The sequence below is a fragment of the Cohnella fermenti genome, from assembly GCF_004801405.1.
Classification (GTDB): Bacteria; Bacillota; Bacilli; order Paenibacillales; family Paenibacillaceae; genus Cohnella; species Cohnella fermenti.
Genome location: NZ_SSOB01000025.1, coordinates 57,672 through 115,342, shown reverse-complemented (window position 1 = coordinate 115,342; position 57,671 = coordinate 57,672). Strand labels below are relative to the sequence as shown.

The 57,671-nt window shown below is 57.6% G+C and carries 55 protein-coding genes, 2 pseudogenes and 1 riboswitch (2 of these 58 cut by a window edge); of the genes and pseudogenes, 15 read left to right on the top strand and 42 right to left on the bottom strand.

What is annotated here, in order from left to right:
- Positions 1-124 carry the end of an arsenic transporter gene (locus tag E6C55_RS19395; RefSeq protein ID WP_136371463.1) on the top strand. The gene continues 1,169 nt to the left of window position 1, outside the view, so the window shows 124 of its 1,293 coding nt (coding positions 1,170-1,293); its start codon lies beyond the left edge, outside the window; its stop codon occupies positions 122-124.
- 39 nt (positions 125-163) lie between these two features.
- Positions 164-589 carry an arsenate reductase (thioredoxin) gene (gene arsC, locus E6C55_RS19390; protein ID WP_136371462.1) on the top strand — a complete coding sequence of 142 codons (426 nt, stop codon included), beginning with the start codon at positions 164-166 and terminating at the stop codon, positions 587-589.
- Positions 590-606: 17 nt separating this feature from the next.
- Here the strand turns inward: arsC and E6C55_RS19385 are convergent, their stop codons facing one another.
- The 14 genes and pseudogenes from E6C55_RS19385 to E6C55_RS19325 form a co-directional block, all read right to left on the bottom strand.
- The gene (locus E6C55_RS19385; RefSeq protein WP_230986760.1) at positions 607-1,542 is read right to left on the bottom strand and encodes a hypothetical protein; all 936 of its coding nucleotides are present in this window, start codon (positions 1,540-1,542) and stop codon (positions 607-609) included.
- On the bottom strand, positions 1,539-1,943 hold the full coding sequence (locus E6C55_RS34780) for a hypothetical protein (RefSeq protein ID WP_230986759.1): 405 nt from the start codon (positions 1,941-1,943) through the stop codon (positions 1,539-1,541). Before E6C55_RS34780 ends, E6C55_RS19385 begins: the two co-directional genes overlap by 4 nt.
- A complete protein-coding gene (locus tag E6C55_RS19380) occupies positions 1,921-2,691 on the bottom strand; it encodes a hypothetical protein (protein WP_136371461.1) in 771 nt (256 codons plus the stop codon). Before E6C55_RS19380 ends, E6C55_RS34780 begins: the two co-directional genes overlap by 23 nt.
- A complete protein-coding gene (locus E6C55_RS19375) occupies positions 2,688-3,089 on the bottom strand; it encodes a GntR family transcriptional regulator (protein ID WP_136371460.1) in 402 nt (133 codons plus the stop codon). The genes E6C55_RS19380 and E6C55_RS19375 overlap by 4 nt, the downstream gene beginning before the upstream one ends.
- A 255-nt stretch (positions 3,090-3,344) precedes the next feature.
- Entirely contained in the window at positions 3,345-3,539 is a 195-nt protein-coding gene (locus E6C55_RS19370) for a hypothetical protein (protein WP_136371459.1), read from the bottom strand.
- Between the two features lie 136 nt (positions 3,540-3,675).
- Positions 3,676-4,101, bottom strand: a complete 426-nt coding sequence (locus E6C55_RS19365) for a hypothetical protein (RefSeq protein WP_136371458.1) — start codon at positions 4,099-4,101, stop codon at positions 3,676-3,678.
- Positions 4,102-4,337: 236 nt separating this feature from the next.
- Entirely contained in the window at positions 4,338-5,546 is a 1,209-nt protein-coding gene (locus E6C55_RS19360) for a winged helix-turn-helix domain-containing protein (protein ID WP_136371457.1), read from the bottom strand.
- Entirely contained in the window at positions 5,547-6,125 is a 579-nt protein-coding gene (locus E6C55_RS19355; protein ID WP_136371456.1) for an LURP-one-related/scramblase family protein, read from the bottom strand.
- Between the two features lie 50 nt (positions 6,126-6,175).
- Positions 6,176-6,838, bottom strand: a complete 663-nt coding sequence (locus tag E6C55_RS19350; protein WP_136371455.1) for an MgtC/SapB family protein — start codon at positions 6,836-6,838, stop codon at positions 6,176-6,178.
- Between the two features lie 185 nt (positions 6,839-7,023).
- On the bottom strand, positions 7,024-7,467 hold the full coding sequence (locus tag E6C55_RS19345; protein WP_136371454.1) for a cell wall hydrolase: 444 nt from the start codon (positions 7,465-7,467) through the stop codon (positions 7,024-7,026).
- A 158-nt stretch (positions 7,468-7,625) separates the two neighbouring features.
- Positions 7,626-7,751 (bottom strand): annotated as a pseudogene (locus tag E6C55_RS19340) (MerR family DNA-binding transcriptional regulator); the annotation flags it as partial.
- A gap of 16 nt (positions 7,752-7,767) precedes the next feature.
- Complete coding sequence (locus E6C55_RS19335; RefSeq protein WP_136371453.1) at positions 7,768-8,760, bottom strand: aldo/keto reductase; 993 nt, start codon at positions 8,758-8,760, stop codon at positions 7,768-7,770.
- Between the two features lie 181 nt (positions 8,761-8,941).
- Positions 8,942-9,640, bottom strand: coding sequence for a type 1 glutamine amidotransferase (locus E6C55_RS19330; protein WP_136371452.1), 699 nt, complete (start codon positions 9,638-9,640; stop codon positions 8,942-8,944).
- A 41-nt stretch (positions 9,641-9,681) separates the two neighbouring features.
- The gene (locus E6C55_RS19325) at positions 9,682-10,098 is read right to left on the bottom strand and encodes a MarR family winged helix-turn-helix transcriptional regulator (protein ID WP_136371451.1); all 417 of its coding nucleotides are present in this window, start codon (positions 10,096-10,098) and stop codon (positions 9,682-9,684) included.
- 249 nt (positions 10,099-10,347) lie between these two features.
- On the opposite strand from E6C55_RS19325, the gene E6C55_RS34235 reads away from it, so the two are divergent.
- The 4 genes from E6C55_RS34235 to msrA all read left to right on the top strand — a co-directional run bounded on the left by E6C55_RS34235 (position 10,348) and on the right by msrA (position 16,288).
- Entirely contained in the window at positions 10,348-12,618 is a 2,271-nt protein-coding gene (locus E6C55_RS34235) for a molybdopterin oxidoreductase family protein (RefSeq protein WP_211093620.1), read from the top strand.
- Positions 12,612-14,279 carry a sulfite reductase subunit alpha gene (locus E6C55_RS34230; RefSeq protein ID WP_211093619.1) on the top strand — a complete coding sequence of 556 codons (1,668 nt, stop codon included), beginning with the start codon at positions 12,612-12,614 and terminating at the stop codon, positions 14,277-14,279. The genes E6C55_RS34235 and E6C55_RS34230 overlap by 7 nt, the downstream gene beginning before the upstream one ends.
- Positions 14,280-14,362: 83 nt before the next feature.
- Positions 14,363-14,464: riboswitch (purine riboswitch) on the top strand.
- Positions 14,465-14,569: 105 nt separating this feature from the next.
- A complete protein-coding gene (locus E6C55_RS19315; protein ID WP_136371450.1) occupies positions 14,570-15,616 on the top strand; it encodes an aromatic ring-hydroxylating oxygenase subunit alpha in 1,047 nt (348 codons plus the stop codon).
- A 150-nt stretch (positions 15,617-15,766) separates the two neighbouring features.
- A complete protein-coding gene (gene msrA / locus E6C55_RS19310) occupies positions 15,767-16,288 on the top strand; it encodes a peptide-methionine (S)-S-oxide reductase MsrA (protein ID WP_211093618.1) in 522 nt (173 codons plus the stop codon).
- Positions 16,289-16,373: 85 nt separating this feature from the next.
- Here the strand turns inward: msrA and E6C55_RS19305 are convergent, their stop codons facing one another.
- The 4 genes from E6C55_RS19305 to E6C55_RS19290 form a co-directional block, all read right to left on the bottom strand.
- A complete protein-coding gene (locus E6C55_RS19305) occupies positions 16,374-17,639 on the bottom strand; it encodes a hypothetical protein (protein ID WP_136371449.1) in 1,266 nt (421 codons plus the stop codon).
- A 14-nt stretch (positions 17,640-17,653) separates the two neighbouring features.
- Entirely contained in the window at positions 17,654-18,316 is a 663-nt protein-coding gene (locus tag E6C55_RS19300) for a hypothetical protein (protein ID WP_136371448.1), read from the bottom strand.
- 146 nt (positions 18,317-18,462) lie between these two features.
- Entirely contained in the window at positions 18,463-19,152 is a 690-nt protein-coding gene (locus E6C55_RS19295; RefSeq protein WP_136371447.1) for an ATP-binding cassette domain-containing protein, read from the bottom strand.
- Entirely contained in the window at positions 19,145-19,549 is a 405-nt protein-coding gene (locus tag E6C55_RS19290; protein WP_136371446.1) for a GntR family transcriptional regulator, read from the bottom strand. Before E6C55_RS19290 ends, E6C55_RS19295 begins: the two co-directional genes overlap by 8 nt.
- 413 nt (positions 19,550-19,962) lie before the next feature.
- Here E6C55_RS19290 and E6C55_RS19285 point away from each other — a divergent pair, with 413 nt between their 5' ends.
- Positions 19,963-20,172, top strand: coding sequence for a helix-turn-helix transcriptional regulator (locus E6C55_RS19285; RefSeq protein ID WP_136371445.1), 210 nt, complete (start codon positions 19,963-19,965; stop codon positions 20,170-20,172).
- Positions 20,173-20,262: 90 nt separating this feature from the next.
- On the opposite strand, the gene E6C55_RS19280 is transcribed toward E6C55_RS19285, so the two are convergent.
- A complete protein-coding gene (locus E6C55_RS19280; RefSeq protein WP_136371444.1) occupies positions 20,263-20,883 on the bottom strand; it encodes an NADPH-dependent FMN reductase in 621 nt (206 codons plus the stop codon).
- 178 nt (positions 20,884-21,061) lie between these two features.
- Here E6C55_RS19280 and E6C55_RS19275 point away from each other — a divergent pair, with 178 nt between their 5' ends.
- Together E6C55_RS19275 and E6C55_RS19270 are read left to right on the top strand one after the other, a co-directional pair.
- Positions 21,062-21,493, top strand: a complete 432-nt coding sequence (locus E6C55_RS19275; protein ID WP_136371443.1) for a MarR family winged helix-turn-helix transcriptional regulator — start codon at positions 21,062-21,064, stop codon at positions 21,491-21,493.
- Between the two features lie 356 nt (positions 21,494-21,849).
- Positions 21,850-22,998, top strand: a complete 1,149-nt coding sequence (locus tag E6C55_RS19270) for an IS91 family transposase (protein ID WP_136371442.1) — start codon at positions 21,850-21,852, stop codon at positions 22,996-22,998.
- 1,015 nt (positions 22,999-24,013) lie between these two features.
- On the opposite strand, the pseudogene E6C55_RS35230 reads toward E6C55_RS19270, so the two are convergent.
- Together E6C55_RS35230 and E6C55_RS19260 are read right to left on the bottom strand one after the other, a co-directional pair.
- Positions 24,014-24,307, bottom strand: a pseudogene (locus E6C55_RS35230) (response regulator); the annotation flags it as partial.
- Positions 24,308-24,507: 200 nt separating this feature from the next.
- A complete protein-coding gene (locus E6C55_RS19260; RefSeq protein ID WP_136371440.1) occupies positions 24,508-24,702 on the bottom strand; it encodes a DUF2188 domain-containing protein in 195 nt (64 codons plus the stop codon).
- Positions 24,703-24,849: 147 nt separating this feature from the next.
- Here E6C55_RS19260 and E6C55_RS19255 point away from each other — a divergent pair, with 147 nt between their 5' ends.
- The 3 genes from E6C55_RS19255 to E6C55_RS19245 are packed head-to-tail and all read left to right on the top strand — an operon-like array spanning position 24,850 to position 28,868.
- Positions 24,850-26,562: a spore germination protein gene (locus tag E6C55_RS19255; protein ID WP_136371439.1), complete on the top strand. Its 1,713-nt coding sequence runs from the start codon at positions 24,850-24,852 to the stop codon at positions 26,560-26,562.
- A 19-nt stretch (positions 26,563-26,581) separates the two neighbouring features.
- The gene (locus E6C55_RS19250; protein WP_136371438.1) at positions 26,582-27,685 is read left to right on the top strand and encodes a GerAB/ArcD/ProY family transporter; all 1,104 of its coding nucleotides are present in this window, start codon (positions 26,582-26,584) and stop codon (positions 27,683-27,685) included.
- Complete coding sequence (locus E6C55_RS19245; RefSeq protein ID WP_136371437.1) at positions 27,678-28,868, top strand: Ger(x)C family spore germination protein; 1,191 nt, start codon at positions 27,678-27,680, stop codon at positions 28,866-28,868. Before E6C55_RS19250 ends, E6C55_RS19245 begins: the two co-directional genes overlap by 8 nt.
- Before the next feature lie 12 nt (positions 28,869-28,880).
- Here the strand turns inward: E6C55_RS19245 and E6C55_RS19240 are convergent, their stop codons facing one another.
- The 14 genes from E6C55_RS19240 to E6C55_RS19175 form a co-directional block, all read right to left on the bottom strand.
- Positions 28,881-29,348 carry a DUF421 domain-containing protein gene (locus E6C55_RS19240; protein ID WP_136371436.1) on the bottom strand — a complete coding sequence of 156 codons (468 nt, stop codon included), beginning with the start codon at positions 29,346-29,348 and terminating at the stop codon, positions 28,881-28,883.
- A gap of 121 nt (positions 29,349-29,469) precedes the next feature.
- Positions 29,470-30,612: an N-methyl-L-tryptophan oxidase gene (gene solA, locus E6C55_RS19235; protein ID WP_269145554.1), complete on the bottom strand. Its 1,143-nt coding sequence runs from the start codon at positions 30,610-30,612 to the stop codon at positions 29,470-29,472.
- 259 nt (positions 30,613-30,871) lie between these two features.
- Positions 30,872-31,867: a nitroreductase family protein gene (locus E6C55_RS19230; RefSeq protein WP_136371435.1), complete on the bottom strand. Its 996-nt coding sequence runs from the start codon at positions 31,865-31,867 to the stop codon at positions 30,872-30,874.
- A complete protein-coding gene (locus E6C55_RS19225) occupies positions 31,864-33,633 on the bottom strand; it encodes an ABC transporter ATP-binding protein (RefSeq protein ID WP_136371434.1) in 1,770 nt (589 codons plus the stop codon). Before E6C55_RS19225 ends, E6C55_RS19230 begins: the two co-directional genes overlap by 4 nt.
- Complete coding sequence (locus tag E6C55_RS19220; RefSeq protein ID WP_136371433.1) at positions 33,584-35,455, bottom strand: ABC transporter ATP-binding protein; 1,872 nt, start codon at positions 35,453-35,455, stop codon at positions 33,584-33,586. Before E6C55_RS19220 ends, E6C55_RS19225 begins: the two co-directional genes overlap by 50 nt.
- A gap of 164 nt (positions 35,456-35,619) precedes the next feature.
- A complete protein-coding gene (locus tag E6C55_RS19215) occupies positions 35,620-36,639 on the bottom strand; it encodes a helix-turn-helix domain-containing protein (RefSeq protein WP_168735748.1) in 1,020 nt (339 codons plus the stop codon).
- Positions 36,640-37,009: 370 nt separating this feature from the next.
- On the bottom strand, positions 37,010-37,318 hold the full coding sequence (locus tag E6C55_RS19210) for a hypothetical protein (protein WP_136371431.1): 309 nt from the start codon (positions 37,316-37,318) through the stop codon (positions 37,010-37,012).
- The gene (locus tag E6C55_RS19205) at positions 37,315-37,926 is read right to left on the bottom strand and encodes a YdeI/OmpD-associated family protein (RefSeq protein WP_136371430.1); all 612 of its coding nucleotides are present in this window, start codon (positions 37,924-37,926) and stop codon (positions 37,315-37,317) included. Before E6C55_RS19205 ends, E6C55_RS19210 begins: the two co-directional genes overlap by 4 nt.
- 72 nt (positions 37,927-37,998) lie before the next feature.
- On the bottom strand, positions 37,999-38,883 hold the full coding sequence (locus tag E6C55_RS19200) for a carbohydrate ABC transporter permease (protein ID WP_136371429.1): 885 nt from the start codon (positions 38,881-38,883) through the stop codon (positions 37,999-38,001).
- A 16-nt stretch (positions 38,884-38,899) separates the two neighbouring features.
- A complete protein-coding gene (locus E6C55_RS19195; RefSeq protein ID WP_136371428.1) occupies positions 38,900-39,790 on the bottom strand; it encodes an ABC transporter permease in 891 nt (296 codons plus the stop codon).
- A 69-nt stretch (positions 39,791-39,859) separates the two neighbouring features.
- A complete protein-coding gene (locus tag E6C55_RS19190) occupies positions 39,860-41,575 on the bottom strand; it encodes an extracellular solute-binding protein (protein WP_136371427.1) in 1,716 nt (571 codons plus the stop codon).
- A gap of 163 nt (positions 41,576-41,738) precedes the next feature.
- The gene (locus E6C55_RS19185) at positions 41,739-43,184 is read right to left on the bottom strand and encodes a helix-turn-helix domain-containing protein (RefSeq protein WP_136371426.1); all 1,446 of its coding nucleotides are present in this window, start codon (positions 43,182-43,184) and stop codon (positions 41,739-41,741) included.
- On the bottom strand, positions 43,153-44,895 hold the full coding sequence (locus tag E6C55_RS19180) for a sensor histidine kinase (RefSeq protein ID WP_136371425.1): 1,743 nt from the start codon (positions 44,893-44,895) through the stop codon (positions 43,153-43,155). Before E6C55_RS19180 ends, E6C55_RS19185 begins: the two co-directional genes overlap by 32 nt.
- A gap of 124 nt (positions 44,896-45,019) precedes the next feature.
- On the bottom strand, positions 45,020-46,957 hold the full coding sequence (locus E6C55_RS19175) for a glycoside hydrolase family 127 protein (protein WP_136371424.1): 1,938 nt from the start codon (positions 46,955-46,957) through the stop codon (positions 45,020-45,022).
- A gap of 138 nt (positions 46,958-47,095) precedes the next feature.
- Here E6C55_RS19175 and E6C55_RS19170 point away from each other — a divergent pair, with 138 nt between their 5' ends.
- The gene (locus E6C55_RS19170; RefSeq protein WP_136371423.1) at positions 47,096-47,953 is read left to right on the top strand and encodes an AraC family transcriptional regulator; all 858 of its coding nucleotides are present in this window, start codon (positions 47,096-47,098) and stop codon (positions 47,951-47,953) included.
- A gap of 382 nt (positions 47,954-48,335) precedes the next feature.
- Here E6C55_RS19170 and E6C55_RS19165 read toward each other — a convergent pair whose 3' ends face one another.
- Positions 48,336-49,412 (bottom strand): Gfo/Idh/MocA family protein, encoded by a 1,077-nt coding sequence (locus E6C55_RS19165; protein ID WP_136371476.1) that lies wholly within the window; start codon positions 49,410-49,412, stop codon positions 48,336-48,338.
- A gap of 44 nt (positions 49,413-49,456) precedes the next feature.
- Positions 49,457-50,608 carry a Gfo/Idh/MocA family protein gene (locus tag E6C55_RS19160; RefSeq protein ID WP_136371422.1) on the bottom strand — a complete coding sequence of 384 codons (1,152 nt, stop codon included), beginning with the start codon at positions 50,606-50,608 and terminating at the stop codon, positions 49,457-49,459.
- 167 nt (positions 50,609-50,775) lie between these two features.
- On the opposite strand from E6C55_RS19160, the gene E6C55_RS19155 reads away from it, so the two are divergent.
- Positions 50,776-51,666: an AraC family transcriptional regulator gene (locus E6C55_RS19155; protein WP_136371421.1), complete on the top strand. Its 891-nt coding sequence runs from the start codon at positions 50,776-50,778 to the stop codon at positions 51,664-51,666.
- On the opposite strand, the gene E6C55_RS19150 is transcribed toward E6C55_RS19155, so the two are convergent.
- Together E6C55_RS19150 and E6C55_RS19145 are read right to left on the bottom strand one after the other, a co-directional pair.
- The gene (locus tag E6C55_RS19150; RefSeq protein ID WP_136371475.1) at positions 51,645-52,814 is read right to left on the bottom strand and encodes a YhgE/Pip domain-containing protein; all 1,170 of its coding nucleotides are present in this window, start codon (positions 52,812-52,814) and stop codon (positions 51,645-51,647) included. The two genes, E6C55_RS19155 and E6C55_RS19150, sit on opposite strands and share 22 nt — an antisense overlap.
- A gap of 121 nt (positions 52,815-52,935) precedes the next feature.
- Positions 52,936-53,556, bottom strand: coding sequence for a TetR/AcrR family transcriptional regulator (locus E6C55_RS19145; protein WP_136371420.1), 621 nt, complete (start codon positions 53,554-53,556; stop codon positions 52,936-52,938).
- A gap of 155 nt (positions 53,557-53,711) precedes the next feature.
- On the opposite strand from E6C55_RS19145, the gene E6C55_RS19140 reads away from it, so the two are divergent.
- A complete protein-coding gene (locus tag E6C55_RS19140) occupies positions 53,712-54,083 on the top strand; it encodes an iron chaperone (RefSeq protein ID WP_136371419.1) in 372 nt (123 codons plus the stop codon).
- Between the two features lie 153 nt (positions 54,084-54,236).
- On the opposite strand, the gene E6C55_RS19135 is transcribed toward E6C55_RS19140, so the two are convergent.
- The 3 genes from E6C55_RS19135 to E6C55_RS19125 form a co-directional block, all read right to left on the bottom strand.
- Positions 54,237-55,121 carry a cation diffusion facilitator family transporter gene (locus E6C55_RS19135; protein ID WP_136371418.1) on the bottom strand — a complete coding sequence of 295 codons (885 nt, stop codon included), beginning with the start codon at positions 55,119-55,121 and terminating at the stop codon, positions 54,237-54,239.
- Positions 55,122-55,294: 173 nt separating this feature from the next.
- Complete coding sequence (locus tag E6C55_RS19130) at positions 55,295-56,497, bottom strand: MFS transporter (protein ID WP_136371474.1); 1,203 nt, start codon at positions 56,495-56,497, stop codon at positions 55,295-55,297.
- Positions 56,498-56,686: 189 nt separating this feature from the next.
- Positions 56,687-57,671 carry the 3' portion of a Ger(x)C family spore germination protein gene (locus E6C55_RS19125; protein ID WP_136371417.1) on the bottom strand. It continues 176 nt past the right edge of the window, so the window shows 985 of its 1,161 coding nt (coding positions 177-1,161); its start codon lies off the right edge, out of view; its stop codon occupies positions 56,687-56,689.

The window sequence follows — 57,671 nt, the reverse complement described above, 5'->3', positions numbered from 1 at the left end:
TCTCTCCAGCAAAGGTGTTAAGATTTCATGGGGATCTTATTTCAAAACCGGCATCGTATTGACGGTTCCAGTCCTCTTCATTACCCTTGTCGGTCTATTCCTCTGGCTTAAAGTCGTTGGTTAATACGGATCTAACACACTTCCACCTAAAGGGGACATTCAAATGAGCAACAAACCACTTGTTTACTTCCTGTGTACGGGGAATTCTTGTCGCAGCCAGATTGCGGATGGATTCCTAAGCTCGCTTGGCGGAGAAAAGTATGAAGTGAAGAGTGCGGGTCTCGAGGCGCATGGTCTTAATCCTCGCGCCGTTCAGGTCATGAAAGAAGCCGGCGTTGATATCAGCGGCAACAGTTCCAATGTCATCGATTCAGAGTTGTTGGACCGCGCTACGTACGTTATTACGCTGTGTGGACATGCCGACGAGCATTGCCCCGTCATCTCGAACAAGAACGTCATCAAATGGCATTGGGGCTTCGACGATCCAGCGAAAGCAACCGGTACCGCAGACGAGATTATGGCGCAGTTCCGGAATGTTCGCGACTCGATCAAAGCACGCATCGAGAAATTTGTTCAAGACGGAGAGTAACGAACACGCAGACTTTACTACGCAGAAATCTCGAACTTAGTTCCGGCATCCCCGGCGAAAACAATGGTTCCTCCCTCGGGCAGCGTGATCGGCTCCTTTTCTCCGATGACACTGAAGTAAATGCATGCTCCCTCCTTATTATAAACGGCAAAGGAGGCGTTCGAGGACATGCTCACCTTAATGGTCTTGCCCCCGTCTTCATTCCCTACCGTATACCACTCGGCATAACCGCTCGACGGAATCGTAATGATTGACTTGTTGGCGACGTTGAGAGGCTTCACGGCCTCTTCGCTCACTAAGACACTTGCCCCTGATTTCAGGTACTCAATGCCGTTCTGCGTAAAGAACGAATAACCAGAGAGATCCCGCCCGCTTGTACCCGGAATTTGCAATTCGGAGATGGCCGTATTCGGGCTCGTTATTCGCTTATCCAACACGTACCCTGGCAATTGTTTGGACGGTCCTACCAAATAAACGAGCGATGTATACTTCTCGTTCAGCAGATAATAGTTCTTCCCGTCGCGCTCATTCCATGCCTCTATTGTCTTTTTCGGCAGATCCTGTGGCTGGAGCTTCTCAGCGTTGTACATGGACATAGCTGTCTGCCCAAGGCCCGGCAACGAAGCGTATTGACGAGTCCATAAGTAGGTGCGCCCGTTCTCCTCCTTCACGAAGCTGTTCATCGTATTCCCATCTGTACTTCGGAACGTGCCGTCATCCGAATACTCGTAGATCTGGGTCGGATTATTAGGCGACGGTTCCGAAGCGACGGACATTACGCCATCTTCCGTAATATCGATAGTTATCGTTGCACCGGACGCGCCATAGATTCCCGAATACTGCAGCATGGACTTCGGCATATCGGCCTTTACCGCAATGCCGTACGACTTCTCAGGCTTGAACTCGTCAATGATCCCTTTCTCCTTCAACGCCTGAAGCAGGATTTCGTTCACCAGAAGCTGGTCGTTCGTGCTATTCCCGTCGGAAGTGACGACAGATGCTGCCATGCCCTGCTCGGGAAGCACAACGAGCGACGAGCCATAGAGAAGCGTGTCCCCTCCTTTGTCAACGCCTTTATCCCATATTCGCTGAAGGGATACAGATTAACGCTATCCCAGCCGAGACCGTATCCAATCGAGTTGTCCGCATCGTCCGGCCACAAAGACGTCTTGTACTCGTCTTGCGCCATGGCCTGCACCGAGTTGCCGGATAAGATTTCTTTCGCTTCGCCCGTGAAAATTTGCGAGAATCGAACCAAATCTTCCGCTGTGGAATAAATGCCTCCCGTACCGATCACGTTGACCGTCTGGTTGGGAAGTTGCCCTGTGTAGCTAGGATAATAGAGTCCGGCCATCTTCGATGCATCCAGAGAATCGAGCGGTGTCGCCGTATCGATCATCCCCATTGAGCTTCAACTTTTGCCGTAACGAAACCTCCCGGTCCTGGGGGTCCAGAGAAGTCCTGGCATGGCTGATCATTAGATGATAGCCGATGAAAAAAGGGATCGTCAGCGCCTGCACGATGTTCATCATGAACACAGTCCGTACGGATTTGTGAATGTAATGATCCGGTAATCCGTTTGGTCCCATATGGGGCGCGATTGCCTGCGGAATCGCGTTCCATCCAATAACGACGAAGAAGATGCATAGCGCCATCACGGCGACATGCGCCGAATACCACCAAGAGCTCAGCGCCGAACCATGCGTTCGGCCGGTCACGAGGCTTGCTGCGCGCTTCGTCTGTACGGCGACCTGCCAGCCTCTGGCCGCCTTCAAGCGTTGCGCGGACCTCCGGCTGATGCGAATAGCGAAGATCGACACGGTTATTAAAAGCAAGATAGACATCATCCACCCCAGGATACTCCACCCTGTCGTTTGATGACGCGTCACTAAAAAGCAAGCTGCACCAATGGCAAGCGCAAACCCGCCGGTGAGCAGAACGTAATTTCGGCGAATGCTTCGTACGGCCGTATCCTGCAGGGCTTCCGCAGGCAGTGCAACGCCGAACAGCAGCGTTCGCAATCCAATATAAGCCGGGATACTGATCATCGACGCGATAAACAAATAAAAATCGGATATCATGATTGTCTCCAATACAGTCAACGCTGTTCCCCTCCCCGATTTGTCAGGATATCCCGGTATATCGACCTGCTCTGCTGTACGAATGCCTCTTCCGTCATGCCTCGCACCGCTGTTTCGGCCGCAAGAGACCGTAGTGTCCGGCGAAGCTTCTCCTCGAACTCCTGAGTCACGCCGGGCATCCCGTCGGGCTGAACGATAACGCCCTTTTTCCGGTGTACTTGAAGAAAACCCTCCTGCTTAAGTAAATTGTAGGATTTGTTGACGGTGTGAAGATTGATCCCCAAATCCTCCGCCAAGCTCCGAACCGATGGAAGCGGCTCCCCCGGCTTCAACTCACCAGAAGCAATCCCTTCGATCAATTGATCGATTAGCTGCGTGTAAAGTGGGGTTTCCGATTGCAGATCGAGCTCTATGAACAAGAATATCCCTCCTTATGTATCCGCGTTTAGCACCATCGCAGCAGCTAAGAAAAAAACACATTACCGCTTCGGGATTAATATCTGTTATATTACATATATAACAGATATTAAAATACTGCGCAAGATATTATTATTTCACTTGAGTTCAACTGCCTTGAAGCTGAAAAAATAAAAAGCCCGCGCAATCGCGGACTTTAACCAATATTGCCACTTAATAGAGCTGTTTTTGTTTTTCCCTAATCTGAAACTGTGCCATCACTCATGTGCCTTTCCTGCTGCAAGCGATGCGGCGAACATGCTCCAGTCAAGTTTTTTACTTTTAATTTCCGGAAGAGCTTTACTTTCTTGATCAAATACGGATGCTGACTCTTGAATCTTGTGGTTGATAGATAAAGCGAAGTACACACTAAGAGATCCAATAAACAATTGCCAAACAGATTCGTTCTCCATGGATAAATGCCTCTCCCTTCTACTTCTACAGGAGCATCTTATCGAACGAATATGTACTGAATATGTATTTATCGTTCATGTTGAAAAAATTTTAATAAGCCCGAGAGCCAGAGCTCCCGGGCTTATCTTATTTCCCTTACGCCGGTGCTCCGTCCTCCCAAGGCGGCGGTGGCGGCGGCATATTGCCGACGTTCAGAATGATCTTCTCGTTTTGTCTTTGCACTACAGATTGCATTTGTAAATTCCATTGGTGCTGGGCCTGGATGGCAAACTGGGCTTGGGCCTGCGCTTGGGCTTCGAATTGTCGCTGAGCCTGAAGCTGGGCTTCGGCTTGTTGCTGCAACTGCGCTTGAACCTGTAGCTGGAATTGGAGCTGGGCTTGGGATTGCTCTTGCAATTGCGACTGCACTTGAGCTTGGAATTGAAGCTGGGCTTGCGAGAGGGTGAGGATCTGCTCTTGGATCTGGCGAATCGTTAGCGTGATCCGACTCGAAGGGACTGCACAGGCTCGAACAACGGGATGACGCCTTTTCTGACCCCTTTTCTTAGCAAGAACCGTCATTCTCGGTGCACTCCCTTATCCTCATGGAATGATTTTGTACCCCCTCAGCTTATGATCCATAATCAAATGTCGGACGAGACATATGACGGAGGCAAAACGCACATATTGCGATCTCGTCGGGGAAGGAACGACGGGGTACGGATCGGAATCGTCCGATGCGCCATAGGTAGCGGTCACACCGACGAACGGAATGGCTGCGCTGTTCTCCCCTTTGACGCCGGAGGAGATCGCGGAGCTCAAACAAATTCTGGACCAAAAGTGAGCAGCCCTCTCCCCGGTTCCGTCGTACACCCGTTAAAAGCCGCGAACCGTTCGATCCGCTCGCCCAGCATCCGGCGGAACGCTGTGTCCGGCTCTACCCCGATCTCCGGCCAGTAACGAACCAAGTTGAACCGGTTCGTCTTCTTGTCCGCAACCAACTCGATTCGTCCGATGAGCTCTTCTCCGTACAATACCGGAAGCACGTAGTACCCGTATTTTCGCTCGGCGACCGGGGTGTAAATCTCCCATTTATAATCGTAATCGAATAGCGCCTTGATCAGCTTGCGATCCCAGAGGAAGTTGTCGAGCGGAGCGAGAAATTCTACACGGCGTTCGTACTCGGTCTTCGCAGACAATACAGCAAGCAGAAGCTCCTCATCCTCGAGGGCAATATAGAGCGGATCTGCTATTCCTTCAACGGAACACGCGACGATCGCCTTCTCCGCGAGCAGCGCAGCGAATGCATCCTTGCGAGCTTGCGCCTTCATCGGATCGATGCCGAGCCAGGCGTCGGACGGCTTGTTCCACAGCATCCCGACCGACCGAATACGGCGCAGCACCATCCACTTCATAAAGTCCGCATCCGACTTATTCGGGTCCTCGGCAAGTAGAATGGCAGAGCTGATATGATCCTCCGCCAAAGCGTAGTATTTGATAGTGCTTTTTTTGTGGTGAACGATCAAATCCCCGCGGAAGTAAAGCGTCTCCAGCACCGCTCGGGATAACGTCGTCGGATTCCAAGACCAGTCTACCGTTTCCTTCAGCGGGACATCCTTGGAACAAGCGGCTCCCTTCTCCCGTATGAACCGCTTGACCTCGCCCTCCACCGCATCGACCTTGTCTCGGCTTCTGCCATGGAGCCGGTGCCGCTCGCGCGTTCTCTCGAAATACTTCCAATCCTCGATAGAGATGATGGCGAGCTGCTTGTCGAAATAATCGACCAGCTTGCGATCTTCATATAGAAGCTCCCCAAGCATCTCCTTCGTAAATCCCGCTACTCTTGATTGCAGCACAAGCTCGGCGTTCTTGCCGCACACGTCGATCGGATCGAATTGGATGCAGCCGGCTTGGCTCACATACTCGCAGATGCCTTCCTTGCCGTTGAACTTGTACGCTCCAAGCAGCCCTTGCTTTAACAGAAGGAATCTTCGTGCCTGCTTCTTGGTCAAGCGATGTTCGCTCATCTATCCTTGTTGCCCTTCGATGACAACCAGCAGCACCGCTGCAGCCAGCCCTAACCGGCGGTCCAACCGATTCCCCTTATCGAGCGAGAAGTCCAACTTCAGCTTGCCGACAAACGGATTAAAGTCCTGCTTAAACAGCGCAACCCGCTCTCCTCCCATCTCTACATGGAACTTTTGCGGAATCAAGTTGGTCAAGAACCTTCTAAGCAACGCCATGAACGGACTGTCTTCCTTAATAAGTCCAACCTCTGTCTCGTTGGAATCGATGATCACCCACTCGTCCTTCAGCATCGACTTCATGCCTTTGCGGCGAAGCGAGCCGAGCTTTTCTCCGGAGACGGAATCGACGACGTCATAGGTAGCGGAGAAATCGATGATGCTGCGCGCCTGAATGGAGATGAGCTCATCCTGCATCGTATCGTTGGAGAACAATCGAATATCTTCTTTTAGCTTAAACGCCTTCATTTGCGAAAATAATACCGGTTGTCCGCTGGTGTCGAAAATATCGATCTTTGCTCCCACGAGCGACAAAATTTGTTTTCTGATCAGGTATTGCGTATGCGTAAATTTGGGATTCATGGATAGCCTCCTGCGATTTTAGTTTCTATCATCATACCTAATATAAGGGATTATTGAAACTCAATAACAGTAATAAACGGAGAATCTTGACTCAAGGATAGAAGTTGATTAATTTCAAAAGCGGCAGGCAATTTTATTGTAAAATGGATGGCAATCTCGGCTTCCTCTTTTATTCTCTCGGAATGAAAATTGATTATCATAATGCCTTTATCTTTTAAAATCTTCTGAATATTCTCCAATGCACCTGTCTCATCGCTCATTCGAATCGTTAACTGCTCCGTCTTCGGGGAAGCAAGCCAAGAAAAACGACCATGCAACACTAGCTGTGCCACAAAAATAAGAATCGCAACGCCAATCCCCAATACATACAAACCCGATCCAATAGCCATCCCGATTCCTGCAGTTGCCCAAATTCCTGCCGCTGTCGTCAATCCTTTAATCGTATGACGCTGCATGAATATCATGCCGGCACCCAAAAAGCCAACACCGCTCACCACCTGAGCCGCAATCCGCGAGGGGTCGAGGGCAATGCCGCTTTTGCCAAGTTCGTCATGGAACCCATATTTCGAAATAATCATCATCAATGATGCGCCCATTGCCACAACCAAATGAGTTCTAATGCCCGCTTCCTTCATTCGATTCCGTCGTTCATATCCAATGAGCAGTCCACATACACCGGCTACCACCACTTGCAATAAGTATTCAAACTCCATTTTTGTTTTCTTCCTTTCCCCAGATCCTGTAAGCGCTTAATTTGATATTTTACCCCACCAAGAAACATAATTCAATTAATGAGAAAGAGCTGCCCCCTCCAAGTCCGAACCGACTTGGTGAGAGCAGCTCTGTTGCCGTACGGGAGCGAACCCGATGTGCTTGCGCTGGTTTGGAGCGTATTGGTTTAGAACGTATTAAATACATTTTCGCATTCTTGCACGGTCGGTTGGTAAAAGCAGTGCTTCTTCCATCGTCCGACAAGCGGCTGATTGTACCAGGTTGGCGGACAGGGGCCGGGATTCTCGAACGACCCCGGGCGGAAGTACCACAGAGAGAACTCGGCCGGCCAATTCCGCTCTCCATCCACAGCCCGTTGCGCCAGACGGCGTTCCCTGTCTCTTGCGCTTTGATAGAACATCCCGTGCTGCAGCGCTTCGAACGCGTGAGGCTGATTGATCATCTCGGGTATTGTCCGAATGTCTTTAAAATCGGAGCAATTCGCTCTTATTCGATTAATGCCGACATTGCCAACAAGAAGCATGCCCATCTCGCCTTCGGTCTCCGCCTCGGCCCGAAGCAATCTCGCCAACATGTCAATATCCTGCTGCCTGGCTTTTACGACTGCCATTGGCTCACCTCTTTAGATTTCTAGGCTCATCATATTAGAGGTGAAGCGGATGTGTTACTCCTGTCTGAAGTCAGCCTTCATTTTTCTTGGGCAGCGATTGCTCTTTTCTCACAATCGTTTGCTCATATCGAACAATTTTATCGTTAAGGCGTGCTAACGTTATAATCCCGGTTGCCGCTTCTGTTTCGGGTGACGGGCGGGATCAATCCGATGCGTTCATAATAACGAAGCGTATCTTGGGAAAGCCCGAATTTCTCGCTCACTTCCGCGATCGTCATCGTCATGCCGTCCCTCCCTTGGTCATGAGCGTGCCGGCAACGCACCGACGACGGGATGCGGCACATACGGTTCTTCAAGCGATGCGATCTCTTCCGGCGTCAGCTTGACGGACGGTGCCGGTGCCGCTTCCTCAAGCTGGGACAAGCTCGTCACGCCGATAATAGGCGAAGTGACGGCCTCCTGCTGCAGCATCCAGGCCAGCGCGACTTGAACGCGCGGGACTCCGCGCTGCGCCGCGATTGCGGCAACCCGCTGAGCGATCGGTCGATCGGCCGTCATCATCGCATCGTACTTCGACCTCTGGGCTTGATCGGTCTCATACCGAGAAGTCGTCTCCCCCGGATCGCGCAGCAGCCTTCCGGCCGCCAGCGGACTGTACGGAATGACGGCGATCTTCTCTTCCTTGCAGAGCGGGAGCATCTCCCGTTCCTCTTCGCGGTATTGCAGGTTGTAATGGTTCTGCATGGACACGAACCGAGTCCAGCCATGCTTCTCCGCAACATGCAGAGCTTTGAGGAACTGCCAAGCGAACATCGCGGAAGCCCCTATGTACCTTGCTTTCCCCGCCTTCACCACATCGTGCAAGGCTTCCATCGTTTCTTCGATGGGCGTGTCGTAGTCCCAACGGTGAATTTGGTACAGATCCACGTAATCCGTTCCGAGCCGCTTTAAGCTCTTATCGATCTCGCTCAGGATGGCCTTGCGGGAGAGCCCGGCGCCGTTGGGCCCTTGACGCATGCGGAAGTGAACCTTCGTCGCGATGACGACCTCATCCCGGTTCGCGTAATCCTTCAACGCCCTGCCGACAATCTCCTCGCTCGCGCCGGTCGAATACACATTGGCCGTATCGAAAAAGTTAATCCCGAGATCAAGCGCCTTCTTGATGATCGGACGGCTGCGTTCCTCGTCGAGAATCCACGGGTGTGTCCAGCGACTCGCATCTCCGAAGCTCATGCAGCCGAGGCACAGCCTGGATACGTCCAAGCCCGTATTGCCCATTTTCACATATTCCATGTCATCATCCCTCTCGCAATTGAGTTCCCATGTATCCAGCGATATTATCCCATATGGAGTTAACTCCAAGTCAAGTTGGCGAAGCACGATATCGGGCAGTTTGGGCAGATGTATGTGAAAAACAGCATATTATGAAACGAACATGCTCATTCCACATCCCTCTCTGGCAGCTTGGACAGCCTCACCCGCCCAGCTTATCTAAAAACTTGTATAACACCGCCGTCGCCCGATCGACTTCTTCGCGGCTGGTCTTCAGAATCTCCGCCTTGGATTGAATATAGGGAGCCTCCTTCAATTCGTCGCCGCAGTTCTCGATAATGGAGAGAATGTTATCCTCCAGCATCTCCAAGTGGAATTGGAAGCCGAACACAGAGCTGCCGTAGGCGAACGCCTGGTGCTGGCAAGCGGCGCTCGAAGCCAATAACACAGCCCCTTCGGGAAGGTCGAATGTCTCGCCATGCCAGTGGAATACCGGCAGTTCCGCAGGCCAAGCCTGTCCGGGCGCATGAAGGCTGGAGAGCCCTTCGGGCGTCAAACGAATGGGAAACCAACCGATTTCCTTGTGCGTATTCGGGTATACGTTCGCTCCCAACGCCGCGGCGATCAATTGCGCTCCGAGACAGAAGCCCACGACGTTCTTCCCGCGCGAGACGGCTTGAGCGATGACCTCCTTCTCTTGCTTTAGCCAGGCATACTCGTGCTCGTCATGAATGCTCATCGGCCCGCCCATCAGAATCAGCGTATCCCATGAATCCGGCGCGGGCAGCGCATCTCCTTCATAGAAGCGAGTGATCGCATATTCATGCCCTTTGGTTATGGCCCACTGAAGAATAGCCCCCGGATCTTCGAAGGGAACGTGCTGAGCGAATTGAATGCGCATGGTCGTGTCTCCTCGTAATCAATGTTTGTTTTAAAGTCGGTTTATAGCTCCTGCAACCGCCAATCGTTGTGGAAAGTCAGCAATCCGGCGCGCGTGAGTTCGTCTTTGTGGATCTCGGACAGCTCTTCAAGAAGCTTCTTCCCCTGCTGCGTCAATCGAACGTACACGCTCCGCTTGTCGTCCGGATTCGGGAAGCGCTGAATCATCTGAATGTCCTCGCATCGTTTGATAAGCTCTCCGCAGGCATGCGGAGTAATTTGCAGCCGCTCTGCCAGCTCTTTGGGAGTGGCGTGCTCCCGTCCCGGGAATCCCATGATCGACAGCATAAGCTGATGGTATTGAGGAGTCAGTCCTTTGGCTCGTGCCGCCTCTTCGCTGAACCGAATGAATTTACGAATGCGATAGCGAAACCAGGCAAGCTGCTCATACACTTCTTTGGGAAGGTTCCCCGAATCCATAACTCCATCCCTCTCTAACCTAGAATACCTTTAATGTAACGTATCTGACCGAATGGAACAATGATTTCTCGCCGCCACGCCTAATGTCACCTTATATAACTCGATAAAAACGACACACCTCTATTTGCAACCGATTACATCATTTTATGTCATGTTAATTGACGTAAATGTATTGACATGAATCGTAGTGCGATATATATTTTGAACATAATTAGTGATGTTTAGTGGTGATTAATGATGTCGAGAAGAGTGAGAAGCGTATGTCCCTATTGCGGGGTCGGCTGCGGAATCGTTCTTGAGGTAAGCGGCAATCGCGTCGTCAAAGTCACCGGGGATAAGCAGCATCCGACGAACTTCGGCAGACTCTGCACCAAAGGGAACACTTGCGCGCAGGCGATTGCGGAATCCGGAAGAATGGAATATGCATTCAAGCGCCTCTCACGGGGGCGCGAACCGGTCCGGCTCGGCATTCTTGACGCCATTCGCGAGACGGCCAAGCGCTTCCGCTCGATTATGGATGAACACGGACCGGACGCCCTGTCCTTCTACGTATCCGGACAGATGTCGTTGGAAGCGCAGTATCTGATCAACAAGCTTGCCAAGGGATTCATTCGAACCAACAACATCGAATCGAACTCCCGTTTATGTATGGCAAGCGCCGGGAGCGGGTATAAATTGTCGCTTGGCGCCGACGGACCTCCGGGCTCTTATCAAGACATGGACCGAACGGACTTGATCTTCGTCATCGGGGCCAACATGGCCGACTGCCATCCGATTCTGTTCCTGCGGGTGATGGATCGCGTCAAAGCCGGAGCCAAGCTAATCGTGGTTGACCCAAGGCGCAACGCAACGGCGGACAAGGCTTCGCTTTTCATGCAGATCAAGCCGGGCACCGATCTCACTCTCCTTAACGGATTGCTTCATCTGATCGTGAAGAACGGCCATGCGGATTCGGCATTTATCGAAGAGTTCACTTCCGGATGGGAAGCGATGTCTGCCTTCCTGGAGGACTATCCGCCCGATAAGGTTGCCGAGATTACGGGCATTCCGGAGGCGGACATTCGGCAGGCCGCGGCATGGATCGGCGAAGCTCCCGAATGGATGAGCTGCTGGACGATGGGGCTTAATCAGAGCACCCATGGAACGTGGCACACGAACGCGATCTGCAATCTGTATCTGGCCACCGGCAAGATCTGCCGACCGGGCAGCGGGCCCTTCTCGCTCACCGGTCAACCGAATGCGATGGGCGGCCGCGAGATGGGGTATATGGGACCGGGACTGCCCGGTCAACGCTCCGTGCTCGTTGAGGAAGAGCGCCAGTTTATCGAACGGCTGTGGAATCTCCCTCCCCGATCGCTGCGAACGGAGGTCGGAACCGGGACCGTATCCATGTTCCAGAGTATGCAAGCCGGCGACATCAAAGCTTGTTGGATCATCTGCACGAACCCCGTGGCTACGGTTCCTAACCGCAAGAATGTTATAGCGGGCCTGCAGGCAGCCGAGTTCGTCGTGACGCAGGACGCCTTCTTCGATACGGAGACGAATCGCTACGCCGACATGATGCTTCCCGGCGCTTTATGGTCCGAAGCGGAAGGCGTGATGATCAATTCCGAACGCAACCTGACGTTGGCGCAGAAGGCGGTGGACCCGCCGGGCGAGGCGATGCCGGATTGGGAGATCATTGCGAGAGTGGCTTGCGAGATGGGGTTCTCGGATGCTTTTGCCTATGAGAGCTCTGCCGAGGTGTATCGGGAGCTTCAGCAAGCCTGGAATCCCAAGACAGGCTACGACATACGGGGCGCCTCGTACGAACGTCTCCGGGAAACTCCCGTTCAGTGGCCCTGCGCGCCGAGCAGTCCGAACGATCGCAACCCGATCCGCTACCTGAACGACGGCATCAGTCAATCCCTTAAAGAAGCCGAGGACGGGAGCCGCCCGCGTCTTGTATTCCCGACGCCAAGCGGGAAGGGCGTCTTCCTGGCGAGACCCTTCCTCCCTCCTGCCGAGATGCCCGACCCCGGATTCCCATTCGTGCTGAATACCGGAAGATTGCAGCATCAATGGCACACGATGACGAAGACCGGGAAGATTCCGACCTTGAACAAGCTGAACCCCGGCCCCTTCGTCGAGATTCATCCGGAAGACGCGACAACCCTCGGCATTGAAGACAAGGGCCGTGTCGAAGTCCGGTCCCGGCGCGGGTATGCCGTCCTTCCCGCCGTCGTTACGGATCGGGTTCGTCCGGGCAATTGCTTCGCTCCGTTCCATTGGAATGATGTCTTCGGAGCCAACCTCGCCATTAACGACGTCACCAACGATGCGATCGATCCGATCTCCTTCCAGCCCGAATTCAAATATTGCGCTGTGTCGTTGGTTCCGGTTCCGTCCTCCCTCCCACTGCGCCGCTGGAGCCTTCCAAGCGGTTCTGGCTGGACGGCATGCTTGCCGGAATGTTCTCCCGCACCTATCTTGCGGATGGTGCCGCGACATCGGGTTCTCATGGATCAGGCTCGATGGTAGCGACCTTGGTGCCTCCGACGACGGCCGCGACCGCGGAGCGGCTTCCCAAGGTGAAGGTGACCGTGTTATGGGCATCTCAGACCGGCAATGCGGAAGGCGTTGCGATCGAGTGCGGCAAGCGATTGCAGGACGGCGGCTTCGATGTCAAGGTCGTCTGTATGGATGCCTATGCCGTCAAAGACTTGGAAGCGGAGAAGAACGTCTTGCTTCTGGCAAGCACATTCGGTGCCGGAGATCCTCCGGACAACGGAGAATCGTTCTGGCAGTCGCTTCAAGCGGACGGCTTCCCCCGCCTGCCGAATCTGCGCTATGGCGTTCTTGCCTTCGGGGATTCCAGCTATGACTTGTTCTGCGGACATGGGCGCAACCTGGACAAGCGCTTGGAAGAGCTGGGGGCCGTCAGGTTATGGAACCGCGTCGACTGCGATACGGATTATCAGGAACGTGCGGAAGCTTGGGTCAACGCCGTCATGGAGAAGCTGGCCGCCGCCGACGGCGAGGTGAGCTCCAAGGACGAAGCCGCTGCCGCGCCCGCTCCGATCGTCTATGATCGAAGCCGTCCGCTGCGCACGCAGCTTGTGACCGCTCGCCGCTTAAGCGCCCCCGGCTCGGAGAAGGACACGCGCCACTACGTATTTAATCTGCGGAATACCGGACTGCAATACGAGGTTGGCGATGCGCTAGGCGTGTGGCCGACGAATTGCCCCGAGCTGGTCGAGGAGATTGTGGGGGCATTGAAGCTGGACCCCGCTGCTCCTGTAACAATAAATAATGAGGAGAGCTTGCTCGGCCATGCGCTGCTGACGCGATTCGACATCGCTCGAATTACCCCCGGCCTCCTTCAATTCGCGGCGGAACAGACGAAGAACGAGAACCTGGAGCGTCTCCTTCGAGAAGAGAATCAAGCGGAGCTCAAGAAGTGGCTCTGGGGACGCCAGATCGCCGACCTGCTGCAGGAGTTCCCTCTTGCCGTAAGCGCCGAACAATGGATCTCCGCACTCAAGCCCTTGCAGCCCCGGTTGTACTCCATCTCCTCAAGCTCCAAGGCGAATCCGGACGAAGTGTCCATTACCGTCTCGACCGTACGCTACCCCTTCCATGGGAAAATAAGAAAAGGAGTCTGCTCCGCATTCCTTGCCGAACGAGTCTCCGAGAATACCGAGGTTGCGATATTCGTGCAGAAGGCCGGGCACTTCCGCCCGCCGGCCAATCCGGATGCTCCGATGATCATGGTAGGCCCGGGCACCGGCGTCGGCCCCTTCCGCGGCTTCCTGCAAGAGCGGCAAGCGCTCGGCGCGAAGGGGAAGAACTGGCTTATCTTCGGGGAACAGCGGGCGGCGCATGACTTCTACTTCGAGGAAGAGTTCGAAGGCATGAGGAAGAGCGGCCTTCTGCATCGTATGGATACCGCCTTCTCGCGCGACCAGTCGGCCAAGGTTTACGTTCAACATCGGATGCTTGAGCATGGCGCCGAGCTTTGGTCTTGGCTTGAGGAGGGAGCTCACTTCTATGTTTGCGGAGATGCGAGCAGCATGGCGAAGGAGGTGGACGCCGCTCTCAAGAAGATCGTCCACCTCCATGGCGGCAGAAGTGCCGAGGACGCGGATCGCTACGTCAAGGACATGATGCAAGCGAAGCGATACGCGCGCGATGTTTACTGATGGATGAAGGATGATGGTGTGATAAAATATAACATTGACAGATGCGAATCGTCCGTCTTATAATCAATTCAAGTTGAATGTCATATATTATTACATATAACTCTTGTATAAGCTCATTAATTGGAGTGAGCGTCTCGACCAGGCAACCGTAATTGCCCCAGGCTACAAGAGGCCGCAAGATCAGAGCCCTTCCGTTTGCACTTCAAGAACGTGACAGGCTCATCGATCTCGCGCCTCTTATGCTTGGGGTTTTATTGCGTTGCATCCTAACCTTAGAAGGAGTGTTTCGAATGACCGCTTCCCATGCTGCTGCAGCCCCTCAAGTTCAACTTCCGCGCGATTGCACCTTCTCCCCTTCGGATTGGCAGGTTCTGGCTTCCTATTGGTATCCCGTGGCGATCGCGGAAGACATCCAGGATAAGCCTGTCGCCGTCAAGCTTCTTGACGTCAAGCTGGTGTGCTACCGCAGCCGCGGCCAAGTGGTCGTCGCCCGGGACATGTGCTTCCATCGCGGCGCCCCGCTTAGCAAGGGCTGGGTAGAGAACGAAGAGATCGTCTGCCCCTACCACGGATTCCGATACAACTGCGAGGGGGTATGCACGTCCGTTCCCGCCCATCCCGACGGGAAGATCTCGCCCAAGCTTAAGCTCATCACCTATCCGTCCATAGAGCGATACGGGTTGATCTGGACATCGATTGCCGGAACGGAGGTCGCGATTCCCGAATTCCCCGGCTGGGAAGACCCGGACTACATGAATGTTCTGCCGCCCAGCTTCGATATAGCCGGCTCTGCAGGCCGTCAGATGGAAGGCTTCCTTGACGTCTCCCACTTTGCATTCGTTCATACGGCGACGTTCGGAGACCGCAACAATACGGAGGTGCCGCAATATAAGGTGACGAGGGACGGGAATGTGCTGCTGGCCGATTACTGGAGCACCGTCAGCAACTATGGCAAGGGACAGGAGAATCCGGCTCCGGAAGGATTCATGTGGCTGCGCGCCTTCCGGGTATTCGCCCCGTTCGCCGCTTCGCTGACGGTCCACTTCCCCAACGACGGCAAGCTGATGATTCTCAATTGCGCATCTCCTGTGTCGGCGAGGTACACCCGATTGTTCTGTCCGATCTCGCGCAACTTCGATAAGAGCGTTCCCGTGGAGGAGACCATCCGGTTTAACCTCCAGGTGTTCCAGGAAGATGCGGATATGGTCGAATCCCAGACCCCCGAGGATCTCCCGCTGGACCTGCTGGCGGAAGCGCATATTCCTGCCGACCGGACATCGATCGCTTACCGGCAGTTGCTGACGGAGCTGGGGCTGGGGCGCCACTACACCTCATGAGGGCAGTCCGTCCCAACTAAATAGGTCTAGTTATAGCCGGGCATAATCAAATTCCTTGGTTCTGCTTGTATTTCTCCAGGCTGACTCTATAATGAAGGTTGATATGCAGAAGCTTGGCCAGAATCAGTCAACAAGAAACGAGGAATGAGTATGCTGCAAAAAGCGACTTTCGCCGGGGGATGCTTCTGGTGCATGGTTAGCCCCTTCGAGGAACAACCCGGTATTCACGGAATCGTCTCCGGCTATATGGGCGGCGAGCTGGAGAATCCGACGTATGAGCAAGTGTTGACGGGAGAAACGGGACATCTCGAAGTGGTGCAAATTACGTTCGATCCCGACGTATTCCCTTACGAGAAGCTGCTGGAGCTCTATTGGCCGCAGATCGATCCGACCGATGCGACCGGCCAGGGCAACGACCGCAAGAGCCAGTACCGTGCGGCGATCCTTTACCATAACGAGGAACAACACAGGCTCGCGATCGAATCGCGGGAGCGTCTGGACAAGAGCGGTCGCTTCGATAAGCCGATTGTCACGGGGATTGAAGCAGCTTCGGTCTTCTACCCTGCCGAAGAATATCATCAGAACTATCATCGCAAGAACCCCAAGCATTACAAGGAATCCCGCATTTATTCCGGGCGCGAGGCCATCATCGAGAAATACTGGAGCGAATAGGTTCAAACAGGAGGGGGGCTACTCATTAATGGAGTAGCCTCCCTCCTGGCCCCCTCCTGGCCCGTTCAAGTACGCTTCCCGGCAATTATCGCAGGACCAGCATATTCGACAACCACACATCATCCAATTGGTCGTCCGGTCTGCCGTTCGCTTTAACAAGAGCAGGCGTGCCTTTGTAGAGAATGCGTCCGTCCGTTGCGTCGGCTACTATCGCAATTGGCATACTGTGGTTCTTAAAATAATCGTCGGCTTGCAGAAGCAGATAAACCCGACCGTTCGCTACCTGCGCTTGGCTGATTGTCTTCTCGCTCAGTTGACTCGTCTTTATCGTTACTTGGGGCTGAGCGAGGCCGGCAGACAGGTCAAAGCGGTCGATTGTCACCGATTCCTCCATCTTCTGCAAGGCAATGAGCGTCTCTCCTTCCAGGCTAAGGACCGCTGAAGTCACCTGGTTGTTCTCTTCCGTCCCAGCGACGAGCGGCAATTCCTTCACCTCTCCAGAAGCGTATTGATACTCATAAAGCTTTTCGGAGAATACGGCAGGAGCTGTGTCGCTTGCCGTTGCAGCAGTGCCCATCCCGTTCTTGCGTTGTTCTCGGACCAGGAACAACACTCGGGAGTTGGCCGCCGTTGGCTTCTCTTCGGCGAGGACCATGATTTGCAACTCGCGATCAGGTTCGGATGGTTCGCCTAATGGCAGTCGAATACTGCGAATAGGATCTCCCGTTATGGTGTCGAACACCTTGTCGATGATCTCATTGGTTTGGTTTACCCTGTTAACATTCGTAAGAACATGCACTTCCGCCCCTGCCTTCTGCACGTCAACCACATAAGCATAAGCATTGGAAGCGGGCTCAAGCTGTTGTTCATCCCAATAATGAGTCTGCTTGCCGGATGCCAAGTCTAGCGAATCGAGGCTCCAACGAATAGTGCCGTCTTGTAGCGAATCTCTCCCTTTGGTATAAGCCGCTTTAGCGAAGATGAGCGAGTCTTCATCCGTGTAGAAGCTGTAAGTATCCACCTTCCCTCGCATGAATCCGGAATGCTTCTCATAAAGCGCATTAAAGTCGGAATACATCGGACTCGTTAATGGACCTTCGTTTTGCATCCATTGATTCCAAGCGGATGGTTCATATCTCTCGCTTCCCGACGCGGATACTTTTATGGAATACGAGCCTTTGCCGCCTACATAACTTCCTGACAGAGTCAGCGCAGCCGCTTCGACCGGATCTCCTTCTATCGTCTGCAGCCGATATTCCGGCAGATGCAAGTCGGCACCGTATGCATAGAAGGTAGTCAGCGATGCTGCGATGAATACAACAAGCGCGAGTGTGATCGCATAACGTTTCATTAGTCATTCCCTCCCTACACGGTGATCTTCTTGGAGACAAGCCTGAAGCCGAGCGCGAGCGTAACGCCCATCACAACAAGGTAAATGCCTAAGCGAATGGCTGTTATCTCGCTGGGATAGAAGTAACCGTACGGATTAAGATTTGCTGCGAATCCGATCGCCGTCCCGCAGGCGGCAACATACAAGATCGCATAGACAATGCCTAGCCAACGATAGCACCGCTCCAGCAATATCGCCGTAAAGAGGACGAAGACAGCCAGAATACCGGTTCCGTAATAGACAACGAATCGCACCCCCTCCAGCGGCAGCAAGGGGAGCTCAAACACTCGGTTCGCCGCGACAGCTTCGGAGAATAGGGAAGACATTCGATAGTCGGAGGGGACGATCCCATTAAACAACTGGCGTTCCAGCAGCAGGAGCAACAATTGGAACGAGACCATGGAGAACACGAATAGCAAGATTGCAGTGGCTTTGGCCAAATAGATGTTGCTCCTTGCCGTTGGGAGGGCAAACATCCGGTAGGCGAACTTATCGCGACCGATCCAGTCCCGGTACCAGATCAGGAAGATATACAAGCCCAATACGGTAATGCTGATCAGAATAGGCAGCGCGAACCAGAACTGCGAGTCTCCGATAATATCGGCGAACGAGAAGGGACGCGGGGCATAATTACCCAAGCGGGCTGCCTCTCTCCATCCATCCATTCTGACCTTAGCATAATAGATAACCCCGATGGTTTGCCAAATCGCCGTCAAGAGCATCATTCCGAAGAGAACATACCGGAAGCGATGAACTTCCATATGGACTAGCTTAACATATCGATTCAAGCCAGGAGTACCTCCTTCATGACGTCAACGACCGATTTGCCTTCCTCGCTTCGGACTTGTTCGCACTCGAAAGTGCGGGCAACGGTGCCATCGCGCAGCAATACCGCTTGGTCGATAAGATGCTCGATCTCCCCCACTTCGTGAGTCGTCAGCAGAACGCCCCGGCTGCCGACCAGTTCGCTGGAGAACACTTCTGCGATGCTCTCCCGGCTGAACAGATCAATTCCTGCGAAGGGCTCGTCCATAATGATGTAATCGGAATCTTGAGCCAAGCCGAGCACCAGGTTGAACTTGGCTGCCGTCCCCTTCGACAAGCGGCCGGCCCGCTCCCGGTAATCCAGACCAAAGAACCGCATAAGCTCGCTTGCCCTATCCTTGTTCCAACGGCTATAGAAATCTTCCATGAATTGAAGAGCATCGGACAGCTTCATCGAAGGCGGAACGGCCAGATGATCGGGAATATAGGAGACTTGCTCGTAAGTATCTCGGCCAATCGGCTTGCCGTCGATTTGAATGGTGCCCCCATGGATCGGCGTCAGTCCCATGATCGCCTTGAGTACAGTCGATTTGCCTGCGCCGTTAAGTCCGATCAGACAAGTAATCTGCCCCTTCTCGGCTGCGAACGTGACTTCTTTCAATACTTTGCGGCAAAGGTACCTATGGCTGACGCGTATAAGCTCAATCATCCTTATCCTCCTGCGCTTCCGAGTATTTCCGCCGAATCACATCCAGCAGCTCGTCCAAGGGAACGTCGATGTTACGGATAGAAGCTACAAAAGCCTCAACGGCTCCTCCGAGCAGTTCCGATCGAATTTGTCTCAGTACATCCGACTCCAACGTAATGCGGCTCGGGGAATTGCCTTCGGTTACGATCAATCGCTGATCCTCCATTTCCTTGTATGCTCTCTGCGCGGTATTGGGATTAATCTTAAGCAGGGCTGCCAGCTCTCTTCTGGACGGGATTGTCTGTCCGGAATGAAGAACGCCGGTTACAATCTTCTCCTTGAACATGCGAACGACTTGCAAATAAACGGGATCGCGACTGTTGAAGGAGATATCGGCCCAATCATTGACGTTGTTCATGAAGCGACACCTCATCTTCCCGCAAGCGTGTGTACCAATCAGTTCATACACTACAAATGTATTATGTGGTTAATACACTAAATTGTCAATGACTGGTTTTACGTGTGAATTCAGACGGCTGTCGGCTGTGTTCATCAAAGAAGAAAACACTCTTGCCCGGGCAGAAAGTGCAGGACAAAAGTGAGCCCGCCGCCGATCACGTCCGCACGCCGCTTCGTAGCCGCCGCGCGAATCATTGCGTCGCAACCCGCGATGTCCCGGAAGCCGACGACGCCTTTTCACCCGATCCCCCCGGAAACGGCAGGAGGAACAGCTTGGAGTCGGTCGATATAATTAACGCGTCATACTTAGCTTCCGCTATATAAACATAACTAATATTATGTAAACTAAACCGACCCCGGAAGGCAAGAGTGATGAAGATCAGCAGAGCGACTTTATATAAGTATTTCTCGACCAAAGAAGAGATCATCGACTTTAACATCGAAGTTTTTATCGAGTTCATAAACGAACATGCCTTCTCCCCTCTTCACTCGGACCACAGCTACGGAATCCGTTTCCAGCAGTTGTTCGAGCAATCCGTCTCGCTTAAGCAAGATGAGATTCTGCGAGGAATATTACCGTGAAATACTTGATGAACAATCAAATGACCGTCCACCAAGTTTTGTCCGATTATTATGAATTAAAGGATGTGTTAAACCATTCAATGCCCCTTCTCAGAGAACAACCGCCAGCATCGCCTTCCAGCGGCGGCGCATCCGCGACAGGAGCCGTTCGCGGCCGTCGAGCTGGGCGGCAAGCTCGGCGAAGGCCCGCCGAACCGTCGGGGCGAACGCGCGGAAGTCGCGCTCCGGAACGAGCGCCGCGCCTTCCCGAATGACCGCGTCCGACAGCCGGAGCGCAGGCGACGTCGGCACGATGCGCATTCTCAGCCGAACCGCCACCCTTCTCAACTGCTTGGCGCAACGGCCGCCGCCGTGACCGCCGTAGGTTATGAGCATGACGGGCTTGTCCTTCCACTCGCGGTAGAGATGATCGATCGCGTTCTTCAGAACGGCCGGATAGCCCCAGTTGAACTGCGGGGTGACGAACACGATCGCGCTTGCGCTCTTGATCTTCTCGCTCCACGCGACGGTGTGCGGCTGGGTGTAATGCCCCAAGGCGGGAATGCCCGGTTCGTCGTCCATCGGCAACGGCCATTCCGCCAGATCGACGATCTCGTACTCGTCGGTTGAGCCCTCGCGCCCGATGGATTCGACCCATGCCGTAATCGTCGGGCAATTCCTGCCTGCCCGTGTGCTTCCCATAACCAACAGTATGGTGTTCTTCCGATCCATGGAACCACCCGCTTCCGTATTGATAGCCAAAAATAGTACGTGACAAAAACAATATAGTTTGTGACGCGTACTATGTCAATGGTTTTATGGTAGAATACAGAATACAGATGGCAAACAGATGGGCAACGGCGCACAGACCGATTGCCCGAGATCATCCGGCTTATGGGAGGCTTTAATGATGAACGACAATGACGCCAATGTTCAAGAAGAGATCTCGATGATGGATGGCTTGGTCCAATTATCCTTCCTTGTTCAAGGAGTTCTTAACCGGATCGGAGCCGAGTACGAGCTGTCCATCATCCAGATTCGCCTGTTCGGCATTCTGCGGGATCGCGAGCTGACTATGCTGCAACTGGCGCAGTACCTTGGCCTCGACAAATCCAGCATAACCGGACTGATCAGCCGCGCGGAGCGCCGGGGACTGGTCGAACGCAGAAGCTCCCGCTCCGATCGTCGCGTCATTCATGTGAAGGTGACGCCCGAAGGCCATCAACTGATTCGGGTCGTCAGCGGCGAGATCGAACGGCATGTGAGAACGATAACGGATAAGCTCAATGACGCCGAACGCGCTTCATTCATGGCCCTCGCCTCCAAGCTGATCCGGGATTGACCTTATGGTTAATCCCATTAACTATCGGATTGCCTGGCTGTCTCGCTGGCCGCCGAATTTTATGCGAAAATTCACATTGGCGCGGCCCGGAAACGACCACTTTGCCCGATTTTGGACTAAACCGCTGTCGCGGTGGTAAGAGATCAAACGCTCGGCGTAAACGAAACTTTCCGTTTGTGATGGGGCATACGATGTGTTCAGAAAGGACATCTCTTAAATTAGATATGCAGGCCACTGCGAATCTAGCTTAAGGAGATGTCCCTATGAACCATCATGAACAAATCGTATCCAAACGGCGGGTCTGAAGAGTCCACTTGATAACTGGCCTATCGTCTCTCAACTGGAGGGCGATACCCGTGATTGAGTTGCAGGATGTGTTCCGTCACTATGGGGAAGCGTACCGTCTCCACCATCCGCAGCCGCTCCATGTCCGCAAGGTCATGCGGGCCATTACCTACTGTCGGACAGCCGCCATGGGTGGGCATCTCGATGCCTGTGATGCCTGTGACTTCACGCGTATCTCCTACCATTCCTGCCGCAACCGCCATTGTCCGAAATGCCAGACCGTCAATAAAGAGCGCTGGATTGAAGCCAGAAAAGCGGACTTGCTTAACGTCGGCTACTTCCACGTCGTCTTTACCTTGCCGGATTTGTTAAACCCGATTGCCTGCCACAACCCGCAAATCCTTTACGATTTGTTGTTCAAGGCTGCCGCAGAAACGCTAACCGAGCTGGCGGCTGACAAGAAGTATTTGGGCGCACAGATTGGCTTTACCTCGATCCTCCATACCTGGGGACAAAATCTTATGCACCATCCGCATTTGCATGTTGTCGTTCCCGGGGGAGGAATCGATGCGACCAACAAGTGGGTCCCTTCCAAGAAGAAGTTCTTTATCCCGGTGAAGGTGCTCTCCAGAAAGTTCAGAGGCAAGTTCCTGGCCTATCTCAAGCAAGCCGAGCTCCAATTCTTCGGTACCACGGCAGATCTGCAGCATCCAGCGTCGTTCCAGCGGCTGCTCACTGCGTTGTACCAGAAGGAGTGGGTCGTGTACGGCAAGCCCCCTTTCAAGAATGCGGGTTGTGTCGTCGAGTATCTGGGAAGATACACCCACCGCGTGGCCATCTCCAACTCACGTATGATGAAATTGGAAGAAGACCATGTCACGTTCAAGTGGCGGGATTACAAGGACGACAATAAGTCAAAGGAGATGACCGTCACCGCGGCTGAGTTTATTCGCCGTTTCCTCATTCACGTCCTGCCTCCAGGATATACGCGCATTCGGCATTACGGCTTCCTGAGTCCACGAGGCAAAGCAACTCGATTGAAGCTTTGCAAGAAGCTCACACGCACACCTTTACCGGCACATCCGCAAACGAAACGTACGACGCTCGAACTCTTGCAGCAGATACTGGGCCAAGACTTTGCATGCTGCCCTTGTTGTGGAGTCGGTCATATGAGTCGAGCCTCCGCAAGGAGAGATCTTCGGCATAGAACCGTTGAATAAGCCGAGCTGCCATATCCGCATAATTGCGTTGCTCCGACGACGGGGTGTCGGGGATCATCGTCTGTCTCGCATACCGGAGCACGATGTCGTGAAGCTCTTCCCGCGTCTCCGCGGACAGCACCTCTTCATACGGCGACGGCTCCGCTGCCGGCGAATGCGGCCGCTTCGCGTAAGAGCCCCTTGCGCCGATCAGCTCCGTCAATCGAATGTAAGCTTCGCGAACTTCGCGTTCGTTCCTCGTCTTCGCGGCAAGCGCTCTGCGATATTCCGCGAAGAAGGCCTCCAGCTTCGCTTCGTTATGGCTCTCCAGCACGGAGATCAACGCGAGCTCGGCCGATTCGCTAGCCGGATCGGCCGCTGTCCGGACGTCATCCGCCGAAGCTCCGTCCTCATAGAACAGCGTGCGGCCCACCCCTTCGAGGAACTTGCGCCGAAGAGCTTGATCCGCCTGCTCGTAAGCCGTCTTCAACCATCGGAACCCCGGAACGACGGCGCTGATGCCGATCGACAGCGACAGATTCATCACTTCCTTGATCGTCAGTTGAATATCGCCGCACAGTTGTTGAATGTCCTTGCGAACGGCGGCCATCGTCCCTTCCGACGTGTTGACGATAAGCAGATAGTCGGCAGAGCTCTCGATCACGATCTCCTTGCTCCATCTGGCCGGAATGATCTCGCCCAGAATGTTGACAATGGAGAAGCGCAGCAGCTTCTCATCCTTCTCCACATACTTCTTCCGGACTTCCCCGAACCGGTCGATACGCATCTTGACGATGGCCAGCTCCTCCGAACGGACCCCCGACTGAAGCTGCTGCGCCTTGGCTATGGCTTCCTTCTCGTCGAGCAGTCCGCTGATCAAATCCTTGAACAGGCTCTCCTTCAGGTGAGTGAGGCTCTGTGTGAAGTCGGGCGGCAGAGCCGCAAGGCCGGATCTGGTATGCTCGCGCTGCAGTCGCTGCCGTATTCCCGCAAGCAGTTCGCCCAGCACCGGCGGCGTGACCTCGGTCTTGATCAGATAATCGGCGGCCCCGAGCTGGCAGGCTTCCTTCGCATAGCGAAATTCATCGAAGTTGCTGAGCACGATGAACTCGCAGGCAGGAAGCGCCCGAGACGCTTCGCGGATGAGCTGCAGCCCGTCCATGACGGGCATCTTGATATCGGTCATGATCACATCCGGCTTCAAGTCCAATGCGAGCTCGAGCGCTTCCTTGCCATTGGCCGCTTCGCTTACGACACGGAATCCGTGCTCCTCCCAATCGATGATGGAACGAATTCCGATTCGCATCAACATCTCGTCATCGACGATCATCAGTTTAAACATGGCGATTCCTCCCGCGAACTCGCATAGGGCTGCCGGGAACCCAGCAGCCCTGACGAACCTATGTGATGAATGGACTCTTCCGCTTCTATCATACGATCGACGGAATCCGAATGGCTATAGTAATGTTGGCTGACGGATGGCACAATATTGCGGATGCGCATCGGCCGGCCCGCTTGCGCACTGCTCCGTCAGTGTCCCTTCTTGCGAATCTGCTTGTGGCGATTCTCTCCCCATTCCTTCGCCTTGGCGGTCGCGATCGAGATCGCCCGGCTCTCGGAATAGCCGTCCTCCAGCAGCTCGTTGGCAATGTCGATCGCCTTGCTGCGGATCGGGGCCATGAAGTTCTTGAGCGAATCCGGGTAGTCGTTCTTGCTCCAGGGCATAGCGATTCCTCCTCGTTGCTTGTTTACCCTCCTTTAGACGAGGAAGACGGATTTGAATCAGGGACGCGTGCTTCGACATAAAATCAAGCAAACTTTGGAAAACTTCAAATAAGATTTGCAGTCCAACGTGCGGGAGGCTCTTCGCCGATGTCGTCCATCCTGGAATATATCCCCGATTGGAGCGTGTTCGGCCAGGCGCTCGCCGCGCTCCTAATCGCGATCGTCGTCAATCGACTTTATCATAAAGCGGATGCCTTCGTGCGCAGAGGCAAGGCGATCGGCAAGTCCGGCAAGTCCGGCAAGTCCGGCAAGTCCGACAAGGCCGGCCATTCGCGGTCCGTGCTGGCCGCTTCGGGGCCGGGAGCGTTTCCGAAGTTCGAGCCGGGGGCGGTTCCGGAGTCCGAGCCGGAGCCCTTCAGCGGAGATTATGAATCCGATCTCCAGGCCATTCTCGATTCCATCGGCCGCAACAGCGACTTTCGCTTCCGAACGTTCCCGATGGCGAAGCTGAATCGCCAGGCGGCTTTGTTCTGGGTAGACGGCATGCAGAACGACCGCATTCTGAATCTGCAGCTCATGCAATTCCTGATGTTCGAGGCGACTATCGAGGCGATGGAGGCTCCGATCTCGCCCGGCGATGTGCTTCCGTTCGAGAGCCTTGCGAGATGTCCCGAGCGCGGCGGCTTCAAGCGATGTGTTCTGTTCGGCCATGCCGGCTTGCTGATCGAAGGCGTCCCGTACGGGTTCCTTATTCAGTTCCCCGATGCCGCGGGCCGCGCGGTTGCGGAGCCCGTGTCCGAGGCGCTGCTGCGCGGCCCGCGGCTAGGCTTCTCGGAGGTGCTCAGCGAGAATACGTCCATGCTGCGCCGCCAAGGCTTCGGCACCAGCTTGGAGATGATCAATTACAAGGTCGGAACGCGCCTGACCAAGGACCTGGTGCTTGCCTACTTCAAGGATATCGTCAATCCCGACCTGCTTCGGGATGTGGAAGACAGAGTGAGCAAGCTCGACTTCGACTTCTTCGGCGAATCCGGCTACGTCGAGCAATTGATCGAGGACAACACCTTGAGTCCCTTCCAGCAGGCGCAGAACACCGAGCGGCCCGACCGCGTCATCAACGCTCTTCTGGAAGGCAGAATCGCCATTCTGCTCGACGGAACGCCGTTCGCGCTGATCGTCCCGGCCACCTTCAGCATGCTGCTGCAGTCGCCCGAGGATTATTACGAGCGCTGGCTGCCGAGCTCGCTGCTGCGATTGCTGCGGTTCCTCGCCGCGTTCATGGCGTTGATGGCTCCCGCGCTCTACATCTCGCTGATCTCCTTCCACCCCGGCCTGATTCCGACCGAGCTGGCCATCTCCATTATCGAGACGCGGCAAGGCGTCCCCTTCCCTTCGCTGATCGAAGTGCTCATTCTCGAGGTGTCGATCGAGATTCTTCGGGAGGCCGGCATCCGCCTGCCGAAGCCGGTCGGGCCCGCCATGGGCATCGTAGGCGGCCTGATCATCGGAGATGCGGCGGTCCAGGCGGGAATCGTCAGCCCGTTCCTCGTTATCGTCGTCGCCGTCACCGCGATCTCCTCGTTCTCGATCCCGACCTACAGCGCCGGAATTACCTTGCGCATCCTGCGCTTCGCGGGCATGCTGTTCGCGGCCATCCTCGGCATGTTCGGAACGATTCTGTTCTTCCTGCTGCTGTGCAGCCATCTCACGAAGCTGAAGAGCTTCGGGGTGCCGTACGTAACGCCGATCTCTCCCTTCCGGATTCAGGATTGGAAGGATCTCTTCATCCGGGCCCCGCTCTCTCTGATGAAGCGCAGACCGGCGATGCTGAAGCCGCGGGACAACACTCGAAGACCTTAATTCCAAGGGGGGCTAAGCCTTGTTCGTACGCACCGACGATAAGATCACTTCCTCGCAGGCGGTCGTATTCCTCACGAACACCGTGCTCGGCGCCGGAATTCTCACCATGCCCCGCGGCATCACGCAGGCGATGAAGACCCCCGATTCCTGGCTGACCATCCTGGTCGGCGGAATGGTCGTCATGCTGGTCATTCTGCTGATGGTCAAGCTGGGCCAGCAGTTCCCGGGCAAGACGGTGTTCCAGTATTCCGCGATCATCGCCGGGAGAATTCCCGGAGGCTTGTTGAGCCTGCTGCTGATCGGGTACTTCATCTCGGTCGCCGGCTTCGAGATTCGTTCGCTCGCCGAGGTAACCTTGTTCTTCCTTCTCGAAGGCACGCCGATGTGGGCGATCGTGATTCCGTTCATATGGGCGGGAGCCTATCTGGTGAGCGGAGGCATCAATTCGATTGCACGGGTGTACCAGATCGTGTTCCCGATCACGATATTTGTTCTTCTCCTCTCGTTCGCAGTCAGCTTCCGCCTCTTCGACATCGATAATTTGCGACCGGTGCTCGGAAGCGGCCTCCCTCCCGTCATGAAGGGACTCAAGTCCTCCATATTGGTCTATGCGGGCTGCGAGGTCGTCCTGACGCTCGTCGCCTTCATGCAATATCCGCAGCAAGCGGTTAAGGCGATGCTGGGAGGCATCGCCATTCCGTTCGGTCTGTACCTGCTTACGGTCGTGTTCGTTGTCGGCGGCCTCTCCATCGATTCCGTCATGACGAGCGCCTGGCCGACCATCGACTTGATCCGCAGCTTCGAGGTGACGGGCTTCTTCGTGGAACGGCTGGAATTCCCGCTTATGGTCGTCTGGCTGATGCAGATGTTCTGCAACTTCTGCAGTTTCTTCTTCCAATCCTCCCTCGGCCTGTCCCAGGTATTCAAGCTCCCCTTCCCTGCAGTCCTCTTGGGCATGGTTCCGGTCATTTATCTGGCGGCGATGGTTCCCAAGAGCCTCGAGGACGTCTTCGGGCTCGGCGACGAGATCGGGAAGATGAGCCTTGTCCTGTTCATGCTGATCCCGGTGATGCTGTCGCTTGTCTGGCTTGTGCGGAAGAAGGGACGAATAGCGCATGGTTAGCAGAATAAGAGCGGCGCTCCTCTGCCTCTGCCTCACCCTTCCGTTGTCGGGTTGTTGGAGCAGCAAGGAGATCGAGAATTTGGCGGTATACGCCGGTTTGGCGCTGGACACGGGGCAACCGGCTCCCGTGGAGAAGGACCTTGAAGCGCAGGGCGCGGAATACGTCAAACAGAACAAGGTCATGGCGACCGTTCAGATCATCCCGATCAAAGCCATGGGGTCGAAGGACAAGGACCAGAAGGCAGCGCAGCATCCGTACCTCAACGTCTCCGGCAGCGGCGACTCGATCCTGGAAATTTTCCGCCAATTCTCCATTCGCCTGGACCGGCCGATCATCGGCCATCACCTGAAGGTGATCGTCATCTCTTCCGAGCTGCTGAAGCGGCAGACGATGGACCAATTGATGGACTTCCTGCTGCGGGATAACGACATTCGCCCCAGCACCATGGTGTTCCTCAGCCACGGCCAGGCCCGCGAAGCGCTCGAATCCAGCCAGCCCAACGACGTGCCTGCCTTCCACATCAGGGATATGCGCCTCAATCAGGGCAGAACGAGCAAGGTGCTGGAGCCGGTTACGTTATCGCGGATCGACGCTCTGTCGCATGCCGACAAGAGCTTCGTGCTGCAAAATATCGTGACCGGAGGAGGAGAGCTCGCCTTCTCCGGGGCGGGCATTATCAAGGGAGCCTCCGGGCACTGGATCGGAACGTTGGGCCAAGAGGACACGGAGTGCCTGGCCTGGCTTGCCAAGTCGGGCAAGAGCGGTGTCATCAAGGCCTATGACGAGGATAACGAGCCGCTGACGTACGAGATCAAATCCGTTCGGAGCAAGGTGCGCTCCGCCGTCGATGGCGACCGCATCTCCTTCCGCGTCTCCCTCTCCTTCGAAGGGCGCATTATCGAGACTTGGAGCAAACGCCGGATGCCGACCTCGGACACCCATGCGGAGAAGCTTGCTGCGATTATCGAGGAGAGAGTGTCGGCCATGATGCAGACGCTCCTGCATAAGCTGCAGTCCGACTACAAGACCGACGTCGCGGGATTCGGCCAGAAGCTGTCCATCCAGCATCCTTCCGCCTGGAAGAAGGCGAAGGACGACTGGGACGACGTCTTCAGCCGTTCGAAGATCGATCTGGATTGCGATGTGACGATAACGGATTTCGGTTCGTTCGTGGAGAAGTAGCATCCCGGAGCGTCAGTTGTCGTCAGCGCCGGATTTCCGCAGGACGCTGAGCGAGCCGTTCGTCTCGTACACGGCCAAGGCGACTTCGCCGACGGAGAAGACGTCCTTCTGCCGGAGCATCATCTTCAGCTCTTCGAGCTCCATGTTGTTGCGCTTCATCGCGGCTTCATCGATTTTCCCGTCAACGATCATCAGCTCGGCTCCGCCCTCCAGCTTCCTGCGCAGCGGCTTGCTCAGCTTCATGATCTTCTCGAACGCGTAGGACAGAGCGGCCCAGACGGCCAAGGCGAAGAGCATCTTCCAGCAGCTTGTTTCTTTGTCGTATATCGTATCCCCCACCAGATCGCCGAGCACCAAGGAAGAGACGAAGTCGAACGGCGTCAACTGTCCGATCTCTCTCTTCCCGAGCAAGCGTGTCAGCGTCCACAGCCCTGCGAAGGCAAGCGCGAGCTTGGTCGCAATCTCCGCATAATCCTGCATCGGAATCCTCCTTCTGTGCCTTTGTCCGCTATTTACCCACAATAACGAGCAGCTTCGCGGCACAGGGTCGGGTGGAAAATGCGTTGTCTGCAGGGGCAACCTTCGAGCGATAAGCGGAGGCTTAGACGAACCGGGACAAGCGAAACGGCGAGAGGTCCCAGGAGGTGCCGCCGTTTAAGGCAAGGTCGGCCAACGCTTCCCCCACCGCGCTCGCGAACTTGAAGCCGTGGCCCGAGAAGCCGCCGGCGACGATCACATTCCGGTATAGCGGATGCTGGTCGATGATGAAGTCCTCGTCCGGCGTCAGCTCGTACTTGCAGACGGCGCCGCGAAGCAGCCGGCCGGCAGCGCCGGGCAGGTAGCTCTCCAGCGCCTGCCGCAGATCGGCTTCATCGTCCGGGTAGGTCCCGAACGGCTCCAACGGCCTCCCGGGCTCCCATGGAACGCCGCCGTCGTGACGCCCGATCTTGACGCCGGCTCCGTCGATGCTCGGGAAGCCGTAGAAGCCGCCGTGCTTGGTTCCGATCGTGAAGCCGGGGAACGCGCCTCTGTCGAACGCCTTCCCCTCCGTCTCGAACCAGCCGACGACCTTGCGCACCGAACGGATCGGCAGGAACAGGAACGGCTGCAGCGTCTTGAACCAGGCTCCCGCGCTCACAATGACGCGATCGGCCCGGCAGCTCCCGTCCTTCGTCTGGACGACGACGCTTCCGTCCTTCTCCGTCCGAAGCCCCGTGACGAACGTGTTCGCGATCAGCCTCGCCCCGGCGCGCAGCGCTTGCCGCTTGTACGCCGCGACGCATCGTTCGCTGTACAAGTAACCGGCATTCGGCTCGTACATCCCGCGGAACCCGTCGGGAACGCGAACGGCCGGCCACCGCCGGCGGATCTGCTCCGCCGACAGCCAATCCACCGGGATGCGCTCGCCGTCGATATCCGCCTGCCTCTCCCGGAAGTCATAGACGGACATATCGGCAACATTGAGGACGCCGGATCGCTCCAGCAGCCTCTCGCCCGTCTCCTCCTCCAGCTCCAGCCACTTCTCGTCCGCCCGCAGAGCGAGCTTCACATAAGCGGAACCGCCGCTGTACGCATGGCGAATAAGCCGCGGCTCGCCATGATGGCTTCCCTCTCCGTGCGGAGGATCGAAGGCGTCGATCAGCAGCGTATCAGCCCCCCGCCGCGCCAGCTCGTACCCCGCGCTCATTCCCATCGAACCGGCTCCGACCACAATGACATCCGCTTTTGCCAACGATGGACTCACTGATTTATCCTCCCCTTCGCTTCGTTCCGCTTCGGCCTCTTAGCCGCCTTATGCAGAATGGAGACCGAAATCCCCCAAGGGATGCGGTCTCCAGTTGTCTGGCAGATGGCAGTCTTGCTTCCGTAATTCCTAGTTATTTTGTTGCCTATGCGAATAGTAGCACCCGTTCATTCCGGACGTCAATCGTTTCCCAATCGATAAATTCGAATCTCTAATCAAGGAAGTCCATAAGCCGCAAGAAGCCCATAAGCATTGAAGGCTAATTCCGCTCGGAAGGAACGAAGCGCAGCTTCTTCTCGGCCGGAGTTCGGGGGCGCGCCTTCGGCACCTTCGCCGCATACCCCATATGCAGAATGCCGAGGACGCTCTCGCCGGGAGCGAGCCCGAGCCCTCTTGCGAAGTCCGGGTACTTCAACTGCTCGCTGGAGGACCAGGTCATGCCGAGCCCGCGCTCCCAGGCCGCAAGCTGGAACCCTTGCATGACGCCGCACACCTCGCCCAGCCCGTCCGCCTCCTTCGCCCGCGAATCCTCGAGAACGAAGATCAGGTTGAACGGGATCGCGAATGTCTTCTGCCGGAATACCTGCTTGATCTTGCCGGGCACGATCTTGTAGGCGAGCATATCCTTGAGCTGCGCCATCATCAGATCGGCCAGCGCGCCGCGCTCCGAATCGCTTCCCGCTTCGATGACGCGCCATGGGCGCGAAGCATCGCCGGCGCCGGCGCTCGCCTGCGGCGTGCAAGCCTGCAGGAGCTCCCGGACGAGCTCGGCCTCCACCTTGCGATCCGCGAATTGGCGCACGGTGCGCCGTTCCCGAATCAGGGAAGAGAACGCCGCATTCGCGAGCGGCGTCATGTCCGCATAGCCGATGGCGAGAACCGCAACGACCTTCTCCTTCTCGGGCCGCCCGGCAGCCTCGGGCCGATCCGCCGGCGCCTTCTCGAGGCGCACGCCGATTCCCTGTTCCCTGGCGGCGATTCTGAGGTTGTGCACCAGGCACCAGACCGCCGCCTCGTCGTCCGCTTCATGCCTTGGCTTGCCGCCCGCCGGCATGCCGATCCACAGCATGCCGGGAGCTTGCCCCTCCGCGTTCCTCGCGGATTCCATCCACGTGAAGGTCCACGGCTCCCGCAGATGATGGTTCGGCGCCCATACGGCGACGTCCAGCAGAGACAGCAGCGTCTCGCGGGAGACCGGCTTGCCGGTGAATATCGGCTCATCCCAGATCGCGGGAAGAAGATCCGTCAGCTTCATTTGACTTGCCACCCTTCAGCTTCTTGTTGAATGCTCCACAATCGGGAATAAATGCCGCCTTGGCCGACCAGCTCGTCGTGCGTTCCCGATTCGGCCAAGCGTCCTTGCTCCAGAACGAGGATGCGATCCGCGTATTGGATCGTCTTCAGCCGATGCGCGATGATCAGCACCGTCTTGTCTGCGACCAGCTCGTTGATCGCCGTCTGAACCGCCGCCTCGTTCTCCGGATCGAGCGAAGCGGTCGCCTCGTCCAGCAGGACGATCGAGGCGTCCTTCAGCAGCGCGCGGGCGATCGAGACCCGCTGCTTCTCGCCGCCCGACAGCGTCGAGCCGCCTTCTCCGACCGGCGTATCGTAGCCTTGCGGCAGCCGCGAGATGAACTCGTGGCAGCATGCCCTTCTCGCCGCCGCCTCGATCTCCGCTTGCGTCGCCGTCATCTTGCCTACCCGGATATTGTTGCCGATCGTATCCGCGAACAGATAAACATCCTGGAACACCATGGAGATGCCGTCCAGCAGCCGTTCCGGCTCCGCCTCGCGAAGCGGCGTGCCGCCGATGGACACCTCGCCTTGCTGCACGTCCCAGAACCTTGCGATCAGCCTCGTCACCGTGCTCTTCCCGCTGCCCGACGGCCCGACGAGCGCCGTGATCGTCTTCGGCGCAATCGCGAAGCTCAGCTCCCGAAGCACCGGCTTGTCGTCCTCGTAGCCGAACGTGACCCGGTGGAACCGAATCTCGCCGGTCGGATCGACGATCGCGCCGCCCTCCGGCGGAAGCTCCTTCCTTACGTCCATAATCCGCTTCGCGCTGTATGCCGAATAGCGGATCTCGCCGTAGCTCATCAGCACAACCGTGAGCGGATCGAACACCCGGATTCCGACCAGCAGGAACAGCAGGAAGCTCGGAAGATCAAGCGTGCCGCCCGCGAGCAGGTAGCTGCCCGCCGCGATCATGATCGTGAACCCGGACCTTGCGAGCAGCATCGCCCCCATCACAAGCGGACCCATGATCCCTTCGAGCCGGATCGAGGCCCGCTTCAGGCGATCGAACGAGAAGCGCAGACGTTCGAAGCGCTGGCCGTTCATGCGATGCGCCTTGATCTCCTTGATGCCTGACAAGTATTCCTGCAGCCGGTTCGACGCTTCGTTCTTCGCCCTGACGTGGCTCTCGCTGAGCCGGGCTTGGAGCGAATCCGTCAGCGCCAGCAGGAGCAGCCCGAACGGCAGCGCGACGAACATCGCCAGCGCCATCCGCCAGTCGAGGAACGCGAGGCCGACAACGGCCAATGCGGGCAGCACGATCGCGCTGATCAACTGCGGAACGTTGTGCGAGATCGTATGCTCGACCTGACCATAATCGCCCAACAGAACATTGGTGACATCGCCGGGATCGCGCTTGCCGAAGTAGCCGAGCGACAAGCCTCGCAGGTGCTCCGCCAGCTTCATTCGCCCTTCGGCGGATACGTCGTACGCCGCCTTGTACGAGCGGTCGTACAGAATGGAATTCGTCCCGTACATGACCGCGAGCCAGCCGACCAGCACGGCCGCCACAATCCACATGCGCCCGGTATCCAGGCCGGCCTCCGGCTCGGCGAACGAACGGTAGACGATGCGGATCAATTCGACCAGAAGGGCCGCGGGAACGATCTTGGCGATCCCGTCCAGCAAGGCCGCCGAGGCGGACGGCCACAGGCTCTTCGGATTGCCTCCGGATATATTAGTCCAATAAGACACGCGCTCGCACCTCCCTGCCGTTCTTAGTCGCATCCTCGGCTGTGCCAGCCGCCGCGTTCCGCTTGCCCAGCTTCCAGGAAGCCGCGCTGCGGTGGGCGACCCACATCTGCTCGTAGAGGCCGCCCTTGTCCCGCAGCTCGTCATGGGTTCCGCGTTCGACGATGCTTCCGTCCCGGACAACAACAATCTGTTCGGCCATCCGGATCGTGGACAGGCGATGCGCAATGATCAGGACGGTCTTCCCCTTCACGAGCTCGATCAGCCCCTGCTGAATCTTCCGCTCGTTCTCCGCGTCCGCATAGGCGGTAGCTTCGTCGAGCACCAGAATCGGGGCATCCTTCAGCAGCGCCCGGGCGATTGCGATCCGTTGCGCTTCTCCCCCGGACAAGTAAGTTCCCCCCTCGCCGATCCGCGTCTCGTAGCCGTGCTCCAGCTTCTCGATGAACTCGTGGCAGGAAGCGCGCTTGGCCGCTTCGATCACCTGCTCCCTGCCGGCTTCGCGGTTGCCCATCCGAATGTTCTCTTCGATTGTGTCGTAGAACAGATGCACATCCTGGAAAACAAACGATACCGCATCCATCAGCCGGTCGGTTCCCATCTCGCGGATCGGCACGCCTCCGATAAGAATCTCTCCCTCCTGCACGTCCCAGAACCGAAGCAGCAAGCTTGCGATCGTCGACTTGCCGCCGCCTGAGGGGCCGACAAGCGCGGTCATCTCGCCTTCCCTCGCCGAGAAGCTCACATCGGTCAGCACCTGCTTGTAGTGCTTGCTGTCCGGCTTCTCGTACGCGAAGCGAACGCCGCGGAATTCGATCCCGTACGCCAGCGGCGCCCTCGGACTGTCCGGCTCCTGCACAATCGGCTCCGACAACACGGCGGCGATCCGCTTGTTGCCCTCGACGATATCCCGCAGTCCGCCGCCGATGTACATCAGCTTAAGCAGCGGAACCGACAGGCTGGGGGTAATGAGCAAGAACAGAATAAGCGTAATGGCGAACGATTGATTGCCCGGGCTGCCGCTTGCGATCAGAACGCCCGCGGGAACGACGAAGACGAACAGCGAGCTGACGATGACGAAGAACAGGCTGTACGGCGTCTTGCAGATCATCGTAATTCGCATCGCGATATCCCGGTAGCTGCCGACCGCCTGCTTGAAGGTCAGGAACGACTCGGCCTTGATGCCGAAGATCTTGACTGCAGGCATGCCTCTTACGTATTCCACTCCCGTCGCATTCATCTCTTCCATCGCGTATTGGTAGCTTCGGTAGGCTTCCTGCCCCGCTTCGCCCGCGAAGATCCGCGCTTGAATCCAGAAGCCGACGACGATCGGCACAAGCAGAACGACGGCGAGCCGCCAATCGAGCCCGAACAGGTACCCGATCAGCAGAAGCGGAATGGCGATCGCGCTGACGATATCCGGCAACTGATGCGCGATGAACTTCTCGATTCGCTCGACGCTGACCTCGATAATCTTCTTGAGCTCTCCCTTGGAGGTTCGGGTATGATAGCCCATCGGCACACACGCCACATGGTCGGTCAGCTTCACCCGCAGACGGTACAGAATGTCGAACGCCGCAATATGGGAGCACATCCCTCCGATGTACAGCGCGACAAGCGCGGCGACGAGCGCAACGAACGCGACGACACCCCAGTACACAAGCACGTCCCCGTCGACGGCGGACGGGCTTCGGGCACCGGCCATCACTTCTTCCACGATACGGTATACGGCATAGAACGGAGCTAACTGCAGCAGGCTGGACAAGATAGAGAAGATGCTGGCCGTCAGGAGCAAGCCCTTCTTCTGCCCGGCGATCCGAAGCAATCCCTCCGCCTGTCGTTCCTCTTTGGCCGCCATTTCCTTCGCCTCCCTCTTTTTTCTCAACGATAATCATTATCACTGACGGTTGAAAAAAAAGACTCTCCGCAGAGGGCCAATCGACAACTGTCACGCTCCCTACTATCCCATAATCGTCCATGCGCCGGCGACCCGAATCGGGAGAAATTCCGCCCCAATCCGGATTATTGTTCTCCTCTGGCGGCCCGGCCCCGATAAAAGTCCGACGGACTCGTTCCGTACTTGCGCCGGAAGAACTCCGCGAACCGCCCCGGCTTCCCGAATCCCGCGACATACGAAGCTTCGGTGATCGTGGCCGCTCCCGCCTCAAGCAGCCGGCACGCCTCTTCCAGCCTCCGCTCGATGACGTACGCGTGAACCGGCATGCCGAACAGCAGCTTAAACCCCTTCTTCAGCTTGTACTCGTTCAGGCACACCATTCTCGCCAGCTCGGCCAAGGTCGGCGGAGCTGCGGACGAGCGATCGAGAATCTCCTTCGCCCGATGCAGCCCGTCGAGGTCGGTGCGCGACATTCCCGGCACGATCGGCCCCGCCCGCTCCTGGATCGCCTCTCCTATGTAGACGGCGATAAGCTCCAGCGTTTTGCCGCTTAAGTAGAGCTGCTTGACATCGCCTTCGTAAGGGCATTCGACGATATCCTTGACGATCCTCTCCAGCGCCGGCGTCATCCGAATGTTGTCCAGATGGCCGTTCCGGTCCCGCAGCGCGGACGTCAAGCGGCCTAATGAGAGCGAGTCCAGCCGTTCCAGCGAATCCGGCCTCGCGATGTTGACCGACACGCCGCGGAATCGCTTGCCCTCTTCATAACGGCACACGCTGGCCGTGCGAAGATCGCCGAAGGCGGATATCTCGCCGCGATCCAGTCCGATCTCATCCGCCCGCCCCTCGACGCTCCACCGGATGCCCTCGTCCAGGCAGCAGCCGAGGCTGACGATCTCTTCCGCTTCGCGGCTGCCCATGACGACCGCCTCGTGGAACCTGACGTCGCACTGAATCAGATCGATCGCCGGGCCCGTGCGAATCCGGCGCCAATATCCCTCCCCCAGTTGCGAAGGGATATGCGCAGTCTGTTCGAACGCGCTCTGCCGGTACAGCGTGGTCAGTCGCTGCCTCATCTCGCGATTGTCGCCGCTGCTCTCGTTCTCGATGAAGCAATCTCTCTCCGACGGGTTTATGGTGCTCACCTCGTTGCGCTCACCTCCTTCGTCCAGAATAGCATGCGATTTGACGTAATGCATCAGGCTCGCCGGCCGTTCGCCGGTCGTTTGTCAGCCATTTGTCGGCCGTTCGTTGGCCGTTCGTTGGCCGTTCGTCGGCCCGGATAGGAGGCGCTTGCGGCATTTTATGTGGTTTTTCACATTCGTCGGTCCGGTTGGGAGGGGATTGCGGCGTTTTTATGCGGTTTTTCGTATATATCCGGCAAGTTGAGCCGGAAATTTCTCCACGAATGTGATTTTTCGCATAAAACCGGCCAAAGTCCCCGTTACTGGGCAGCACCAATGTGATTTTTCGCATAAAATTCGGCGGCCGGCGGGTTCGGTGGGATATCTCCCTCTACCCCTCCGTAATATCGGCCCGAAGCTCGCTGGCGATCTCGACCATCTTGGGCACGACCGCTTCGTGCGTAATCGCCACGTACAGGTCCCCGTCGTAATGACGGAACGGAATGACGGACTCGCCGACACTCCATAAGAAGAAATCCCCGTCGATCGTCATCGTGCTCGAAGAGCCGGTCACGGTGTATTGGGGCGAATAAGCAAAATCGGGTTTGTCGGCGAAGTACCGCTTGCATTCGTCCAGGGAGATGGCCGCACCGGGGGCGTTCTCCTGGAACGTTCTGGTGATGCGATAGCGCTGGCTCATGCGTTGTCCTCCAGATCGTCGTCCATTCCTTTGCCGGCGAGAATGTGCGGGATGTACTTCTCGATCCTCGCCTCCCGCGTCTTCGCTTGCTTGGCCGAGGAGATATAGTAGATGTACCCGCGCTGCCGCCCCGGCGTCAGCCCTTCGAATGCCGTCTTCAATTCGGGGATCTCCTCGAACTTGTTGTGCAATTCCTCCGGCACGGCGTAATCCTCATGCTTCTTAAGGGCCACCTTCAGGCCGGCCTTCTCGATCTCGATCGCCTCGTCGATGTAGCTCTTGATAATAAGCTGCAGCTCTTCGATCTGCGAGGCGCTTGTGAACCGAAGCTGCCGCGCCGCCTGGACGTTCTCCGTCTGCTGGATCAGAATGCCGTGCGGGTCCTTGAGCAAGGCGCCCTTGTGGAACAGAAGCGCGCAGTATTCCTTGAATCCGTGGATCAGAACGATGTTCTTGTTGTCATGCGTGTAGCAGGGATGCATCCACTTGAAGTCCTCCGTCACCTCGCAGTCGAGCACGATGCTCCGGAGCAGCTCGAACTCTTCCTTCCACTGCTTCAGCTTATTGAAGTAGGGATCGATCTTGGTACTCTTTACTCCACTGGCCATCCGCTTGCCCCCTCTTCACTCCCCTTTGCTATCAGATTAACTGTAGTTCAAGCAAGCCGGGATTGCAACAGATTACTCCTTGACCGAGCCCAACGTAATCCCATGAATGAAGAAGCGCTGCAGTAACGGATAAACGACGAGCACCGGGAGCATCGCGATGAAGATCTTGGCGGCGTTCAGCGTCTGATTGGACAGCTCGTTTAATCTCTTGTATTGATCCTCGGTCATATTGGACGCATCGACCACGACGACGAGCTGTTGGATGAAGGTCTGCAACGGATAGTGGTCCTGCCCCGACGTGAGCACAAGCCCGTGGAAAAACTCGTTCCAATGGTAAACGATCGTGAACAACGTAACCGTCGCCAGCACGGGAACGGCCAGCGGCACGTAGATTGCGCCCAGCATCCGCCACGGCCCCGCTCCGTCGACAAGCGCCGCCTCGTCCAATTCCTTGGGCAGATTGCGGAAGTAGTTGACGATCAGAATGACGTTGAAGACCGGAACGCCGCCGCCGAGCACCAATCCCCAGATCGTGTCGTACAGGCCGAGCGTCTTGACCGTCATGTACCAAGGAATCAGCCCCCCGTTGAAAAGCAGCGTGAAGACGAGAATCCACATAAACACGTTGCGCAGACGGAATTCTCTTGTGTTTCGCGACAGCGGATAAGCCATCAGCGTCGTGATCGCGATCGTAAGGGAAGCCCCCAGCAATACGCGCTGAATCGAGATCCAGAACGAGTGGAAGAAGCGGCCGTCGTTCATGATCTGCTCGTAGGAGTTGAAGTTGAAGCCGACGGGCCACAGCCACACTCGCCCTGCCGAAGCGGCCGACTTCTCGCTTAGCGACACCGCAAGCGTGTACCAGATCGGCAGCAGGCAGAGGAACGCAATCGCGAGCAACGCGATCAGGAGGAACCCGTCGAACAGCCGCGCGCGCAGGCTCGTATCTCTTGTCATGTTCGAGCTCCCTCCCTTAGAAGATGCGATAGTTCGCGAATTTGGACGCCAGCGCATAAGAGGCGACAATCAGGATGAAGCTGACAACCGACTTGAGCAGGCCGACGGCCGTCGCCAGCCCGTATTGCATATTCAACAGCCCTTCCCTGTACACCCAGGTGTCGATAATATCGCCGCTCGAGTAGAGCAGCGGGTTGTAGAGGTTGAAGATCTGATCGAAGCCCGCGTTAAGGACGTTGCCCAGGCTCAATACCGCAAGCAGAACGATGGTTGTGCGCAGACCCGGAAGCGTCACGTGCCAGATGCGGCGAAGCCGCGAGGCGCCGTCGATGGAAGCCGCTTCATACAGCGAAGGGTTGATGCCGGTAAGAGCCGCCAGGTAAATAATCGTATTGAACCCGAACTCCTTCCACACGTCGCTGCCGACAACGATATACGGGAACAGATCCGCGCGGGCGAAGAACAGAATCGGCTCGGCTCCGAAGATCGACAGCAGCTCGTTCACGGGTCCCGTGTAGGAGAAGATATCGAGCAGAATGCCGGACAGAATGACCCACGATAGAAAATGCGGCAGGTACACAATCGTCTGAATCCAGCGCTTCATCGACGTGAAGCGAAGCTCGTTCAGCATGATGGCGAAGACGAGCGGTACGACGAGGTTGGCGATGATTTTCATAACGGCGATGAATACGGTGTTGCCGAAGATCTGAACCGTATCGTTCAGGTCGAACATGTACTCGAAGTTGTCCCAGCCGATCCATTCGGATCGGAAGAAGCCGCGCCCGGGGTTGAAGTCCTCGAAGGCGATCGCGATCCCGAACATGGGAACGATGCTGATCAGCGCCAGCCAGACGAGCCCCGGCAACAGCATGACGTAATAATGCTTGGTGAAGCTTCGGTTCCTCATCCTCGCTCTCCTCCCTCTCTCTGCCGCTTCGCAGAGGCGCCGGGAACACCGGCGCCTCCGTCCGCGATTCTATTGAATCGCTGCCTTCACTTCCTCGGTAATCTTGTCTCCGCCTTGCTTCTTCCAGTCGGCGACGAACTTGTCGAAGTCGTCCAGCGGCGCCGCTCCCATAATAATCTTCAGGAACGTCTCGTCCTCCAGCTTCTTCAGGTTGGACCAGCGGCTCTCCATCGTCTTCGTCTGCGAATAGAGCAGGCTGTACACCTTGTTGTAGTCTTGCTCCAGCGGCGACGAACCGACGAGCAGGGAATAAATTCGGCTCCAGGTGCCCATATCCGCCTGCGGGTCCCAATTGTCGATGTCCATGTCGTCGTAAGGCTGCTTCTTGACCTTCGTGACGTTCTGGATATCGGCGGCGAGCAGCTTGTAGCCCGGATCGGCGAAGTCTTCCGGCTTCTTCGTTCCGGCAAGCACTTCCTTCAGCGCCTTGGCGGAGTACTCGCTCTCGTCGGTATAAGACATCGGCACGCGCAGCGGGTAATAGCCGATCGGGACGCTGATGTCGAACTTCGATTCGTCCCGCACGAGCATATTCAGCATCTTGACGACCGCTTCCGGATGCTCGTAGCCCTTGCGCACGACAACGAACAGCGTGGACGGCGCTCCCATATGGGCGTTGAATTGCCCTTCTGCGTCAAGCGGCAGCAGATACGCCTGCCAGTTCGCGTTCGGGTCGTTCTTGATCGCATCCGGCAGCGGGCCGTAGCCCATCCACCACGGGGCGAAGAAGATGCCGGCCTGGCCGCTGACGACCGGCTCGTAGGCGCTCTTGCGGATGCCGATCTCCTTGTCGATCAGCCCCTCGGCGTACAGATCGCGCAGCTTGCCGAGCGCTTCCTTCGTCTCCGGAAGAATCGAGCCGTAGACGGGATTGCCCGAGTCGTCCTTCAGCCAATAGCCGGGATACGACTGATAGGCGCCGAAGATCGGATCGAGGCCGAACGTGTTATTGGTCGATTCAAGGAAGTTGGCATACAGCTTGCTTCCGTTCTGCTGGCCGGCTATGCCGATCGTATCGTTCTTGCCGTTGCCGTCCGGGTCCTGCTCGACGAACGCCTTCGCTACCTTCTCGAGGTCCTCCATCGTCTTCGGCGGCTCCAGGCCAAGCTTGTCCAGCCAATCCTTCCGAATCCACATCTCGTGAACGCCGTCGGACTGAACCTGGATGCTCGGGATCGCGTACATCTTGCCGTCGAACGTAACCGCTTCGGCCGACTTGCCGTCGGTCTTCTCCATGAAGTTCTTCATCGCCGGAGAAGCGTACTGCTCGAACACCTCGGTCAGATCCGCCAGTTGCCCGGACTTCACCATCTCCCGCAGTTGGGTGTCCTTGACCACGAGCGCATCGGGCAAGTCGCTGCTCGAGATGGCCAGGTTCACCTTCTGGTCGTAATTCGTTCCGGACGCGGCCTGCCAGGTCACCTTCGTGTCGATGTTCAGATTGTCCAGAATATAACGCGAATACTGGTTGTTCTCCGGCGTGTCTCCTCCCGGCAAGCTGTTGTCCGTCGGATCTACCGACTTGCCGTACGTCAGCGTGATCGTCTCCGGATACTTGCCGAACGGATCGTACGTCTCGGCTTCCGCGGACGGCGAAGCCGCTTCCGCAGGTTGCGAGGCGGCACCGCCATTGTCGGCTCCGTTCTTGTCCCCTCCCGATTGGCTGCACGCGCTCAGCACAACAAGCAGCAGAGCCATGCCCAGCGATACGGATTTGTTGGACATTGGTTCATCTTCCCCCTTCGAATTCGGTTGGCTAACGTTAAGCACTCTGAATATAGCACGCGTGTAAGCGCTTCATGGATGGAGCGGACACCGAGACCAAGGGGGAGGAATGGACGGCGTTCCCGCTCGCCGGTCATCGCTCCCCCCTCAAGCGGTCATCCCTCTACCCTTGCCGCTGCCTGTATTCGCTCGGAAGCATGCCGGTCTGCTCGCGGAACGTGCGGCTGAAGTACTTCTCGTCCGCATAGCCCGTATGTTCGGCAACCCATTGGATCGGCTTCGCCGTCTGCACGAGATATTCCCGGGCCTTGTCGATTCGCGTCTGGCGCAAATACTCGTTGAACGACGAGCCGACCCACTCCTTAAACACTTGATTGAAGTAGCTTCGGCTGAGATTGACGCGCCTCGCGACATCGATCGCGAACAGCGGCAGCTCCAGCTCGTCGTGGACAATCTTGACGGCCGCCATAACGCTTCCGCGCACCTCTCCGCTCAGATGCGCTCGGCCGCCCGCGGGCGAGATCAGCCCCCGGAAGGCTTCGAGCCACCGGGCCGTCTCTCCCCACGAGGCGAACCGGTCGGGAAGCTCGATCCGCGCCGGAGAGACGGAGCGGAAGATCCGGTTCCATTCGACGGTGCTTCCGTACAGCAGTTGCATCAGCTTCGCGAGCGGCAGCTTCAGCGCAAGCAGGCGCCGCTCCAGCTCCCGGAAGGCCATCTCGTCATGCAGCCAGCGGAAGGAGTGCAGCAGCTCCTTGGCCGCTTCCACCTCTGACGGGCTTGGCTCGGCGCGCCCCGCGCCCAGCTCCTCGAAGCTGATCTCGATCAGTTGCGGCTTGTTCCCCCGACAAGCGTAGAAGAAGTCCCGCTCCCGATACGCGCTCAGCTTCGCATGAAGCCCGCCCAGCGATTCGCCGGCCGCGTGGCCGACCCGAACCCAGCGCCAGGCCGATTCCTCCGCGCCCCGGACGTCTTCCGGCAGCGGAGGCAGCAGCCGCCCTCCCGTCTCCTCGTCCGGCGCACACTTGCCGGCTTCCGGCATCCAGATTCGGACGCGGCGGTCCCCCTCCGTCCGCCAGCAGCCAAGCGCTGCGACAGCCTCGCCGGCCGCAGGGCTGCCGTATGCCGCCGGCTCGGGCGCGTCGCGCAGAGAGAGCAGAGCGTAGGCATCGCTCGCCGGGAAGACGTCGCTTGCCGAAGGAGCATGGGCTTGCGACCGTCTGCCCTTCTCGGCAACGATTCGCGAGCGAATCCGTCCGAGCATCTCTCCGAAGTGCTCCCGCTCCAACTGAACCTTCGCGATGTAGTCGATGGCGCCGAGCCGCAGCGCCTCCTGGATGTATTCGAAGTCCTGGTGCAAGGTCAGCACCGCCGCAGCCACCTCGGGGTGCCGCTCGCGCGCGATCCGAATAAGCTCGATGCCCGACATGACGGGCATCGCCAGGTCGGTGAGCAGCAGATCGATCGGCGTCGCCGCCATGAATTCCAACGCCTTCTCGCCGTTCGCCGCCTCTCCGGCAATCCTCATGCCGTACGAATCCCAAGGCATCGAAGAGATAAGCCCCTTGCGAACCAGATTATCGTCGTCCACGATCAGCACATGAATCATTCGAGCCGTCCCCCTCCCTGATCGGCAGCCGGATCACGATCCGGGTCCCTTGGCCAAGCTCGCTCGTCACCTCGAGACTGGCGCTGCCATCGTAATGCGACTCCAGCATTCGCTTCACGTAATTCATTCCGATTCCCATGCCGACGCGCTGCCTGGCCGCCTGCTCGTCCGCCAGCAGCGCCGCGATCGTCTCTGCGGAGATGCCGGCTCCGTTATCCCGGATCGAGATCTCGAGCCCTTCGTTCAGCCGCACGTCCACTTCGATTTGCCCGTCGTCGTTAAGCCCGTGATAGAGAGAATTCTCGACCAGCGGCTGCAGAATGAAGCGGGGCACGGGAACGTCGAGAAGATTGTCCTCCGCCTCGAGCCGGACATCGAACCGGAAGTTGTAGCGAATCTGCTGGAGAATCAAATATTGCTTCAACGAATCGATCTCCTCCCGAATCGTGGAGAGGCTGTCTCCCTTGCGGAGGTTGTAGTAGAGCAGCTTGTTCAAGGAGGTGACGAGACGGTCGATCTCCTGCTGACCGTTCATGACGGCGAGCCAGTGCACCGTGTCGAGCGTGTTCATCAGGAAGTGCGGATTGATCTGATGCAGCAGCTTCTCGATCTCCAGGTCCGCCCGGCGCTTCTCCTTGTTCTCCACCTCCGTGAACAAGTCCGAGATCTGCGACTTCATCGTCCGGAACTGGCCGAGCAGCGCCTCGAATTCCGGGATGCTTGTCCGCATCGTCACCGCATTGAAGTTGCTGTTCGCCATCCACTTGATTTCTCGATTGAACCTTGACAACGGCCGATACACCATTTTCCACAATAGCCATCCGATCGACAGACTTACCGCGACAACCAGCAAGGACAGAACGAGCATCTGGACGATCCAATCGTTCTTCTCCCGGTTGTAATCGTCCTTCGCGATGAGCGAGACGACGCTCCAGCCCTGACTGCTGACCTCCCGATACCAATAGAACCCGGAGATCAGGCCGGAGTCGCCCGTGCCCTCTGCCCCTCTCGCGAATATCGAATCTGCTGGGAAAATCTCGCCGCGTTCGCTGTACGCAATCCGGCCGTCGTTGTCGAGGATCAGGTGGTACGTAAACTTGCTGACGCCGTCGAGGTCGAGAATGCTCTGGGTCAGCTTAAATCCCGACTCGATGTAGATGTAAGCGTCTTCGCGATCCGGCAGGTCGACCTTGCGCAGCGCGGAGAGCACATATTGGTCGTTGAAGCGGTCGTTGCTGACATGAGGGCCGTAGTAGGTGATGCCGTAATAGGAGGAGAGAACGGGCAGCTTGTCCGCGTCGAACGAGCTCTTCACGCCGGAGGACTCGAACAGGAACGTTCCGTCCGGCCGGAAGTAATACATCGTCAGCCCGATATTGGGGTTGGTGAAGGTGACGAGATTAAGCTGGTACTTGATCTGGTCGGTCAGGTAGCTTCGGTCGTAAGGCTTGTCCGCCGTCATGAACGCCTCCAACTGTCTGCCGATGTTGCCCTCGTAAGCGAGCTGCTGCGAGACGTGGTTCAGGTTGCTTAACGTATTCTCCAGGGAGAGGGCAACCTGCTTCAGGTTGTTCCGAATGCCGGCGTTCAGCTTCGTGTCGAGGATGGATGTGATCGTGTTGTAGGAGAGGTAGCAGGTGCAGAGGAAGGGAATTAACGTCGCCGCGGCAAAAAGCAATAAAATCCGGTTCTTAAGCGTGAGTCGCTCCAAGCTCTTCCCTCCGCTTCAGGCTTCTGTTCGCACCGTGCCCGAAGAGTCCCTGGGAACGTTCCCCGGGACCTTCGAGCGTACGTCATGCGAGTGCGTCGTTCGAGTGCCGGCTTGCGCTTGCTGCTTAATACCGCAGCCAGACGCTCATCTCGCCGGGCTCGCGATTGCCCCACAGGTAATACGGAATGGCCTTGAAGCGCACCGATTGCTGCCGCTTGTCGAGCGGACGGTACAGCCGGTCTTCCGCCCAAGCGGAGCTGTCCAATATCCGCCCGTTCCCTTCCACGACAACGCATCCGCCCAGCAGCTCCGCATCCGCCGTCTCCGTCAGCCCCGGCTGCTCGGCAAGCGCCAGCGACGCCAGCGGCTTGCCGTTGTCGGCCTCCTCGACGCAGTAGACGAGCGGGCCGCGCTGAATCGCGGCTCTGCCCGCGTCCGCGCGCACCTGCGGGTTGGCCGCGATCAGCTTCGTCTCGACAGGCAGCAGCCACAGCACCGTATCGCCGTCCTGCCAGTCGCGCTCAACCTTCGCATAGCCGTTCTCGACCCGATAGCTCGCCGTCTCCCCGTTGATCGCAAGCTCCGGCGCTCCGCTCTGGAACCAGGCGGGCACGCGCAGCGCCAGCTCGAACGCCGCCTTGCCCTCCCCTTCCGGCAGCGATACCGCGAATTCGATCCGCCCGTCCCACGGAAGCGCGGACCGCTGGCTGATCGCGACGCTGCGGCCCGCAAGCCGAACCTTCGCTTCGCTGCCGATAAACAGGTGAACGTGAAGCGTCCGCCCGTCCGCCGACACGTCGTAGATGTAGTCGTTCAAGGAGCTCAGCAGACGGGCGACGTTCGGCGGGCAGCAGGAGCAGCCGAACCACTTCTGCCGCACCGGCTTGACGTGGAGCCTGTCCGGATTGCGCGCGCTCGCCTCCTGCCACACCTCAAGCGGATTCACGTAGAAGAAGTGCTTCCCGTCCTTGGCCATGCTGCCGAGCACATTGTTGTACAGCGCCCGCTCCATGACGTCGGCATATTCGCTCTTCGCCTCCAACTGCAGCATGCGCCGCGCCCAGAAGATCATCCCGATCGAAGCGCAAGTCTCCGAATAAACGGTGTCGTTCGGCAGATCGTAGTCGAACGTGAACGCTTCTCCGAGGTGGGTCGCTCCGATGCCGCCCGTAATATACATCTGCTTCCTCGTCGTATTCGCCCAGAGCCGCTCGCACGCTTCGCGGAGCTTGGCGTCGCCGGTCAGGCGCGCGAGATCGGCCATGGCCGTATAGAGATAGACGGCGCGAACGGCATGCCCGACGGCAGCCGGCTGCTCGCGGACCGGCAGGTGGCTCTGGTACACCTCAAGATTCGGCGAGCCTTGCGCCCAGATGCTTGTCCGGCCGCGGCGCTCCCATTCCTCCATATAATAGCTCGGCTGACGTCCGCGCTCGTCGATGAAGAAGAGGCTCAGGTTCAGATAGCGCTCTTCCCCCGTTGCGCGGTACAGCTTCACGAGCGCCAGCTCCGCCTCCGGATGGCCGCAATACGCTTGCATCTGGCCCGGCTTCGCGCCGAACAGCCGGTCGATCAGGTCCGCGAACCGGCAAGCGATGTCGAGCAGCTTGCGCTTGCCGGTCGCCTCGGCATAAGCGACGGCCGCTTCGAACAGATGGCCCGCGCAATACAGCTCGTGCGCCTCGTACAAGTTGGTCCATTCGCGTCCCGGCTCCTGAATTGTGTAGTACGTATTCAAGTAGCCGTTGTCGTGCTGGGCGGCGCCGATCAGCTCGATCGCCTCGTCGGCAATTCGTTCCAGTTCGGGATCGGGATGGCGGCGAAGCGAGTAGGCAACCGCTTCCAACCACTTGTAGAGGTCGCTGTCCTGGAAGATCCAGCCCCCGAATTCCCCTTGCTCCAGCCCCGCGGCGATGCGGAAGTTGCGAATCGAGCGGCTCGGCTCGGCATCCTCGATGCGGTCGTTAAGCGCCTCCCATTGATACGGAATGACCGTCCGGCGAACGAGCTCCTGGTAGCCGTCCCAGAACGGATCGCGAATCCGGATATGCGAATCGTGCATGTTCTCCACCTCGACATATGGAATGTATGGAATTTGACTGTTCCTGTGATCGAGTTTATTCTTTTTCCAAGCGGGGCAGTAGCAACAGATTAAGCATCCTCTTATACAAAATGAGACAGATGACGGAGGTCCTTACCGTTGAGCACAACGTCCTTTATCGAGCTGAAGACGCCGCCTGTTCCCTACTACTGGGAGTCGGGGCGTTCGGACTTCCGGGTCGGGGATCGCCATCCGAACCGGCGCAATCTCGGCTTGTTCGACCTGCTGATCGTCGCCGGCGGAGCGCTCCATATCGGGGAGAACGGCGCGGAGTGGGAGCTGCGCGGAGGAGACACGCTATTGCTGCTGCCGGACGGGGAGCATTATGCGGTGAAGCCTTGCGAGGAAGACACGGTGTTCTACTGGATTCACTTCGAGCATGCGCATTGGCAGCAAGGCACGCATTCCGCGAAGGCGGACGGCACACTTCCCGCCTCGCTCCCGTTCAGCGCCCCGTATACGCTGCGCCTTCCCAAGCGCTCCGCGCTGCGCGAGCCCGAAGAGGCGCTCTCGCTCGTTCGGCGGATGCCGGGGCTGACGGCGGGCGATTCGTTCTGGGAGGATCAGCGGCTGTTCTTGAAGATCCTCTCGCTGCTGGACGCGGGCTCGCCGGCTCCGTCCGCGTCGCCGACCGCCCGTCTCGCGGAACTGACGGCCGCCTACATCCGGCAGCATTATCGGGAGGAGCTTACGAACGAGTCTCTCGCTGAAGCGCTGCACTTCCACTCGACGCACATCGTTCGATGCATGAAGGCGAGGTACGGAGTCACGCCGGTTCATTACCTGCTCGAGTATCGGCTGGACCGGGGCAAACGCCTGCTGTTGACGACGGATTGGCCGGTCGAACGAATCGCCGACGAAGTCGGGTTCCGCTACGCCCCCTACTTCTCCACTTGCTTTAAGCGCCGGGTCGGCCTCTCCCCCGCCATGTTCCGCAAGCAGTATTGGAACGGATGACGGGAACGGATGACGAGGAACGGGCGAGATGCGTTCCGTTCTATTCCGCTCTATTCCGCTCTGTCCCGATGACTGTTGCGATTTTATGCGATTTTTCACATTCATCGGCTTGACTGAGCGGGAATCGCGGCGTTTTATGCGATTTTTCGCATATATGCGGCAACTCGGGCCGGAAATTTCCGTATGTATGCTATTTTTCACATAGAATCGCCCAACCTGCCCGTTACCGCGCCGCACGAATGTGAATTTTCGTATAAAATTTGCGCTGGAGAGTGTTGACCGCGACCGCGCCTGCGCCAAGAGGCCGTCCCGAAGTCAATGACTTCCGGGACGGCCTCTTGGCGGGCATCGCCTCGCCCTAATCGCTTATCTTCTTATCGGCTTATCCGCTTATACGTACCGCTTCCGCCTGCGCCTTCAAACACAATTCCGCCGCCAGGAACGCGTGCTGCTGAGTCATCGCGTTCTCGGTGCGATTCAAGCAGTCCAGAATGAGCCGGCCGAAGAAGGGGAAGCCGACCTGGCCGTCCACCTGGAAGTGGAACTCGCCTTCGCGGTTGGCCAGGTATACGTGATTGCCCGTGCGTTCGCGGGCGATATCGACGTACTTCCGCAGCTCGATATACCCTTCCGTTCCGAGGATAAGCGTCCGCCCGTCTCCCCAGACGCTCAGCCCGTCCGGAGTCAGCCAGTCCACCCGGAAGTAGCCCGTGGCGCCGTTATCCCCGACAAAGGTCGCGTCCCCGAAGTCCTCCAGCTCCGGATAATCCGGACAACTGTAGTTCGCGACCTTGCTGTGCAGCAGTTCCCCGCTCTTGCACCCGGCGTAATGGAGGAACTGCTCGACCTGATGGCTGCCGATGTCGCACAGAATGCCGCCGTAGCGCTCCCGCTCGAAGAACCACTGCGGCCGCGCGGCCGCATTCAGCCGATGCGGGCCGAAGCCGCTCACCTGCACGACGCGCCCGATCGCTCCCTGCTCGATCAATTGGCCCGCGTACACGGCCGCTTCCACATGCAGCCGCTCGCTGTAATAAACCATGTACTTCCGCCCCGTCTCGAGAACCTTGGCTCGCGCCGCGGCCAACTGCTCCAGCGTCGTGAACGGAGCCTTGTCCGTGAAGTAATCCTTGCCCGCGTCCATGACGCGAAGGCCCAGCGCGCAGCGTTCGGACGTAATCGCGGCGCTCGCGACCAGCCGGACGTCCGGATCGTCCAGCACCTGCTGCTCCGAGGAAGCGATCGTCACCTGGGGATACGTGCGCTTGAACGCCTCCGCCCGCTGCCGATCGACATCGTATACCCACTTGATCGCGGCTCCGGCTTCGAGCAGCCCGTTCACCATTCCGTACACATGGCCGTGATCGAGCGCGATCGCGGCGATGACGAATTCGCCCGGCCGCACGACCGGTACCGGCTTCCCGACCGGCGCGTAGTTCATTCCGTCCTTTTGATTCACTGGATTCCGCTTCTCTGTATGCTGAGTCATTCGCTCCACCTCGTCTACTCCAATTTTGTCCCAATTGTAATGCTCTGATCGGCGAAGTTCTCCACATGACCGCTCTTCTCGTAGAAGTGGGTGGCGCCGCTCATCACGCCGTCCCGCGTGTAGAAGGGATCGTCCGCCGCAAGCGGAAGACGAACGTTCTCTCCCGTGCTGGCCGACTTGTAGATGCTCATGATCAGCTCCAGCGTCGCGCGTCCGCTTGCTCCGTCGACCAGCGGCGGCTCTCCGGTCGCGATGGCGCTGAGCACATTGTCGATCTGGGCCGCATGTCCCTCGTACGGCAGGTCGGGCAAGCGATCATACAACTGCCGAATCTGCGCTTCCAGCTCCGTATTCGGCTCGGGGAAGCCGTTCGGCTTCGATAGGGACGCCGTGACCCGCCAAGGAGCCGAGATGCGCGCCTGCCGCCCTTGGAAAACAAACTGCTGCTCCTCCCCATGATGAACGACCGAGCTCGTGATCTGCCCCAGCGAGCCGTTCGGATAACGCAGCATCGCCATCGACAGGTCCTCCACCTCCGCGTTGTCGTGCGCGACATTGCTCATGAAGGCTTGAACCTCCGCCGGGCGTCCCATCATCCAGAGCAGAGCGTCGATATGGTGCACCGCATGGTTAAGCGTGCAGCCGCCGCCTTCCTTCTCCCACGTGCCGCGCCACCACAGGTCGTAGTAGCAATGGCCGCGCCACCAGAAGGAGTCCGCCTGCGCATGCAGGATGGGGCCGGCCAGTCCGCTGTCCAATACCTGCTTCAGCTTCATGATCGGGTTCGTGAACCGGTTCTGCGCCACGACCGACAGCACCTTGCCGCTGCTCGCCGCGGCCTCGATCATCCGGTCGCATTCCTCCAGCGAAGACGCCATCGGCTTCTCGACGAGAACGTGGCTGCCTGCATTGAGGAAGTCGACGGCAACCTCGGCATGAACGTACGGCGGCAGGCAGACCGAGACGAGATCGATCCCTTCCCCGAGCAGCTCCTTGTAATCGCTGACGACCTTGGCGTTCAGGCCGTACTCCGCCCTCCTCGCTTCCGCCTTCTCGGCGTACACGTCGCAGATGGCGACAATCTCGCACCGCTCCTTGAACCGCAAGTACCCGTCGATATGAGCCTTCGAGATCGCCCCGGCTCCCAATATCGCAACCTTTACCATATCCTTGCCCCCTACCGAGTTGATGTCCACAACAAGATAGTAGCGGAGAACGCCGTCCCAATGTGATGCCACAAGGGGGAGAAAATAACGCCAGATTGCGGTCTTGCCAAACCATCGTTATAGTGGGTAGAGAGCATATGTGTAGGAAACTCAAGGGGGAATTCGCCATGCCGCCTTCTGTCCATCGCTTCTACGAGGAGCCCTTGCACTTCGCGTACAGGCGGAGAAGCGAGAACAACGAGCACAAGGCAACGTTCCATTCCCACCTCGGCATCGAACTGCTGCTTATCCATCAAGGGCGGGGCACGATGATCGTGAACAACAACAGCTACGAGATCAAGCCCGGCATGGTGTGTATTTTCCAACCGTACCAGTTGCACCACCTGACGCTCGATTACTCGGACGGCCAGGCGTTCGAACGCTCGCTCGCCATCTTCGAGCCGACGATGTACGATTCGTACTTCGAGACGTGGCCGACCCTTCACGCCTTCTTCAATCATCTGAACCGGGAGCAGCTTCCGTTCCCCTGCATCTACGGAATCGACGAGAACCATCTGCTTGTTCACCTCTTCCGCACGATGCACGAGAAGCTCCCCTCCCTGACGGAGACGAATCAGTCGGAGGAGATCTCGTTGTTTCTCGTCACGCTGTTCCAAGCGCTTCGTCCGTTATGGACCCTTGCGGAAGGCAGCGAGACCGCCCTGCCGACGAGCCGGAACAACCATCAGGTCGAGAATATCCTGCGCTGGATCGAGTCGAACTACGCTTCTCCCTACCGTCTCGAGGAGCTGAGCCAGGCGCTGCACCTGTCGCCGTATCATCTGGCGCACCTGTTCAAGGAAGCGACCGGAATCAGCATTACGGAGTACATCTCGGCGCGAAGAATCCATCAATCCATCCAATTGTTAACGACATCAAATAAACCGATCTCTCTGATCGCAGAGGAGATCGGTTTATCGAATACGTCGTATTTCTGCAAGCTATTTAAGGAGCATATGGGCAGTACGCCGCATCAATACCGGAAGAAGTGGGTCCATCATACGTTCCGGCTGCGCTGAGCGGCGGCGGACGGCTTGAACGCGGACGCCAGCAGCACGAGCAGGCTGACGACGCCGATCCAGATCAGGACGACGGTCGGCTGATTCAGCGAGAAGCCTTCTCCGAAGAAGAGCAGCTCGCGCAATCCTTCCACCATGAAGCGCATCGGCAGCCAGGATTGAACCCAGTCGCGGTAGAACCCGGAGAGCATCTCCGGAGCGAAGCTGAGCAGCGGCGCGCCGAAGAACAGGAACAGGACGAAGATGGCCATCCCCGCGAACCCGATCCACGAGAACACGGCCGAGATCATCAGGAAGAAGGCGAAGTACGTCAGGGACAGGAACAAGGCGGTATCCGCGTAATTCGGGATATTCAAACCGAGAAGATCAACGAACCACGGATACCCGAAGCCGACGACAAGCGCGATGACCGCTCCCCACACGATCTGGCCGACATTCGCTTGAAGACGCTCCTTCCGATTCGCGAAGACGGTCTTGTTCTTCGTCAGCAGGAAGATGACGCCGCCGATCAGGCTGGCCATCCAGAGCGGCTGGAACATCGACACCGGGGCATTGCCGTTAGCGCTGTGCGTGCCGACCGCGTTCACGGTGACGACTTCGAGCGCGATCGGGGAAGCGAACGCGGCTGCTTGCTTCGTCGAGAGCGTTCCGCCCTGCTGATCGACGGCGGCCAGCAGTTGCGTTCGCATCTTCTCGTTCAGCCCGTTGGCCATCTGGGTCAGAAGCTGTTGAGCCAGCGCGGCCGCGGTGGGATTCATCCCTTGATTGATGTAGAGCTTGATCCCCGGAGAGACCGGCTCCGGCGTCAGCAGCGACGCTTGCTTCTCGCTCAGATCCTCGGGAATGACGAGCGCCGCGTAATACTCCTGATTATTGAGACCCGCCTGAACTTCTTCCTCGCTCCCGACCTCGATCCACTTCACCGCCGGCTCCTCGTCCGAGCTCGCGGACGCCGCCGCCTGGATGTTCGAGACGATGGTCTCGCCCACATTGATTCCCGTTGCCGCCGAGCCTTTGTCCTGGTTCACGATCGCGATCGGCAGGTTGTGCGGAGCGGGACTGATGCTTGGCACCGAAGCCAGACTGAAGATGAAGACAACCGCGATTACGATGACAGGCAGCAGAATAATTAGCTTGTTCTTGAACAGATTCATTGATAGCTCTCCCTTTAACCGATTTTAGTTGATTGAACGTACGGTGAATTTAATTGGGCAAAAAAATCCTTGCGAGTCGATAAACGTCAAGGATTATTCCGCAAGTCGGCAGCCGTCACGGATTGCGCCACAGATTCAGCGTGAAGTCGACCGTTCGCTCGAAGTAGCGATCGGGCTCCGGCACATCCAGCATCGGAATTCCCGTCACCTTGGACACGCCGGCCTGCATTCCCATCGTCAGGAACTGCCTCGCGGCAAGCGTCACATCGAGGTCCGCTCTCAGCTCTCCGCCGGCGCGCCGCTTGTCCAGGAAGGCGGAGAAGTTCGCGAATTGCTCTTCGAACCATTCGGACAGCAGCAGCGTCTCCTCCAGCTCCAGCACTTCGTGCTCCCGGATCAGAATCTTTGCGACCGCCAGATCGGCCAGCAGCAAGTCGTACAGTCTCCGAATGAACAGGAGCAAGGCATCCCGCAGCTCCATCCGCTCGACGGCTCGATGGGCGTGGCCAAGCGCTTCTCTTCGCCGTTCGAAGCTCTCCCGAATGAGTACGCTTAGCATCTCCCTCTTGCCGCCGGGGAAGTAGTGGTACAATATCCCGTCTCCCATGCCGATCGATCGGTTGATGGCGCGCACCGGCGTTCCGTGGTACCCCTTCTCCGCGAACAGCGACTTGGCGGTCTCGAGCAGCTTCTCGCGGGTTGCCGCCGCTTGCTCGCTGCGTTTGATTCTCGGCAAGGTCCTCCCTCCATTCGTTCAACGATCGTATAGCGAAATTATAATCAGGAGCCCCGCCAATGTCAACGGCCGTTGTGCAAGCGGGATGCTCCTGCTATCATGAGAATGCGGTTGGAATGCCTGCATCGATATCTTTCCCTGTTGGAGGAACGCGAATGGACACCTTTAACGAATATTTGTCGAAGATCGATCATCCGGAGCAGCGGGCAAGGGTGGAAGAAGTTCTCGGCTGGGTGCCGGCCGCCTTCCCGACGCTCGCTCCGAGAATCGCGTGGAACCAACCGATGTTCACCGATCACGGGACGTTTATTATCGGCTTCAGCGTCGCCAAGAAGCATATGGCCGTCGCTCCCGAGCGATCCGTGCTGAACCGCTTCGCCGCCGACATCGTGAAGTCGGGGTACGATCACACCAAGGATCTGTTCCGCATCCCGTGGGATCGCCCGGTCGATTACGAGCTGCTGGCGAGGATCATCGCGTTCAACATCGAGGACAAGGCGGATTGCACCACCTTCTGGCGGAAGTAGCGGTCAGCTTCGGTGCAGGGTGAAGAAGAAGCGGGCGCCGCGGCCGTCCGATTCCACTCCGATCGTCTCGCCGAGCTTGGTCAGAATCGCCTTCCGCCTGACGGCGGCCGGTCGAGGTCCTTCGCTCTCTGCGGGGAATCGGAGGATTCCGCCTTATCTGGCCGTTCTTGACGGCTCATAATGCACATGGACGTCGTATACTTCCTCGGACGACTTCTTCAGCGCGTTCTCGACTCTCGTGGCAATGTCATGAGCTTCGACGAACGCCAGATCCGGCTTTAGAAGCAGAGTCACATCCACCACCGTATTGCTTCCGTAGCTCCTCGCTTTGATTTTCTGCACCCCGACGACGCCGTCGACCTCCATCGCAATCTCCTTGTAGGATTGAATCGACTCCTCGCTGTACCCGTCGGACAGATCGTGCGAAGCCTCGCGGAAAATCTCCCAAGCCGTCTTGCAAATAATCAAGCCGACCAGAACGGCGGCCAGCGGATCGAGCCACGGGAGGCGGAATTGCGAGCCCAGGATGCCGACGGCGGTACCGATGCTGACGAAGGCGTCGGACAGGTTGTCCTTGGCGGCCGCCATCACCGCTTGACTATTGATTCGCTCGGCCAGCTTCCTGTTGAAGCGATAGACGGTGTACATCACGATTGCGCAGAGCAATGCCGTCCAGGCGGCGATCGGATCGGGACTCTCGCCTCCCCCGCTCGTTATCGTCGCGGCGGCTTCGTACAGCACCTGAAGGCCGACGGCCATCATGATAAAGGAAGCGACGAGGGACGCGATCGTCTCCGCCTTCCAATGTCCGTAGGGGTGGTCCGCGTCGGCCGGCTTGCGCGCGAGGCGCAGGCCGATCAAGACGGCCAGCGAAGCGGCGATGTCCGTCGCATTGTTTAACCCGTCGGCCTTAAGCGCCTCCGAGCCGGAGACATAGCCGACCATAAGCTTGATTCCGGACAGCAGAACGTAAGCGACAATGCTGACGATGGCCCCGCGTTCCCCCAGCTTCAACCCCTCGTAGCGTTGTTCGTCCATCTCGCGATAAATCCCTTCTACGCGCATAATATGTACGTCTTATGATAGCAACCGGGATTCGTGTGGGTCTAGAGCAACGTTTTTATAGAAGGCGAACAATCTAGGTCGGGACAAACGTTGTTGCGCGGGCTAATCTTTATTGCACGGAGGCAACTTGGCTTCGGCCTCGCTGCTTAAATAACGGACTTCCGTCTCCGCAGGTAAACAAATAATACAATTCCGCAAGCGGCGCACAGCGCCGCACACAAGCCGATGAAGCCGTATCCCGCCTGGAGGCCGCGCAGCAGCGCTTCGTCGGAATCGCTCCCCGCAAGCCGCTTGACCAGATCGATGATCCCTCCGATCGCGTAGTTGCCGATGACGCTGCCGATGCCCATAAGCGTCACGGTAAACGTAATCGCCGTATCGGCCCCCCGCGGGTATCTCCGGGCGATCAGCGCCATGACGGTCGGGTAGATCATCGCGATGCCCACGCCGGCGGCGGCGAAGAAGAACGCATAGCGCTCGCCTCCCGCAATCGCGACGAACGTGCAGACGGCGGACAAGCCGGCGAACACGATCAGCGACAGCGTGAAGCCGAGCCGGTCGGTCAGCGGTCCGAGCAGCAGGCGGGCCAGCGCGAAGCAGAGGAAGAACGCCGAGAGCATCCCCGACGCCGATACCGTGCTCCAATCGTACGCCTTTTCAAGGAAGTTGACGAGCCAGCCGCCGACGGAGAGCTCCGATACGACGCCGAAGGTAAGAATGAGCACGGTCAGCCAGAGGACCGGGTCCCTGACCAGGCTGCGCAGCGGCACCCTCTCGTCGTGAGCGCCCTCGTCGCCGGGGAAGCGGCTGAGCAAGGCGAAGACGATCGGCACGACGGACAGCAGCAGCATGACGAGGTACATCCCGCGCCAATCCAGCTCGTGTCCGAAGACGGTCGCCTTCATAAGCCCCGTCGCCAGAAGCGGAGCGACCGTCGAGCTCAGCCCGTAGAAGCCGTGGCTCAGGTTCATCATCGTTCCCGTGTTCCTCACGAAGATGCGGGCGCCGAGGATCGCCAGGCCGATCTCAAGCATGCCGTTGCCGATGTACATGAAGAAGTAAGAAGCGGAGAACAAGGCGTATTCATGAGAGACATAGATTAGAATGCCGGATAAGGCCATCGCCCCGAAGGCGAGCACGGTAACGAGCTTGATGCCCCATATCCGGGTCAGGAAGCCGGTGAACGAACAGGCAATCAGATAGCCGAGCGCGTTGAGCGACAGCAGCGTACCGAGCTGCGATTCGTCCAGCCGGAAGTCGAATTGGATGCGCGGAATGGCCGGTCCCTTGATGTTCTCCGAGAAGCCGAAGATAATGAAGCCGATAAAAATCGTTGCGAGCTGCATCATGTAAATTTTGCCGATCTTGCCGGTACTTCTCTCCACGAGTGGTGCTCCTTTGCTGTGTCTGGTCGTTGTCTTCTCCCATTATACAGCATCGCGCAACAACGGCAGCGGGCAATATCGGCATCCTGCAACACGAAGAAGCCGCCGACGGTTCGGCAGCTTCTTCGCGCGTTGGCGCTTCCGGAGTTCTCTCTACAGCCCTGCGATGCGCTTGTACTTGCCGTTGTAGCTGATATGCACCTTGACGTCGAGACTCTCGATGGAGCTGTCGCTCAGAATGCTTATCTCGCCGTCGTTGCTCAGCTTCCGCCACAGCTTCGGATGCTTCCGGTACAGCTTTTTCTCAAGCTCGTAGACGTCGATATGCTGCTTCAGCGCTTCCGTGTAGGTGGCCAGGATCTGCTCCTTGATTCGCTGAGCGGCCAGTCCGACCATCTCGTCGTAGGTCATCGGCGACAAGTACTCGTACATGGCCGCCAAATAAGTCGCCTTGATGCGGAAGCGAACCTCGTCTCCGCGAACGACGGGTTTGATCTTGATCTTCGGCAAGCCGATGCTGAGCGTGCCGATCAGTTCCCCATCCTGCTCGAGCAGAAGCGGAGCTCTATGCATCTCGGGCTGCATGAACGAGAACCCGGTCAGCTTGCTCTTCGGCATATAGCCGTGCACGTCGTCGTCCCGGTTGAAGAAGGCGCCTTCGATATAGAACAGGTCGTGCGGCTCGTTGTTCCGGTTCCAGTTCTGGTCCGTATAAGCCAGGCTTGGCAAGTACGTGCTGGCCGAGCGCTCGTGCTGGTTGGCGATGAAGGTCATCGCCTGCAGAGGCGGCATCGTGGAATCCTCCTTGTAGCTGGGCGTCGGGTTGTGGAGGATACTGTCCAGCGGCGACATGTTGAACAAGGAGGAGATCGCGAGCAGCTTGTCGATCGGCATGCGGGTGCCATATACCCATGTCGTATAACGGGATTCCGGGAATCGGTTCACCATATCGAGAACATCCTCGATCTTGCCGCTGTCGAGGATGTCTTGGGACAAGACGGCGGCGGTGACATGCCCCCATGCGATATGCATCTGGGCGGTCTGGAACAGGTTGTTGATCGCCAGGTTCATCGTTCTCCCCTGCCCGTGACCGATCCAGATGCCGGGCATGCTGGTGGATTGGCCTTGGGCCTCCGAC

Bases quoted from the DNA above. Each gene is read 5' to 3' on its own strand.
- arsC (WP_136371462.1), top strand. From the start codon at position 164: ATGAGCAACAAACCACTTGTTTACTTCCTGTGTACGGGGAATTCTTGT.
- E6C55_RS34780 (WP_230986759.1), bottom strand. From the start codon at position 1,943: ATGGCCGGACTCTATTATCCTAGCTACACAGGGCAACTTCCCAACCAG.
- E6C55_RS19370 (WP_136371459.1), bottom strand. From the start codon at position 3,539: ATGGAGAACGAATCTGTTTGGCAATTGTTTATTGGATCTCTTAGTGTG.
- E6C55_RS19365 (WP_136371458.1), bottom strand. From the start codon at position 4,101: ATGACGGTTCTTGCTAAGAAAAGGGGTCAGAAAAGGCGTCATCCCGTT.
- E6C55_RS19360 (WP_136371457.1), bottom strand. From the start codon at position 5,546: ATGAGCGAACATCGCTTGACCAAGAAGCAGGCACGAAGATTCCTTCTG.
- E6C55_RS19355 (WP_136371456.1), bottom strand. From the start codon at position 6,125: ATGAATCCCAAATTTACGCATACGCAATACCTGATCAGAAAACAAATT.
- E6C55_RS19350 (WP_136371455.1), bottom strand. From the start codon at position 6,838: ATGGAGTTTGAATACTTATTGCAAGTGGTGGTAGCCGGTGTATGTGGA.
- E6C55_RS19345 (WP_136371454.1), bottom strand. From the start codon at position 7,467: ATGGCAGTCGTAAAAGCCAGGCAGCAGGATATTGACATGTTGGCGAGA.
- E6C55_RS19335 (WP_136371453.1), bottom strand. From the start codon at position 8,760: ATGGAATATGTGAAAATGGGCAATACGGGCTTGGACGTATCCAGGCTG.
- E6C55_RS19330 (WP_136371452.1), bottom strand. From the start codon at position 9,640: ATGCGCATTCAATTCGCTCAGCACGTTCCCTTCGAAGATCCGGGGGCT.
- E6C55_RS19325 (WP_136371451.1), bottom strand. From the start codon at position 10,098: ATGGATTCGGGGAACCTTCCCAAAGAAGTGTATGAGCAGCTTGCCTGG.
- E6C55_RS34230 (WP_211093619.1), top strand. From the start codon at position 12,612: ATGGTAGCGACCTTGGTGCCTCCGACGACGGCCGCGACCGCGGAGCGG.
- E6C55_RS19315 (WP_136371450.1), top strand. From the start codon at position 14,570: ATGACCGCTTCCCATGCTGCTGCAGCCCCTCAAGTTCAACTTCCGCGC.
- msrA (WP_211093618.1), top strand. From the start codon at position 15,767: ATGCTGCAAAAAGCGACTTTCGCCGGGGGATGCTTCTGGTGCATGGTT.
- E6C55_RS19305 (WP_136371449.1), bottom strand. From the start codon at position 17,639: ATGAAACGTTATGCGATCACACTCGCGCTTGTTGTATTCATCGCAGCA.
- E6C55_RS19295 (WP_136371447.1), bottom strand. From the start codon at position 19,152: ATGATTGAGCTTATACGCGTCAGCCATAGGTACCTTTGCCGCAAAGTA.
- E6C55_RS19290 (WP_136371446.1), bottom strand. From the start codon at position 19,549: ATGAACAACGTCAATGATTGGGCCGATATCTCCTTCAACAGTCGCGAT.
- E6C55_RS19285 (WP_136371445.1), top strand. From the start codon at position 19,963: ATGAAGATCAGCAGAGCGACTTTATATAAGTATTTCTCGACCAAAGAA.
- E6C55_RS19280 (WP_136371444.1), bottom strand. From the start codon at position 20,883: ATGGATCGGAAGAACACCATACTGTTGGTTATGGGAAGCACACGGGCA.
- E6C55_RS19275 (WP_136371443.1), top strand. From the start codon at position 21,062: ATGAACGACAATGACGCCAATGTTCAAGAAGAGATCTCGATGATGGAT.
- E6C55_RS19260 (WP_136371440.1), bottom strand. From the start codon at position 24,702: ATGCCCTGGAGCAAGAACGACTACCCGGATTCGCTCAAGAACTTCATG.
- E6C55_RS19255 (WP_136371439.1), top strand. From the start codon at position 24,850: ATGTCGTCCATCCTGGAATATATCCCCGATTGGAGCGTGTTCGGCCAG.
- E6C55_RS19245 (WP_136371437.1), top strand. From the start codon at position 27,678: ATGGTTAGCAGAATAAGAGCGGCGCTCCTCTGCCTCTGCCTCACCCTT.
- E6C55_RS19240 (WP_136371436.1), bottom strand. From the start codon at position 29,348: ATGCAGGATTATGCGGAGATTGCGACCAAGCTCGCGCTTGCCTTCGCA.
- E6C55_RS19230 (WP_136371435.1), bottom strand. From the start codon at position 31,867: ATGAAGCTGACGGATCTTCTTCCCGCGATCTGGGATGAGCCGATATTC.
- E6C55_RS19225 (WP_136371434.1), bottom strand. From the start codon at position 33,633: ATGCGACTAAGAACGGCAGGGAGGTGCGAGCGCGTGTCTTATTGGACT.
- E6C55_RS19220 (WP_136371433.1), bottom strand. From the start codon at position 35,455: ATGGCGGCCAAAGAGGAACGACAGGCGGAGGGATTGCTTCGGATCGCC.
- E6C55_RS19210 (WP_136371431.1), bottom strand. From the start codon at position 37,318: ATGAGCCAGCGCTATCGCATCACCAGAACGTTCCAGGAGAACGCCCCC.
- E6C55_RS19205 (WP_136371430.1), bottom strand. From the start codon at position 37,926: ATGGCCAGTGGAGTAAAGAGTACCAAGATCGATCCCTACTTCAATAAG.
- E6C55_RS19200 (WP_136371429.1), bottom strand. From the start codon at position 38,883: ATGACAAGAGATACGAGCCTGCGCGCGCGGCTGTTCGACGGGTTCCTC.
- E6C55_RS19195 (WP_136371428.1), bottom strand. From the start codon at position 39,790: ATGAGGAACCGAAGCTTCACCAAGCATTATTACGTCATGCTGTTGCCG.
- E6C55_RS19190 (WP_136371427.1), bottom strand. From the start codon at position 41,575: ATGTCCAACAAATCCGTATCGCTGGGCATGGCTCTGCTGCTTGTTGTG.
- E6C55_RS19185 (WP_136371426.1), bottom strand. From the start codon at position 43,184: ATGATTCATGTGCTGATCGTGGACGACGATAATCTGGTTCGCAAGGGG.
- E6C55_RS19175 (WP_136371424.1), bottom strand. From the start codon at position 46,957: ATGCACGATTCGCATATCCGGATTCGCGATCCGTTCTGGGACGGCTAC.
- E6C55_RS19160 (WP_136371422.1), bottom strand. From the start codon at position 50,608: ATGGTAAAGGTTGCGATATTGGGAGCCGGGGCGATCTCGAAGGCTCAT.
- E6C55_RS19155 (WP_136371421.1), top strand. From the start codon at position 50,776: ATGCCGCCTTCTGTCCATCGCTTCTACGAGGAGCCCTTGCACTTCGCG.
- E6C55_RS19140 (WP_136371419.1), top strand. From the start codon at position 53,712: ATGGACACCTTTAACGAATATTTGTCGAAGATCGATCATCCGGAGCAG.
- E6C55_RS19135 (WP_136371418.1), bottom strand. From the start codon at position 55,121: ATGGACGAACAACGCTACGAGGGGTTGAAGCTGGGGGAACGCGGGGCC.
- E6C55_RS19130 (WP_136371474.1), bottom strand. From the start codon at position 56,497: ATGATGCAGCTCGCAACGATTTTTATCGGCTTCATTATCTTCGGCTTC.